The organism is Parafrankia sp. Ea1.12 (assembly GCF_900465275.1).
Lineage (GTDB): Bacteria > Actinomycetota > Actinomycetes > Frankiales > Frankiaceae > Parafrankia > Parafrankia soli.
In genome coordinates this window covers 1-49012 of record NZ_UBIZ01000267.1, presented here as the reverse complement: position 1 = coordinate 49012, position 49012 = coordinate 1, and the positions used below count along the sequence as shown (strand labels likewise).

Annotated in this window: 37 protein-coding genes; 20 read left to right on the top strand and 17 right to left on the bottom strand. The window is 74.0% G+C overall.

The window, feature by feature from the left end; translation table 11 throughout:
• From FMEAI12_RS12470 to FMEAI12_RS12440, 7 genes are all read right to left on the bottom strand, one after another.
• A partial coding sequence (locus tag FMEAI12_RS12470; protein WP_368672068.1) for an FAD-dependent oxidoreductase occupies nucleotides 1–869 on the bottom strand: 869 nt, incomplete at its 3' end.
• A gap of 38 nt (nucleotides 870–907) precedes the next feature.
• Complete coding sequence (locus FMEAI12_RS12465) at nucleotides 908–1837, bottom strand: acyl-ACP desaturase (protein WP_112106150.1); 930 nt, start codon at nucleotides 1835–1837, stop codon at nucleotides 908–910.
• A 20-nt stretch (nucleotides 1838–1857) separates the two neighbouring features.
• On the bottom strand, nucleotides 1858–2754 hold the full coding sequence (locus FMEAI12_RS12460; protein ID WP_112106149.1) for a cyclopropane-fatty-acyl-phospholipid synthase family protein: 897 nt from the start codon (nucleotides 2752–2754) through the stop codon (nucleotides 1858–1860).
• Nucleotides 2751–3014, bottom strand: coding sequence for an acyl carrier protein (locus tag FMEAI12_RS12455; RefSeq protein ID WP_020461493.1), 264 nt, complete (start codon nucleotides 3012–3014; stop codon nucleotides 2751–2753). The genes FMEAI12_RS12460 and FMEAI12_RS12455 overlap by 4 nt, the downstream gene beginning before the upstream one ends.
• Nucleotides 3014–3694 carry a PaaI family thioesterase gene (locus FMEAI12_RS12450; protein WP_112106148.1) on the bottom strand — a complete coding sequence of 227 codons (681 nt, stop codon included), beginning with the start codon at nucleotides 3692–3694 and terminating at the stop codon, nucleotides 3014–3016. The genes FMEAI12_RS12455 and FMEAI12_RS12450 overlap by 1 nt, the downstream gene beginning before the upstream one ends.
• On the bottom strand, nucleotides 3691–4479 hold the full coding sequence (locus FMEAI12_RS12445; protein WP_020461491.1) for a ferritin-like domain-containing protein: 789 nt from the start codon (nucleotides 4477–4479) through the stop codon (nucleotides 3691–3693). Before FMEAI12_RS12445 ends, FMEAI12_RS12450 begins: the two co-directional genes overlap by 4 nt.
• A gap of 34 nt (nucleotides 4480–4513) precedes the next feature.
• Nucleotides 4514–6394 carry an AMP-binding protein gene (locus tag FMEAI12_RS12440; RefSeq protein WP_112106147.1) on the bottom strand — a complete coding sequence of 627 codons (1881 nt, stop codon included), beginning with the start codon at nucleotides 6392–6394 and terminating at the stop codon, nucleotides 4514–4516.
• 286 nt (nucleotides 6395–6680) lie between these two features.
• Here FMEAI12_RS12440 and FMEAI12_RS12435 point away from each other — a divergent pair, with 286 nt between their 5' ends.
• The 16 genes from FMEAI12_RS12435 (at nucleotide 6681) to FMEAI12_RS12360 (ending at nucleotide 32482) form a co-directional block, all read left to right on the top strand.
• Nucleotides 6681–7952 carry a cytochrome P450 gene (locus FMEAI12_RS12435; RefSeq protein WP_071063201.1) on the top strand — a complete coding sequence of 424 codons (1272 nt, stop codon included), beginning with the start codon at nucleotides 6681–6683 and terminating at the stop codon, nucleotides 7950–7952.
• A gap of 129 nt (nucleotides 7953–8081) precedes the next feature.
• The gene (locus tag FMEAI12_RS12430) at nucleotides 8082–9047 is read left to right on the top strand and encodes a LysR family transcriptional regulator (RefSeq protein WP_112106152.1); all 966 of its coding nucleotides are present in this window, start codon (nucleotides 8082–8084) and stop codon (nucleotides 9045–9047) included.
• A 288-nt stretch (nucleotides 9048–9335) separates the two neighbouring features.
• The gene (locus FMEAI12_RS12425; protein ID WP_071063206.1) at nucleotides 9336–10181 is read left to right on the top strand and encodes an MBL fold metallo-hydrolase; all 846 of its coding nucleotides are present in this window, start codon (nucleotides 9336–9338) and stop codon (nucleotides 10179–10181) included.
• 55 nt (nucleotides 10182–10236) lie between these two features.
• The gene (locus FMEAI12_RS12420) at nucleotides 10237–10887 is read left to right on the top strand and encodes an HAD family hydrolase (RefSeq protein ID WP_071063295.1); all 651 of its coding nucleotides are present in this window, start codon (nucleotides 10237–10239) and stop codon (nucleotides 10885–10887) included.
• Between the two features lie 204 nt (nucleotides 10888–11091).
• The gene (locus FMEAI12_RS12415) at nucleotides 11092–12987 is read left to right on the top strand and encodes a long-chain fatty acid--CoA ligase (protein ID WP_165938859.1); all 1896 of its coding nucleotides are present in this window, start codon (nucleotides 11092–11094) and stop codon (nucleotides 12985–12987) included.
• 98 nt (nucleotides 12988–13085) lie between these two features.
• Nucleotides 13086–14321 carry an NAD(P)/FAD-dependent oxidoreductase gene (locus tag FMEAI12_RS12410; RefSeq protein ID WP_112106144.1) on the top strand — a complete coding sequence of 412 codons (1236 nt, stop codon included), beginning with the start codon at nucleotides 13086–13088 and terminating at the stop codon, nucleotides 14319–14321.
• 24 nt (nucleotides 14322–14345) lie between these two features.
• Nucleotides 14346–15635, top strand: coding sequence for an acyl-CoA dehydrogenase family protein (locus FMEAI12_RS12405; protein WP_112106143.1), 1290 nt, complete (start codon nucleotides 14346–14348; stop codon nucleotides 15633–15635).
• On the top strand, nucleotides 15632–16222 hold the full coding sequence (locus FMEAI12_RS12400) for a DUF4442 domain-containing protein (protein WP_071063212.1): 591 nt from the start codon (nucleotides 15632–15634) through the stop codon (nucleotides 16220–16222). The genes FMEAI12_RS12405 and FMEAI12_RS12400 overlap by 4 nt, the downstream gene beginning before the upstream one ends.
• 2 nt (nucleotides 16223–16224) lie before the next feature.
• Nucleotides 16225–17223 (top strand): alpha/beta fold hydrolase, encoded by a 999-nt coding sequence (locus FMEAI12_RS12395; protein WP_112106142.1) that lies wholly within the window; start codon nucleotides 16225–16227, stop codon nucleotides 17221–17223.
• Nucleotides 17220–17876 (top strand): SGNH/GDSL hydrolase family protein, encoded by a 657-nt coding sequence (locus FMEAI12_RS12390; RefSeq protein WP_071063216.1) that lies wholly within the window; start codon nucleotides 17220–17222, stop codon nucleotides 17874–17876. Before FMEAI12_RS12395 ends, FMEAI12_RS12390 begins: the two co-directional genes overlap by 4 nt.
• Before the next feature lie 190 nt (nucleotides 17877–18066).
• On the top strand, nucleotides 18067–24777 hold the full coding sequence (locus FMEAI12_RS12385) for a type I polyketide synthase (RefSeq protein WP_112106141.1): 6711 nt from the start codon (nucleotides 18067–18069) through the stop codon (nucleotides 24775–24777).
• On the top strand, nucleotides 24774–27050 hold the full coding sequence (locus FMEAI12_RS12380) for a beta-ketoacyl synthase (RefSeq protein WP_112106140.1): 2277 nt from the start codon (nucleotides 24774–24776) through the stop codon (nucleotides 27048–27050). Before FMEAI12_RS12385 ends, FMEAI12_RS12380 begins: the two co-directional genes overlap by 4 nt.
• Nucleotides 27044–28696 (top strand): PfaD family polyunsaturated fatty acid/polyketide biosynthesis protein, encoded by a 1653-nt coding sequence (locus tag FMEAI12_RS12375; RefSeq protein WP_112106139.1) that lies wholly within the window; start codon nucleotides 27044–27046, stop codon nucleotides 28694–28696. The genes FMEAI12_RS12380 and FMEAI12_RS12375 overlap by 7 nt, the downstream gene beginning before the upstream one ends.
• Nucleotides 28693–30519, top strand: coding sequence for an acetyl-CoA carboxylase, carboxyltransferase subunit beta (gene accD, locus FMEAI12_RS12370; RefSeq protein WP_112106138.1), 1827 nt, complete (start codon nucleotides 28693–28695; stop codon nucleotides 30517–30519). The genes FMEAI12_RS12375 and accD overlap by 4 nt, the downstream gene beginning before the upstream one ends.
• Nucleotides 30516–31139 carry a biotin/lipoyl-containing protein gene (locus tag FMEAI12_RS12365; protein ID WP_112106137.1) on the top strand — a complete coding sequence of 208 codons (624 nt, stop codon included), beginning with the start codon at nucleotides 30516–30518 and terminating at the stop codon, nucleotides 31137–31139. Before accD ends, FMEAI12_RS12365 begins: the two co-directional genes overlap by 4 nt.
• A complete protein-coding gene (locus FMEAI12_RS12360; RefSeq protein ID WP_112106136.1) occupies nucleotides 31136–32482 on the top strand; it encodes an acetyl/propionyl/methylcrotonyl-CoA carboxylase subunit alpha in 1347 nt (448 codons plus the stop codon). Before FMEAI12_RS12365 ends, FMEAI12_RS12360 begins: the two co-directional genes overlap by 4 nt.
• Nucleotides 32483–32759: 277 nt before the next feature.
• On the opposite strand, the gene FMEAI12_RS12355 is transcribed toward FMEAI12_RS12360, so the two are convergent.
• The 9 genes from FMEAI12_RS12355 to FMEAI12_RS12315 form a co-directional block, all read right to left on the bottom strand.
• A complete protein-coding gene (locus FMEAI12_RS12355) occupies nucleotides 32760–33716 on the bottom strand; it encodes a TIGR03564 family F420-dependent LLM class oxidoreductase (protein ID WP_112106135.1) in 957 nt (318 codons plus the stop codon).
• Between the two features lie 107 nt (nucleotides 33717–33823).
• Entirely contained in the window at nucleotides 33824–34717 is an 894-nt protein-coding gene (locus tag FMEAI12_RS12350; RefSeq protein WP_200835266.1) for a carbohydrate ABC transporter permease, read from the bottom strand.
• Nucleotides 34718–34786: 69 nt separating this feature from the next.
• Nucleotides 34787–35746 (bottom strand): carbohydrate ABC transporter permease, encoded by a 960-nt coding sequence (locus FMEAI12_RS12345; RefSeq protein WP_112106134.1) that lies wholly within the window; start codon nucleotides 35744–35746, stop codon nucleotides 34787–34789.
• Nucleotides 35747–35881: 135 nt separating this feature from the next.
• Nucleotides 35882–37276 (bottom strand): ABC transporter substrate-binding protein, encoded by a 1395-nt coding sequence (locus tag FMEAI12_RS12340; protein WP_071063232.1) that lies wholly within the window; start codon nucleotides 37274–37276, stop codon nucleotides 35882–35884.
• Nucleotides 37273–38454: an ABC transporter ATP-binding protein gene (locus FMEAI12_RS12335; RefSeq protein WP_112106133.1), complete on the bottom strand. Its 1182-nt coding sequence runs from the start codon at nucleotides 38452–38454 to the stop codon at nucleotides 37273–37275. Before FMEAI12_RS12335 ends, FMEAI12_RS12340 begins: the two co-directional genes overlap by 4 nt.
• A gap of 246 nt (nucleotides 38455–38700) precedes the next feature.
• Nucleotides 38701–39696, bottom strand: a complete 996-nt coding sequence (locus tag FMEAI12_RS12330; protein ID WP_112106132.1) for a PDR/VanB family oxidoreductase — start codon at nucleotides 39694–39696, stop codon at nucleotides 38701–38703.
• A gap of 38 nt (nucleotides 39697–39734) precedes the next feature.
• Nucleotides 39735–40865, bottom strand: coding sequence for a LysR family transcriptional regulator (locus FMEAI12_RS12325; protein ID WP_235013932.1), 1131 nt, complete (start codon nucleotides 40863–40865; stop codon nucleotides 39735–39737).
• Between the two features lie 110 nt (nucleotides 40866–40975).
• On the bottom strand, nucleotides 40976–42280 hold the full coding sequence (locus FMEAI12_RS12320) for a cytochrome P450 (protein ID WP_112106131.1): 1305 nt from the start codon (nucleotides 42278–42280) through the stop codon (nucleotides 40976–40978).
• Nucleotides 42277–42816: a PaaI family thioesterase gene (locus FMEAI12_RS12315; protein ID WP_071063239.1), complete on the bottom strand. Its 540-nt coding sequence runs from the start codon at nucleotides 42814–42816 to the stop codon at nucleotides 42277–42279. Before FMEAI12_RS12315 ends, FMEAI12_RS12320 begins: the two co-directional genes overlap by 4 nt.
• 314 nt (nucleotides 42817–43130) lie before the next feature.
• Between FMEAI12_RS12315 and FMEAI12_RS12310 the strand changes: the two genes are divergently transcribed.
• The 3 genes from FMEAI12_RS12310 to FMEAI12_RS12300 all read left to right on the top strand — a co-directional run bounded on the left by FMEAI12_RS12310 (nucleotide 43131) and on the right by FMEAI12_RS12300 (nucleotide 46027).
• Nucleotides 43131–44384, top strand: a complete 1254-nt coding sequence (locus FMEAI12_RS12310; RefSeq protein ID WP_112106130.1) for a cytochrome P450 — start codon at nucleotides 43131–43133, stop codon at nucleotides 44382–44384.
• Between the two features lie 168 nt (nucleotides 44385–44552).
• A complete protein-coding gene (locus tag FMEAI12_RS12305) occupies nucleotides 44553–45839 on the top strand; it encodes a cytochrome P450 (RefSeq protein WP_112106129.1) in 1287 nt (428 codons plus the stop codon).
• The gene (locus FMEAI12_RS12300) at nucleotides 45839–46027 is read left to right on the top strand and encodes a ferredoxin (RefSeq protein WP_020461461.1); all 189 of its coding nucleotides are present in this window, start codon (nucleotides 45839–45841) and stop codon (nucleotides 46025–46027) included. Before FMEAI12_RS12305 ends, FMEAI12_RS12300 begins: the two co-directional genes overlap by 1 nt.
• A 67-nt stretch (nucleotides 46028–46094) precedes the next feature.
• Here the strand turns inward: FMEAI12_RS12300 and FMEAI12_RS12295 are convergent, their stop codons facing one another.
• On the bottom strand, nucleotides 46095–46736 hold the full coding sequence (locus FMEAI12_RS12295; RefSeq protein WP_112106128.1) for a TetR/AcrR family transcriptional regulator: 642 nt from the start codon (nucleotides 46734–46736) through the stop codon (nucleotides 46095–46097).
• Between the two features lie 807 nt (nucleotides 46737–47543).
• On the opposite strand from FMEAI12_RS12295, the gene FMEAI12_RS12285 reads away from it, so the two are divergent.
• Nucleotides 47544–49012: polyketide synthase (locus FMEAI12_RS12285; RefSeq protein WP_146776688.1), on the top strand; the 1469-nt coding region annotated here is incomplete at its 3' end.

Below are 49012 nucleotides of genomic sequence, written 5' to 3'. Positions count from 1 at the left end.
ACATCCACCGCCTCATCCAGGACGCCGAGCATGCCGGCGAGGGTCACGATCCAGCGGTCGCCCTCCTGGGCGACAGCGCCGCCGCCGCGCCGGCCCGGCAGCGTCGAGATGATGACGCCGAGGTCGCCGCCGAGGTCCGTGGGCCACCGGCGGTAGGTCCGGGAGGCGTAGGCGAGGTCGACGCCGACGGTCTCCTCCCGTGGGATGTCGAAGCCCAGGTCGGCGAGCCACTCCGAGGCGCGGGACCCGCGGCCGGTGGCGTCGACGACGAGGTCGGCCTCGACGGTGCGGGCCGGGGCGTCACCGGCGGGCGGCTCGACGCGCACCCCGACGACCCCGGCGGCTCGGGTGGAGCCCGATCCGCGGACGAGGCCGACCGCGCGGAGCCCGGGAAGCAGCCGGATCCGGTCGTGGCCGAGTGTCGCGGCCCGCAGAGCGGCCTCCAGCGCCGGCCGGCTGGCGAGCACCGAGGTGAGACCGGTCGGCACCGGGGTGACCCGGGCGCCGTCGAAGTACCAGCGGGTGCCGACGAGGGTCTCCGCCGTCGGCACCCCGTCTGCGGCGATCTTGGCGGTGAAGTCCGGGTACAGCTCGTCGAGGATCTGGCGGCCCCGTTCCATCAGGGCATGCAGGTGACGGCCCTGCGCCGCCCCGCCGCGGTGGCCGGCGGCAGCGGTGGGCGTGACGTCGTCGCGGTCGATGACCGTCACCTGGCCGACGTGCTCGGCCAGCACCCGGGCCGCCAACAGGCCCGCGACGCTGGCGCCGAGCACGACGGCGTGCCCTCGCCGGCCCGCTCCCCCGCCGACCGTGGCGCTCCCGGCCCGGGGCACGTTCCCGGCCTCGGGCACGTTCCCGCCGCCGGGCACGCTCGCCCTTCGGGGCGCTCCCCCGCCGCTGGGCGCGGTCACGCCGAGGCCGCGGCCGGCGGCACCGCCGCGGGGGTGGTGAGCGGGAGTGGGGCGGCCGTGCGGCAGGCCGCCACGAAGCGGGTCAGCTCGTCGACCCGGTCGGAGGGGGCGTCGACGGCGCGGTTCACGATCCGGATCAGGTGCTCGTAGGCGTCGGTGTGGTCGTAGCGGGCCGCGTCCGCGATCCGCAGCGCCCAGCGCCAGTAGCCGCGCATCGTGTCCGCGAGCGGCATCCGGAAGTGGGCGATCACGTCCCGGATCGGCTCGACGACCGCGTCGCCGTACACCCGCAGGTACCGCTCCAGGATGTCGGCCATGAACGCGAAGTGGCGGGCCTCGTCCCGGCTGAGCCGGTTGAGCAGCTCGGCGAGCACCGGGTCGCCGACGACGGAACGCAGCTGCTGGTAGTAGATCTGGGTGGCCTTCTCCTGGACGAGCGCGTAGGCGAACAGCGCCACCGACTCGTCGTGCGGGAGCTCGAAGGGCTTGCGGCCCTCGGCGGCGAGCTCGCGGCGCAGGTCGTCGGGACGGGCGATACCCGAGTCGGTCTGGTAGCGGAACAGGGCGCGGGCATGACTGTCCTCCTCGACCGCCCAGCGGACGGTGAAGTGGTACAGCTCGCGGTGATGGGCGAAGTCCTGCTCGCTCACCTCGTCGGTCAGCGGGAACCGCCGGGTGTAGACGGCGAAGTAGCCCGGCAGGTGATCCTCGATCAGGGTGATGAAGCGGACGGCGGACCGCTGGCCGTCGGTGAGCCGGTTGGCGTCGGCCGCGGTCCAGTCGACGGCGGTCTCGACGTCCCAGCGGCGCTCGGCGGCGCCGGCGCGGTGGAAGTCGGTGACGGCTTCGGCCATGTCGCCGGGGGCCAGGAAGGGCCCGTCGACCGGGCCGCGCAGCACGGGGGCCCGGGTCGTCGTGGTGGTCATCGGTTCGTCTCCCGGGCTCGTCAGCGCGACTTCTGGCAGACCAGCGCGTAGTGCTTCGTGGTGAAGCCCCAGCCGGCGTTGGCGACCTGGAGGTAGCGGGTGAGGGTCGCCGCCAGGCCGGGGCTGATCGCGTCGAGCCGGTCGGCCCGGTCGGCGACGTTGACCAGCCAGTCCTCGATGGTGCGGCGGTAGTCCTCGGTGAGGTCGTCGACGGAGATCACCGAGAATCCGGCGTCCTCGGCGGCGCGGACCAGCTCGGACAGCGGGCGCATGTCCCCCCAGCCGAAGATCGAGTCGCGGACGAACTCGGTGCCGCCGCGACGGTCGAACTCCTCGTGCGCGGCCGCGTTGCGGAAACAGGACTCGGAGACGTACAGCCGTCCGTTGCGGCGCAGCACCGCCCGCGCCCGGCGGAACACCAGGTCGAGGTCGGGCATGTGGACGATGGACCCGAGCAGCGACACCGCGTCGAACGACGCCGGCTCGACGTCGAGGGTCTCGAAGTGGCCCTGGCGGGTCTCGACCAGGTCGGCGACGCCCAGCTCGGCGGCGCGGGCGGCGATGTAGGCGTGCTGGCGCCCGGCCGGGCTCACCCCGACGGCGCGGCAGCCGAGCTCGGCGGCCATGTGCAGCACGACCGAGCCCCAGCCGCAGCCCACGTCGAGGATCCGCTCGCCGCCGCGCAGCCCGAGCCGGTCGGCGACGAAGCGCAGCTTGGCGAGCTGGGCGGAGTCCAGCGTCAGGCCCTCCGAGCGGTAGAGACCGCTGGAGTACTTGCGGCGGGAGTCCAGGAACAGGCCGAAGATCTCCGGGTCGAGGTCGTAGTGCTGGTTCGTGTCCGCGACCCCGGCCGGGGCGGCGGACGCCGTCCCGGCCGGGGGCGCTGTACCGGCCGGGGGCGCGGCGGCGACGGTCATGCCGCCGCGCCCGCGGCCAGCGCCCGCTCGACGACGTCGGTCACCTCACGGACGGTGGTCACCGTGAAGACGTCCTCGTCGTCGAGCTCGATGTCGTAGGCGCGCTCGATGCGCGCGATCATGCGCAGCACCTTCACCGAGTCGGCGCCGGCGACGGTGCGCAGGTCGAGATCGGGGTCGATGGCGTCCGCGGTGGTCGCCAGCTCGGTGGCGACGATCTGGGTGACGGTGACGAGCACCGGCTCGGCGGTCGTGGACATCAGGACTCCTCGGATGTGGTCGCGGGAGCGGAAACAGGCACGGGCACAGACACAGACGCAGGGACTGGATCTGGGGCGGGCACCGAAGCGGGGCCGGGTGCGCCGGCGGCGGCGGCGGTCGCCGAGGCGAGCGCGGGGGCCGACGCGGTCAGGACGTCCGCCAGGCGGCCGGCGTCGCCGTCGCTGAGCGTGATGCGGTCGCGGGCCGCCTCGAGGGCGACCGGGCGGTACGTGGCGCGGGCGGTGGCGACGACCCCGCCGGTCGCGTCGAGGATGTCGGCCTCGGCGTTGATCAGGCCGGTGTCCCCGGTGTTGACGATCCGCGCCCGGCACTCGTGCGGGGCGCCGACCGGGATCGGCGCCAGGTAGCGCAGCCGCATCGCGGTGGTGAACGCCGGCTTCCCGGTGCGCAGCACGATGAGGTTGCCCATCGTCTCGTCGCAGATCACCCCGGCCAGGCCGCCGTGCACGACGCCCGGGTAGGACTCGTGCGCGGAGCCGAGCTGGAAGACGGTGGCGAGCCCGTCCGGGAGGGCCTTGAACCGCAGCTGCAGGCCCTTGGCGTTGTGCGGGGAGCAACCGAAGCACTGGTAGTCGTCCAGGACGGCCCAGGGGGTCGCGACGAGCTCCTGCGCGTCGGCGAGCGTCCCGGACGGGTCGTCCTTTGCCGGGGCGGTCATCCGAGCGCCTCGGCGAGGTTGCGGCGGACCCGGGCGTTGGTGGTCAGGTCCAGGCCGGTCAGCGAGCCGAAGGCCCGCCGGATCTTGTCCTGCAGGTGGGCCAGCTCGCCCTCGGTCGCCACCTGGGTGAGGAAGTAGGTGAACCCCGTGTCGATGGTGTCGTGGTCGCGCAGGGCCTCCAGCTCGCCCTTGAAGACACCCACCGGGTGCTTGATGCGCTGCTCGGCGGTGTAGACGAACAGGGTCTCCAGCACGGACGCCAGCTCGTCCGGGTGCTCGGCGAGCCGGCACCGGGTGTAGTGGATGAACTCGCGGGCATGCGCGGCCTCGTCCAGGCTCGCCTTCGTCATGATGGCGGCCAGCACCGGCTCCTCCACCCAGGCGGCGACCGCGCGGTAGACGTGGTTGACCGTCAGTTCGGAGATGACGTTGGTCGCCAGGGTCGCCGCCGGGGTGGTACCCGGCGCGTAGGGCTCCCGCATCGCCGCGACCGCGCCCGGCTCCACCTGGGCGTCGATCTGGTCCAGCCAGGCCCGGAACGCGAAGTGGTGCTGAAGCTCCTGCCCGCCCCACAGCGCGATGAACGCGGAGAAGTCGTAGTCGTCGACGAACTCGTCGAAGAAGCCGTGCTGGGCGGCGATCGAGTTCGCCTCGCCCATCACCGCGCCGCGCGCGATCCGGACGTACTCGGGGCGAACGAGCTCCGGCCGCACCTCGTCGAAGGGGATGTCGGCGAGCCGCCACACGTGGCGCTCGTATCGGCGGAAGACGTCGTAGCTGTGCATGGGCCTCCACCTGCCTGGGAAACGGGCCTGGAACTCATGTCGGTACGCATGCCTCGCGCGCGGCGAGGCGCTGGAACTTCCCGCTGGACGTCCGCGGCAGGGCGTCGGGCCCGACGAGGGCGACGGCGATCTCGGCCAGCCCCAGCGCGGCGGTCACCGCCACCCGGATCGCGGCGGCCAACGCCGCGCGCTCGGTGTCGTCGACCAGCCGGGTCTCGGCGAGGATTGCCATCGTCTCGGCGCCCTCGGGTGAACGGTCCGCGTAGGCGACGCAGCGGCGGCGGTGGACGCCGGGGACGTCCCGGGCGGCCTCCTCGGCGTCGTGGGGGTAGTAGTTCACCCCGCGGACGATCACCATCTCCTTGTCCCGGCCGGTGACGAAGAGCTCGCCGTCGCGCAGCAGGCCGAGGTCGCCGGTGCGCAGCCAGCCGTCCGCGGTGAACGCGCCGGCCGACTGCGCGCCGGTGTCGGTCAGGTAGCCGCCCGTCACCGCGTCGCCGCTGATCTGGATCTCGCCGACCTGGTCGTCACCGAGCACGCCGGTGCCGTCGCGGCCGCCGATCCGCACCCGCATGGCGCGCACCGGTCGGCCCACCCCGGCCAGCCCGCGGGCGGACGGCGAGCCGGCGGGCACGTCACGCGCGACGCCGTCGCGGGCGAGCAGGTCGCGGTCGACCCAGCGGTGCACGGGGGCGCGGCCCGGCGGCGGGAAGGTCACCGCCAGCGTGGCCTCGGCCATCCCGTAGACGGGCATCATCGCCGCCGGCGCGAAGCCGGCCGGGGTGAAGGTGGTGAGGAAGCGCTCGACCGAGGCGGGCTCGACCGGCTCGGCGCCGTTGAAGGCGACCCGCCAGCCGCTCAGGTCCAGGCCGGCCTCCCGCGGCGCGGGGACGGCCTCCGCCAGGTGGTCGTAGGCGAAGTTCGGCATGGGGGCGATGCTGCCGCCGCGGCCGAGGAAGTCGGTCAGCCAGCCGGCCGGGTCCTTCACGAAGGCGGCCGGTGACCAGACGGTCATCGGCATGCCGGTGAAGATGCCGGCGAGCGTGCCGAACAGCCCCATGTCGTGGAAGAGCGGCAGCCAGATGCCGCCGTGGTCGGCCTCGGTCAGCGCGACGCCGTCGATGATCGCGGTCAGCCCGGCCAGGATGTTGCGGTGCGTCAGCACGACGCCCTTCGGGGCGGCGGTGCTACCGGAGGTGAACTGGACCAGGGCGGCCTCGTCGGGTGACACCTCCACCGCCGGGCCGGCCGGGGCCGCACCGCCAGCGGCGGCTGGCGCGGTGCCGGTGGCCGGGACAGTGCCGGCGGCGGCCGGTGTGGTGAGGTCGGCGACCCGGACGAGGCGGACGCCGTCGAAGGCCCCGGCGAAGCGGTCGGCCATCCGGGCCGTCCGGCCGCCGACCAGCACGAGCCGGATGCCGGCGACCGCGACCGCGCGCGCCAGCCGCGCGGCGTAGCCGGGCAGGTCACGGGTGGAGGCGGGCAGCGGCAGGGGGCACGCGGCGGCTCCCGCCCGGCTCACTCCGGCCAGGGCCACCAGAAAGTCGGGCGCGTTGTCGCTGAGCACTCCGACCCGGTCACGGGCGACGACCCCGGCCCCAGCGGCGCCGCCGGTGCCGGCACCGGTCAGGGCTGCCGCCAGGACGTCCGCGCGGGCGACGAGCTCGCCCAGTGTCAGCGACGCTCCGGCGGAGGGGAAGTCGAGGGGCAACCCCGGATGGCGGGCCGCCACCGTGGCCAGGCCGGCGTGCAGGGTGCCCGCCGCGAGCGCGGCGGCGGCCGTCGAGCCGGCGGCCACGGAATCGGCAGGTACGGAATCGGCAGGTACGAGATTGACGGGTGAGGAAACAGCAGGTGAGGAAACGGGGACGGCGCGGGGCGCCGGGATCGCCACCTCGGCCGGAGCGTCGTGCATCGTGGGCCCTCCATCTGCATCCGGCCGCTTTCCGGCTCGTGCCGGCGCGCGGCCCGCGCGCCGCAACCGGTCTCGCCCGACGCGTTCGCGCCACCGTTCACCGGCGGCGGTTCGTCCACGCATTTCCGCGAGAATGCTTGCGCCGTCGCCCGGTGCCGTCAAACACGGATACCGGTCCGCTATGGATCCATCGGCGGCGTTAATCGTCTCGCCGGGAAACAGAAGGAAAGCGGACGATACATCGAGGCGCTATCGCGGTAACAACCGTGCGGCAATTGGAGATGCGATGACCACGTCCACCGTCGTCCCGGCGGCCGGCACCGGATCATCCGGGCCGGCCGGCGAGGAGTCGACCGCGCTGCTGGCCGAGCTGTTCGACCCGGCGACGAGACCCGACCCCTACCCCGTCTACAGCCGGCTGCGCGAGGCGGGTGCGCTGCACGCGACGCCGTTCGGGCTGCCCGTCGCGACCCGGCACGCCGACTGCGTGGCCGTCCTGGCGAACCAGGACTGGGGGCACGACCTGGAAGCCCACCAGATGCACCCGACGCTGCCGGCGGAGTCGTTCCCCACCACGTTCCTGTGGATGGAGCCGCCGGACCACACCCGGCTGCGCGGCCTGGTCAGCAAGGGCTTCACCCCGCGCAGCGTGCAGATGCTGCGGCCGCGGATCACCGCGCTGGTCGACGAGCTCCTCGACAACGCGCTCGCCGCCGGCGAGTTCGACCTCGTCGAGACGATCGCCTACCCACTGCCGCTGACCGTCATCTGCGAGATCCTCGGCGTCCCCGCCGCCGACCACCCGGCCGTCCAGGTCTGGTCGCAGGCGCTGGCCCGGGCGTTCGACCCCGACGCGCTCATGTCGCCCGAGGCACTCGCGGAGCGCAACCGGGCCATCCCCGAGTTCCTGGAGTACTTCGGCGCGCTGGTCGAGCGGCACCGGCGCGAGCCCGGCGACAACCTGATCTCCGCCCTCGCCCAGGTCGAGGAGGCCGGTGACCGGCTCACCGCCGACGAGCTGCTCGGCACCTGCGTCACGCTGATCATCGCCGGCCACGAGACGACGGTGAACCTGGTCGGCAACGGGATGCTCGCGCTGCTGCGCAACCCCGACCAGCTCGCCCTGCTGCGCGCCGAGCCCGAGCTGATCGGACCCGCCGTCGAGGAGCTGCTGCGCTACGACTCGCCGATCCACCTCAACACCCGCGCGGCGAAGCGGGAGCTCGAGGTGGCCGGCCGGGTGTTCGCGCCCGGCGAGGGCGTCGTCGCCCTGATCGCCTGCGCGAACCGGGACCCGCGGGCCTACCCCGACCCGGACCGTCTCGACGTGCGGCGGTTCACCTCCTCGGCCGGCGGCCCCCCGGCCCGGCACCTGTCGTTCAGCCTCGGCCACCACTACTGCCTCGGCGCGCCGCTGGCGCTGCTCGAGATGGAGCTGCTGCTCGCCGGGTTCATCCGTCGGGTCAGCGAGGCCGAGATCACCGACAACAACCCGCCCTACAAGCCGAACCTGCTGATCAGGGGCCTGGCCGAGCTGCCCGTGCGGTTCCGCGGCTGACCGTCCCGCCGCACGACCCGGCATGATGCACGACGACATGCCACGTTCCCGTTCCGCCGTCCACACGTGCGCGTTACCGGCGGTTAGCGCCCACCGGTAACGTGAGCGGCGCCCAGCGGGAGGATGGCGATGGAACTGAGATATCTCGCGTCGTTCCTCGCCATCGCCGAGGAGCTTCACTTCGGCCGCGCGGCGGCCCGCCTGCACCTGGCCCAGCCCTCACTCAGCCAGCAGCTCCAGCGGCTGGAACGCGACATCGGCGTCGAGCTGGTCTCACGCAGCTCGCACGAGGTCAAGCTGACCGCCGCCGGCCGCGCCTTCGAGACGGAGGCCCGCCGGCTGCTCGACGCCACCCGGCGGGCCGTCACCGTCGCCCGCGAGGCCGCCTCGGGGCGGACGGGGATGATCAGCATCGGCTTCAACTACCCGGCCGGCCAGCGGGTGCTCCAGCCGACGCTGCTGCGCCTGGCGGCCGAGTACCCGGGTGTGTCGACGACGCTGTGGGAGGCCCGCAGCGGGCCGCAGCTGTCCGCGCTGGCCGAGGGCCGGCTCGACGTCGCGCTGGTCTTCGCCGGGCCGCCCTCGGCCCAGCTGCGCTCCCAGCGGGTGCTCACCGTGCCGCTGGTCGCGGTGGTCAGCCGGCGCCATCCCTGGGCAGCCCGGTCCGAGGTTCCCTTCCGGGAGCTGGCCGACCAGCCGTGTGTCCTGTTCCGGCGGGAGCAGAGCCCGGCGATGCACGACGCGATCCTCGCCGCCGCCGACCGCTGCGGCATCGCGCTGACCGTCTCCGACGAGGTGGACGACTCCGGCGCGACCGGGATCGTGGTCACCACCAAACCGGTGGTCGGGTTCGCCTCGGCGGCGCGCGGCGCGCATCCGCCCGGTCACGGGCTCGCCGCGGTGCGCCTGGTCGACCCGACCCCGACGGTCGGGATGTACGCCGTGTGGCGCCCGGACCCACAGCCCGTGGTCGGTGCCTTCCTGGACTGCCTCGAGGCCGCCGGCCCGTTCACCGAGCCCGGCCCGTCCGCGGCTCCGGGTGCGGGTGCGGCTCCGGCCCCCGTTCCGGGGCCGGGGCCAGCCAAGGAGAGCTGACCCCGGATCCCCCGGCCCCGCCGGGCGGTGCGGTGGCGATAGGCATCCCGAATGGTTCGTTCGTCATTCATGCGTTGCCGAGAACCGGCCTGGCGCGCAACATCGCTCGAGCGGTCAGATTCACCTGGTCGCCCCGCCGATCCGCCGCGCCGTACGAGGAGGTCATGGGGCCGTCCGGTGGCCGTGCCGGCAGTGGCACGCGCCCATCCGGCGGCGGAGCGTGACCCGGCGGCGGCACACCGACGGTGCCGGCCGCGCGGCCGGTCCGAACAGAATGGACGTGACCCCATGGAGTTGACTGTCCTCGGGTGCCGGTCGGGGATGCCCGCCTCCGGCCAGTGCAGCTCCAGCTACCTGGTGGAGACCGAGGCGGCCCGCCTGCTGCTGGACTGCGGCCCCGGCGCCGCGACCGCGCTCAGCGCGATCATGCATCCGCGCGGGCTGGACGCCGTGGTCATCAGCCACCTGCACCTGGACCACTGCTACGACCTGCTGCCCGTCGGTAAGACGCTGCTGGCCGGGCACGGCCGGTTCGCCGAGCTGTTCCCCACGCTGCCCGAACTGGCCAGCCAGGTACAGCGGCCCCCGGTGCCGCTGTACGTGCCGCGGGGCGGCCGGGAGCGGCTGCGCGCGCTCGCCGCGCTGTTCCCCGTCACCACCATCCCGCTGCTCGACCGTGCCTTCGAGGTGGCCTTCGACGTCCGCGAGTACGAGCCGGGCGACACCTTCGTCGTCGGCGACGCGACGGTCGGGGTACACGAGCTGCGCCACGCCGTGCCCAACTGCGGCACGCGGGTGGACTCCGCGTCCGGCAGCATCGCCTACACCGGCGACACCGGGGTGACCGAGGATCTCGTGCCGTTCGCCCGGGACGTCGACCTGCTGCTCGCCGAGGCGACGCTGGAGCTGACCGACACGACCGACCACGGCCATCTCAGCGCCACCGACGCGGCGCGGACCGCCACCGAGGCCGACGCGCGCCAGCTCGTCCTGACACATTTCGTGACCGCCGAGCCGACCTGGCTGCGGGCGCGCCAGGAGGACGCCGAGCGGGTCTTCGACGGCCCGGTGCACATCGCCACACCCGCGAGCCGCTTCACCGCCCGGGTCACCGAGGCGGCCCCGCATGCCTGACGGACCGTCCGGTCCGTCAGGCACCGTGGATCCGGCAGGGGCGGTGGAGGAGCCGGTGCGGGCTGTCTGGTGCGACTACGGCGGCGTGCTCAGCTCCTCCATCGCCGGCTCACTCGCCCAGGTGGCGGCCGCGGCGGGAGTCCCGACGTCCGAGCTCATGGCCGCGATCCGGCGGGTCGCGGCGTCCTTCGGGGCGACGATGATCGAACCGCTGGAACTCGGGGTGCTCTCCCAGCACGAGTGGGGCCTGCGGGTCACCGCGGAGCTGGCGCCGGCCTGGACGCCGCGGATCGACCTGACCCGCTTCGGCGACCACTGGTACGCGGGCCGGACGGTCAACACGGCCCTGTTCGAGCTGCTCGACCGGGTGCGGGCGAGCGGCGTGCGGGTCGGCATGCTCACCAACAGTGTGCGGGAGTGGGAACCGCACCGGCGAGCGCTGGCGCCGGACGTCGACCCGTTCGAGGTCACCGTCAACTCCTTCGAGGTGGGCCTGCGCAAGCCGGATCCGGCGATCTTCGAGCTCGCCGAGTCGCGGTTCGGGACGCCGCCGCGGGCCTGCCTGCTCATCGACGACCTGGCGGTCAACTGCGCCGCGGCCCGGGCCCGGGGCTGGCGGGCGATCGAGCACGCCGAGCTCGAGGACACTCTGGCACAGCTGCGCGCCGCCATTCCCACCGTGGCCGCGGACGCGGTGACGGACTAACGCTCACACGCGTTTTACCGTTACCCCGCACCAACGATAAATAATTGCGATCGATCGATCCTTCCCGCCCATAGCCCGGCGATAGGAGACGTTTACGGATCGTTAGCGAGAAGCACATTGCCAGCCAACCGACGATGCATCGAGACTGGGCTCGGTAAATCCACCGAGAAATATCCGAACCCTCGTCACGAGTAGGTGGTCGGTGTGCAGCAGTACACCCTGGGAGCGGGCCGGGTCCTTCCTGACGACCGCGGTCTTTATTCCCTCGTCGACGACCGCGTCCGTACCGATCCGGACCGGGTGATCCTCAGCCGGCCCACCGGGACGGACTGGCATGACATCACCTTCCGCGCGCTCGACGCCCACGTGCGCCGGGTCGCCGCGGTGCTCCTCGGCCACGGGGTGGGCGTGGGCGACCGCGTCGGCATCGTCGGCCGCACCAGCTACGAGTGGGTGGTCGCCGACCTCGCGGTCCTCGCCCTCGGCGCGATCACCGTGCCGATCTTCCCGACCGCCTCGCCGGCGCAGATCACCCACATCGTGACCGACTCCGGCATGGCGTGGTGCTTCGTCGAGACCCCGGAGCACCACAGCGCGGTCGCCACGGCCGGTGCCGGGACGCTGCGCGCGCTGCCCTGGCCGCTGGCCGACCTGAACGGCTGGCAGGCCCCCGCCGACGACGCGGGCCACGCGGCCGGCGGCGGTGACCTGGCCGCGGCGGACGAGTTCGCCGGGCGCCGGGACGCCGTCCGGGCGGACTCGCTCGCGACGATCGTCTACACCAGCGGGACGACCGGCATGCCCAAGGGCTGCATTCTCACCCACGGCAACCTGTTCGCCTCCAGCGCCAACACCGTCGAGCACACCGGCGAGCTGTTCCGGGTGTGGCGGCCCGCCGCGGGCACCGGAGCGGCGCAGGGGCCGGAGGGATCAGAGGCGGCGGTCGAGCAGGCGTCGACCCTGCTCTGCCTGCCGCTGGCGCACGTCTTCGGCCGGACGATCCTCGTCGCCTGCCTCTACGCCGGCACGCGGACCGGCCTGCTGGCGGCGGTCCCGGACATCCTGCCCGCGATGGCGACCTTCCGGCCGACCGTGCTGGCGCTCGTCCCCTACGCGCTGGAGAAGATCCGCAAGGGGCTGCGCGGCGTCGTCGACACCGACACCGAGCTCGCGGCGGTGGCCGCCGGCCTGGCCGGCGACCCGGCCAGCAGCCCAGCGGACGGCCCGGCCGCCGAGCGGCAGCCCGCCCCGGCGGCGCTGGCCCGGATCAACGGCGTGTTCGGCGGCCGGCTGACCCACGTGATCAGCGGCGGGGCGTCGCTGGACGCCACCACGGCGGCCTTCTACCGCGGCGTCGGCGTGCGGATCCTGAACTGCTACGGCCTCACCGAGGCCGCGACGGCGGTGACCGTCAACCAACCCGGTACCAACCGCATCGGCACGGTCGGCCAGCCGATCCCCGGCACCACCGTGGCGATCTCCCCGGACGGCGAGGTGCTGGTCGCCGGCCCCAACGTCTCCCCCGGCTACTGGCGGGCCGGCCAGGACCCGTGGATCGAGCCCGCCGGCACCCAGGCCGAGCCCGGCGCCGGCCCGTCCCGCTGGCTGCACACCGGCGACCTGGGCCACCTCGACGCCGACGGCTTCCTCCTCATCACCGGCCGCCGCAAGGAGATCCTGGTCACCAGCGGTGGCAAGAACGTCACGCCGACCCTGCTCGAGGACCGGATGCGGCTGCACCCGCTGGTCGCCGACAGCATGGTCGTCGGTGAGGCCCGCCCGTACGTCGCCGCCCTGGTGACGACCGACCAGGGTGCGCTCAGCGCCCTGGCCGCGGCGCACGGCATCGACCTCGCCGCCCCCGGCTGGTGGGAGCACCCCGCCCTGCTCGACCGGGTACAGGAGGCGGTCGACGACGCCAACAGCCTGGTCTCCCGGGCCGAGTCCATCCGCCGGTTCCGAATCCTCCCCGCCCAGCTCACCATCGACGCCGGTCACCTGACGCCCTCGATGAAGCTGCGCCGCGCACCGATCGAGGCGGCCTTCGCCACCGAGATCGAGCAGCTCTACTCCCCGGCCGCCGCCCCGGCCCCGGCCTGAGCCGGCGCCGGCGCCGGCTCAGGCCTGGAGACGCCGCCGCTCGCAGACACTTCCGCCCGCTGACATCTCCGCCGCATGACCGACGGGAGCACTCAAGGATGTACGACGTCATCGTGGTCGGCGCCCGCTGCGCCGGCTCACCGCTGGCCATGCTGCTCGCCCGCCAGGGCCACCGGGTCCTGGTCGTGGACAGGTCGACCTTCCCCAGCGACACCGTCTCCACCCACTACATGCACCAGACCGGCCTGGCCCGGCTGCGGGACTGGGGCCTGCTGGACCGCCTGGCCGCCACCGGCGTCCCGCCGATGCGCCACCTCACCTTCTCCTACACCGGCCTGCACCTCGAGGGCTTCGCCGACCCGATCGACGGGATCACGGAGGTCTACTCGCCGCGGCGGACCATCCTCGACAAGCTGCTGGTCGACGCCGCCCGCGAGGCCGGCGCCGAGGTCATCGAGGGCTTCACGGTCAGCGACCTGCTCTTCGACGACGGCCGGGTCACCGGCATCCGCGGCCGGGCCGGCGAGGGCCCCGAGCAGGAGTTCCGCGCCGCGTTCGTGGTCGGGGCGGACGGGCGGACGTCCACCGTGGCCGACAAGGTCGGCGCGGACTTCTACCGGGTCGTGCCGGCGGCCGGCTTCATCTACTACTCCTACTACGAGGGCCTGGACTGGACGTTCCAGCACCGGACCGGGTTCGGGGAGCAGCAGTTCGGCGCCTGGCCCACCCACGACGGCCGGCACCTGCTGTCGATCATCCGGCCCCGCGCGGCGTTCAGTGAGTTCCGCGCCGACGTCGAGGGCAGCTTCCACGCCATCTTCGACGCGGTCGTCCCCGAGCTCGGTGAGGACCTGCGGGCCCGCGGCCGGCGCGTCGAGGAGTTCCGTCCGATGCGCTACCCGGACAACTACTACCGGCGCTCGCACGGGCCCGGCTGGGCGCTGGTCGGCGACGCCGGCTACCACAAGGACCCGTTCACCGGCTGGGGTATCACCGACGCGTTCCTCCAGGCGCAGACGCTGGCCGACCGGCTGCACTCCGGCCTCGCCGGCGAGCGGACGCTGGACGACGCCGCCGCCGAGTACGTCAAGCTCCGCGACGAGGAGAGCCACGGCACGTTCGAGCTGACCTGCACGCTCTCCCACCTCGTGCTGCCGCCGTTCCTGCACTCGGCCTTCGCCGCGACGGCGCAGAGCCCCCGCTACACGAAGAAGTTCTTCGGGATGATCGCCGGTGGCGTTCCCGGCCACGACTTCTTCCACCCCGACAACCTCGCGGAGCTCTACGAGGAGGTCGGCATGCCCGCCGAGAAGCGCCTGCTGTCGGCCGGCTGATCCAGGATCGGGAGGCATCGGCTGATGAGCACCGCTCCGGTGGCCGCGCCCCACGCGGGCAACGGCACGACACCTGACGGCACGACGGCCGGCATCGCGGCCGGCACGGCGGCGGGCGCCGCCGCGGGGGCCGCCGACGTCGGCGAGCTCGCGCGGCGCACGCTCGCGTTCGTGCGCGACGAGGTGCTGCCGGTCGAGCGCGAGCTGATCGTCGCGGGCCGGCACATGGACGACGACGTCCGTGTCGGCCTGCAGCGGGCGGCCCGCGCGGCGGGCGTCTTCGGGCCGCTGACGCCGGTCGCGCTCGGCGGGCTCGGCCTGGACAACGCCGGTCTCGCGGAGGTACTCGAGGCCGCCGGGACGAGCCTCATCGGCCCGATCGCCGTGAACTGCGCGGCGCCCGACGACGGGAACATGCACCTGCTCGCCGACGTCGCGACGCCGAGCCAGGCCGAGCGCTACCTGCACCCGCTGCTGCGGGGCGAGACACGCTCGGCGATCGCGCTCACCGAGCCGGCGCCGGGCGCGGGCTCGGACCCGTCGATGGTCCGCACGACGGCGGCCCAGGTCGACGGCGGCTGGGTCATCGACGGCGCGAAGCACTTCATCACCGGCGCCGAGGGCGCCGCGTTCACGATCTGCATCGCCCGCACCGAGGGCGGCACCACCATGTTCCTGGTCGACCAGGACAACCCCGGCCTGACGGTCGGACGGCGGATGCCCACCCTGGACCACAGCGCCCCGGGCGGGCACTGCGAGGTGACGTTCGCCGACTGTTTCGTCCCCGACGAGGCGGTACTCGGCGACGTCGGCGCCGGGCTGCGCTACGCCCAGGTGCGGCTGGCCCCGGCCCGGCTCGCGTTCTGCATGAGCTGGCTGGGGATCGCCGTCCGGGCGCACGGCATGGCGGCCGCGTGGATCCAGCGCCGGAGCTCGTTCGGCCGGCCGATCTCCGAGCACGGCATGGCCCAGGCGCACGTCGCCGACAACGAGATCGACATCGCCGCCGCCAGCGCCCTGGTCCGCTCGGTGGCCCGGGTGCTCGACGAGCAGGGTGTGGCCAGCTCCGCCGCGCGGCACGGCGCCGCGATCGCCAAGACGTTCGTCGCCGAGGCGGTGTGGCGGGTCCTGGACCGGGTCGTGCAGCTCTACGGCGGCCTCGGGATCTGCGAGGACCACCTGGTGGCGCGCTTCCTCGTCGAGGCCCGCGGGTTCCGCATCTACGAGGGCTCGTCCGAGGTCCTGCGCACCTCCATCGCCAAGCGGGTGCTGCGGGCCCACCAGCCGGCCACCATCGGAGAGGAGACACGGTGACACCGACGTCCGCACCGACCACGGCGACCAGTCCCGGCCAGTCCAGTCCCGGCCAGCCCGGCGCGGCGGCGGGTGGGGAGAGCCGGCCCGGTCCGTTCGCCATCTTCGGCCCGGCCACCGCCGACCCGGGCGCGCCCGACCTCGAGCGCATCCGGGAGATCGCGAACGCGATCGTGCCGTTCCGGCGGTTCGTCGGCATCGACATCACCGAGATCGACACGGAGCGCTCGGTGGTGGAGATCCCCGACCGGCCCGACCTCACCAACCAGCTCGGCACCGTGCACGCCGGCGCACTGTTCCTGGCCGCCGACCTCGCCGGCGCCGCGGCGGTGGCCGGGGCGCTCGCGCCGCGGCTGAGCCGGTTCGAGTACCTCGTCGTCCGCGACGCCCGCTCGACGTTCCGCAAGCCGGCCAACGGGCGGGTGCGCGCGATCGGCCTGGTCGACGAGCGGGAGGCGCGCCGCGTCCTGGCCGGCACCGGGCCGGAGCGGTTCGACCTCGACGTCAGGGCGCTGCTCTACGACGACGCCGACGTGCTCGTCGCCCGGTTCCACTTCGACTACGCCTGCGCGATCGCCGGAGACTGACGATGCCGACCACCGAGTCGACGACCCCCGCCGACCCCACCGGAGCCGCACCGCCCACCGCTCCCAGCGGCGGCACCGATGCCGGTGCCGGTGCCGCCCGTCCGAGCGCGGCCGCCGGCCCGGAGAAGGTGCCGGTGCCGGTCTCCAGCGGGATCACACTCATGGTCCGGGCGATGGCGCAGCCCGACCCGATGGCGCCCGTCGTGCTGCTGCTGCCGGCGATGGCCCTCAAGGCGAAGTTCTACCTGCCGATGGCCAGGGCGCTGTTCGCGGCGGGCCTGTCGGTGGCCACCCTCGACCAGCGCGGGTACGGCGAGAGCACGCCCGGCCTGCGCGAGCAGCCGAACTTCGGCTACCGCGAGCTGATCGAGGTCGACATGCCCGCGGCCGTCGGTGCCGTCCGGGCCCGCTTCCCCGGGGCCCCGCTGTACCTGTTCGGCCACAGCCTCGGCGGTCAGCTCGCCCTCTTCCACACGGCGGCCGCGCCGGGCGAGATCGCCGGCGTCGTGACGATCGGCACCGGCACCCCGTACTGGAAGGCGTTCGGACGTCGCAACTGGTTCGAGGCGTTCTGGAAGATCCAGACCATCGGCCTGGTCGCCCGGGTGCGCGGGTACTGGCCCGGCGGAATGCTCATCGGCGGCGCGATGGCCAGCCAGGTGATGGTCGACTGGGCGCGCCAGTCCCGGACGAGCAGGTGCCGTCCCAGGGGCTCGACGCGGCGCCACGACGACGCGCTGCGCGCGCTGGACCGGCGGGTGCTGGCGATCTCGCTGGACGACGACCGGCTCGGTCCCAGCTCGAACGTGGACTTCCTCTGCTCGCGGATGCCCGCGGCGCGGCTGACCCGGTGGCACGTCGTGGAGTCCTCCGGGGTCGCCCACCGCGACCACTTCGCCTGGATCAAGGACAGCGCGGTCATCGGCCGGGCCGCGGCGAGCTGGATCACCAGCGGGCGACTGCCCGCCGAGCAGGCCGGCGGAGAGGGGAACGGGCGATGAGCAGGACACGGCTGACGGTCCTGGGTGACAGCTTCGCGGAGGGCCGCGGCGACCCGCGGCCCGGCGGCGGCTACGCCGGCTGGGTGCCCCGGTTCGCCGAGCTGTTCGGGATCCCGCACGGCGGCTACCGCAACCTCGGCACCCACCAGGCCACCACGCGGCACATCCTGGAGCACCAGGTGCCGGCCGCCCTGGTCACCAAGGCCACCGTGATCGGCGTCATCGGCGGGGTCAACGACCTGGTCAGCGACTACGAGCCGGCCCGGTTCCGGCGCAACCTCGCCGCGGTCCTCGGCCGGCTCGCCGGCCCGGACACCGTGCTGTTCACCGCCACCTATCCCGACATCCCCGGGAACCTGGCCGTCCCGGCGTCCTTCCGGGCGCTGCTGCGCGACCGGTTCGCGCAGGCCAACGCCTACCTGCAGGAGGCGGCGGCCGCCACCGGCGCCGTGTGCCTGGACATCGCCGCGGCCACCGAGTGGCGCGGCCGGGCGCTGTGGGATCCGGACGGGCTGCACCCGAACCCGGCCGGGCACCGCCACTTCGCCGAGACCATGGCCGACCATCTCGGCCGCCACACCGGCATGGCGCCGGTCGGCCGCGAGCCGGCGGGTGTCGGAGCCGGTGCGGGCGGCGGGCTGCTGTCCTACTGATCCACCGACCTGCCCCACCAACGCCACCACCCCCTCGGGCCCGCCCCGCGCACCCAGCTCAGCACAGCACGCCCAGCGAGCACAGCACGTCCAGCGAGCACAGCGCGTCCAGCCAGCCCGGCCCGTGCGGCCGGTCCGGCTGGTCCGGCGCGCCCGAAACCAGCCGAACTTACGTTCCGAAAGGGTCATCGTGAGCGAGAGCGGACCGCCTCGGCGACTGGCCGACACTCCCATCGCCATAGTCGGAATGGCGGGCCTCTTCCCGCACGCCCACGACTTCCGGGAGTTCTGGCAGAACATCGTCGACGCCCGGGACTGCATCGAGGACATCCCGGCCAGTCGCTGGAACATCGACGACTACTACGACGCCGACCCGACCGTGCCGGACCGCACGTACTCCCGGCGCGGCGGGTTCGTGCCCGACGTCGCCTTCGACCCGCTGGAGTTCGGGCTGCCCCCGAACCAGCTCGAGGTCACCAGCACCCTGCAGACGCTGAGCCTCGTCGTCGCGCGCGACCTGCTGCGCGACGCCGGCGCCCGCTCGGCACACTCCGCTGACGGGGCGGACTGGTACGACGCCGACTCGACCGGCGTCGTGCTCGGTGTGACCGGGCCCGTCCCGCTGATGCACCCGCTCGCCGCCCGGCTGACGACGCCGGTGCTGCGCGAGGTCGTGCGGGCCTGTGGGCTGACCGAGGACGACGCGCAGGCCATCGCCACCCGCTACGCCGAGGCGTTCGCGCCCTGGGAGGAGAACTCCTTCCCCGGTCTGCTGGCGAACGTCACCGCCGGGCGGATCGCGAACCGGCTCGGCCTCGGCGGGATGAACTCCACCGTCGACGCCGCCTGCGCGGCCTCGCTCTCCGCGGTGCGGATGGCGATCGCCGAGCTGGTCGACGGCCGCGCCGACATGATGATCGCCGGTGGAGCCGACACCGAGAACTCGATCTTCGGGTACATGTGCTTCAGCAAGACCCAGGCGCTGTCGAAGTCCGACCGGATCCGCCCGTTCGACGAGGGCGCCGACGGCACGCTCATCGGCGAGGGCATCGGCATGCTCGCCCTGCGCCGCCTCGCCGACGCCGAACGCGACGGCAACCGGATCTACGCGGTCATCCGCGGCATCGGCTCGGCCAGCGACGGCCGCTCGAAGAGCATCTACGCGCCGCGGGCCGAGGGCCAGGAACGCGCACTGCGCCGCGCCTACGCCGACGCCGACTGCTCGCCCGCCTCGGTGGAGCTGTTCGAGGCGCACGCGACCGGCACCGCGGTCGGTGACCGCACCGAGCTGACCGCGCTGGACGCCATCCTGCGCGAGGCCGCCGGGGACGAGGCCCGCTTCGCCGCGATCGGCAGTGTCAAGTCGCAGATCGGGCACACCAAGGGCGCGGCCGGCACCGCCAGCCTGATGAAGCTGGCGCTCAGCCTCTACCAGAAGACGCTGCCGCCGACGATCAACGTCGAACGGCCCAGCGGCCCGCTCGCCGACGACAACACCCCGCTGTACGTCAACACCCACACCCGGCCGTGGGTCCGCGACCCGCGGCGCCCGGTGCGGCGCGCGGCGGCGTCCGCGATGGGCTTCGGCGGGACGAACTTCCATGTCGTGCTGGAGGAGCACCGGGCTGAGCGGCCCGCGACCGGCCTGCTGCACCGCACCGCCCGCGCCTGGCTGTGGCACGCGCCCGACCCGGCGGCGCTGCGCGCGGCCCTCGCCGCCGGCGAGCCGCCCGCCGACGGACTGATCTCCACCGACGGACTGATCCCCGCTGACCATGCCAGGGTCGGGTTCGTCACCCCGGCCGCCAACCCCGACGGCGGGGCCGCCGACGGCGCGGACCTGCGCCGCATCGCGCTCGAGCAGCTGGCCGCGGCGCCCGATGCCGAGCAGTGGACGCACCCGGCCGGCGTGTACTACCGCCGCCGGGCGCTGCCCGACCCGCGGGTGGGCGCGCTGTTCGCCGGGCAGGGCAGCCAGTACCTGGAGATGGGCCTGGACGCCGCCCTCGGCGTCCCGACCGTCGCGCAGGCGCTCGACGACGCGAACGCCGTGTTCGCCGACGACGACGCGCGGCTGGCCGCCGTGATGTACCCGCCGCCCGTCCTGGACCCGCAGGTTCGCCAGGAGCAGGAGTCACGGCTGCGGGCCACCCGGTACGCGCAGCCGGCGATCGGCGCGCTGTCCGCCGGGCAGTTCCGCTACCTGCGGGAGCTCGGCCTGGACTGCGCCGGCTACCTCGGCCACAGCTTCGGCGAGCTGACCGCCCTGTGGGCGGCCGGCGCCCTCGACGACACCGAGTTCTTCCGGCTGGCCCGGGCCCGCGGCGCCGCGATGGCGCCCCCGGACCCGGCCACCGGCGGGAACGCCGGCGACGGGAACGCCGCCGGCGGCGACCCGGGCACGATGGCCGCCGTCCAGGCGAGCCGGGAGCAGATCACCGAGATCCTCACCGACTTCCCCGACGTCGTCGTGTGCAACAACAACGCCCCCGACCAGGTGGTCGTCGGCGGGGGGACACAGGCCGTGGAGGCGGTGGTCGAGGAGCTGGCCCGGCGCGGGATGACCGGCCGGCTGCTGCCCGTCTCGGCCGCGTTCCACACCCGCTACGTCGCCCACGCGGTCGAGCGGTTCGCCCAGGACCTGGCGCAGGCCCGCATCGGCGCCCCGGCCGCTCCGGTGTACGCGAACACGGCGGGCGCCGCCTACGGCCCCGACGCCGACTCGAACCGGGTCGTGCTCGCCGGCCAGCTGCTCGCCCCGGTCGACTTCGTCGCCGGGGTCACGGCGATGCGCGCCGCCGGGTGCAACATCTTCGTCGAGTTCGGCCCCAAGCAGGTGCTGGCCCAGCTCACCCGGCGCATCCTCGACGACGCGCCGGTCACGGTCGTCTCCACCGACGGCGGCCCGCTGCGTGACGGCGACGTCGTGCTCAAGCAGGCCGCGGTGCAGCTCGCCGTGCTGGGCCTGCCGCTGGCGGACATCAACCGCCACGACGCGACGGCCGGCGCCGAGGGCGACACCGAGCAGCCGCGGCGCGCGGCGATGACGGTCACACTCACCGGCGCCGAGTACGTGCCGCAGTCCCGCCGGGCCCTTTACCAGGCGGGTCTGACCGACGGCTTCCAGGTCTCCGCGGTCGCGGCGGCCATGAACGGCGGGCCGGCGGCCGTGGCCACGCCGCCCGCCGCCCCGGCCGAGCCGGTTCCGGCCCCGCAGCCCGCGCTCACCTCGGCCCCGCAGCCCGCGCTCCCCGCGGCCGCGCCGGCGGCGGCCGAGCTGCCCGCGGTTCCCGCGGTGGCCGGGTCACCCGCGGCCGCCGGCCGGCCCGCAGGCTCCGCGCCGGTTCCGGCGGCCGCGGCGCTCGGCGCGGGTCCGGCCGGCGCCGAGGTCAGTGAGGCCGTCGCCCTGCACCTCGACCTGCACGGGCGCTACCTGGACGGCCAGCTCCGGGTCACCGAGGAGCTGGTGGGCCTGCTGCGCGACGGCGCCCAGAACGGTGACCAGGCCGGCTGGGTGCCCGCCGCGGTCGAGCAGGTCCGGGACCAGAGCCTCGCGGCGGGTCGGGCACACGTCCACGCCAACGAGGTCCTCGCCGCGCTGGCCGGCCTCGAGCTCGCGGCAGGCGGGCATGCCCCGGCAGCGCCGGCAGCAGGTGCGCCTGCCCGGGTGGGGCTCGCCCCCCGTTCCACCAGCGCCGCCGGGCCGGCCGCCCTCGCACCGCCGCCCGCCGCGCCCGCTGTGCCCGCCCCGGTGATCGCCGACGCACCCGCGACGGTGCCCGCCGACTCCGCCGGCCCTGTCGCGGTACCCGCTCAACCGACGGGCAACGGCCACCATCCCCACCAGCCCGGCACCCTGATACCGGCCGCTGCCCCACTCCCCGCCGATGTGTGGCGGGTGAGTGAGTCCATGGACTCACTCACCCGCCACACATCCTCAGAGGGGGCTGAGGCTCGGCCGGCGGCTGGGCCGGATGAGGCCGGGGTGCGTACCGCGCTGCTCGGGGTGGTGGCCGACCGCACCGGCTACCCCGCCGAAATGATCGACACCGGCATGGACCTCGAAGCCGACCTCGGCGTCGACTCCATCAAACGAGTCCAAATCCTCGGCGCCCTCCAGGAGCACTTCCCCACCCTCCCCAGCGCCGGCCCCGAAACCCTCGCCGAAATGCGCACCCTCAACCACATCACCGACTACGTCCTCACCTCCCTGGGTCCGGTGAACCCGGCCCCGGACGGCGCCCCGAACGGCACCTCCCCAAAAGGAGATCAGCCGAAAGGAGGTGAGCCGACCGGAACGGCCGGCCTGAACGGTCATCACGCCGCCGGCCACGGCGATGACGCCGTACTGCCCCACCGGCCGGTCGAGCTGGTGCCGGCGGCGCCGGTCGACATCCTGGACGCCACCCCGTTCGGCGCCGACCCGGTCGCCGTGCTCATCGACGCGACCGGCCACGACGCGCCGGCGCCTGAGCTGACGGCACTCGCCGACGGGCTGACCGCCCGCGGGTTCGCCGTCCGCACCGTGCGGCTGCCCGGCCACGGCGGGACGGCCGGCGACGGCGCCGACCAGGCCGACCCGCTCGACGGGTGGGACGCGGCCGAGGTCGAGCAGGCCCTGGCCGGCGCGCTCGGTGGCGACGGTGCCGTCGACCTGTGCGCCCTGCTGATCGCCGCGGACGGCGGCGACGGCGCCTGGGCGGCGGGGATCCGGCGGCTCGCCGACACCGTCCTGGTCGCCAAGCACGCCGCCGGGCCGCTGTCGCGAGCCGCGGCGCGCGGCGGGCGGGCGGCGTTCTGCGCCGTCACCCGGCTGGACGGCGGCCTGGGACTGCGCGGCGACGTGCCGGCGGTGGAGCGCCTCGTCGGCGGTGCGGCAGGGGTGGTCAAGACGCTGCTGCGCGAGGAGCCGGCGCTGTTCTGCCGCGCGTTGGACCTCCACCCCGCCCACGTCCCGGCCGCGGTCGCGGAGCTGGTTCTCACCGAGCTGTGGGACGCGGCGACCGACCTGGCCGAGGTAGGCCTGGACGCGACGGGAGCGCGCTGGACCGTCCGGCCCGGGCCCTTCGGCGACCGGGCCGCACAGGCCGAGGACCGGGAGGCCGGCACCGGCGCCGCCCTCCCGGTCCTCGGCCCCGACGACATCATCGTCGTGACCGGCGGGGCACGCGGGGTCACCGCGGACTGCGTGCGTGCCCTCGCGGCGCGGACCCGGCCCCGGTTCGTCCTGCTCGGCCGCACGGCGGCCGACAGCGACCCCGAGTGGGCGACCGGCGTCGCCGACGGCGGCCTGCTCGCCGCCGCCGCGGCGGCCCTGGCCGCGCAGGCCGGTCCTGGCGGGCCGCGCCCGACGCCCCGCCAGGCCGAGGCGGCCCGCCGCGACGTCCTGGCCCGCAGGGAGATCCGGGACACCCTGGCCGCGCTCACCGCGGCCGGCTCCGACGGCGAGTACCTGGCCGTGGACATCGCCGACCGGGACGCGGTGCGCGCCGCGCTGGAGCCCTACCGGGGCCGCGCCGCCGCCCTGGTGCACGGCGCGGGCGCGCTGGCCGACAGCGCGCTGACCGCCAAGACGCCCGACGCGGTCCGCCGCGTGCTCACGCCCAAGCTGACCGGGCTGCGCAACGTCCTCGACGCGCTCGGCGACGGGCCGGGCTCGCCCCTGCGCCACCTGGTGCTGTTCGCCTCGGTGGCCGGGCTGATGGGCAACCCCGGCCAGGCCGACTACGCCGCGGCGAACGAGGCGCTGGGCCGCCTCGCCGCGGGTTGGAAGCACGCCGACCGCGGCCGGCACGTCACCGCGATCGACTGGGGCGCCTGGGACGGCGGCATGGTCGACGCCGACCTGCGGGAGCTCTTCCGCTCCCGCGGCGTCGCCCTGATCGACCGGACGGCGGGCGCCGAGGCGTTCGCCGAGCAGTTCGAGCCGGCCCGGGTGGACGACGTGTGCGTCCTGGTCGGCTCCGCCGAGGCGCTGACCGGCGGGTCCGACGTCCGCCCCGCCCCGGCGCTGGTCGCCCGCCGCGAGCTGCGCGAGATCGCCGAGCACCCGGTCATCCGGGACCACCAGGTAGGCGGCTTCCCCGTCCTGCCGGCGACGTTCGGGCTCGGCTGGCTGGTCAACGTGGTCGAGCGGGCCCACCCGGGGCTGACGGTGGTCGAGGTCCGCGGATTCGACGTCCACAAGGGAGTCGTGTTCGACGGGACGGGCGAGCTGGCGTTCCAGGCGCACACCGCGGCGGCCGAGCGCGAGGGCGCCGGCACGGGCGGACGGGTCGTCGTGAAGGCGAGCGTGCGCAGCCCCGGCGCGTTGCCGGCCGGGCTGTCGCGCTACGCCGCCACGCTGGTGCTCGCCGCCGCCCCGCCGGCTCCCGCCGAGGTCGAGGACTGGCCCCGACTCGAAGCCGAGTGGACGGCGCCCGGCCCCGAGGACGGCCTGGAGATCTACACCGGCGCGACGCTGTTCCACGGCCCACTGCTGCAGGGCATCCGACGGATCGTGGCGCGCGGCGACGACCGGCTGGTCGTCGAATGCCGCCTGGACGGCGCGGAGGTGGGCCGGGGCGCGTTCGCCGGCGCCCTGCACGACCCGGTGCTGGCCGACCTGCTGCTGCACGGCCCGTCCGTGCTCGGCCGGTGGCTGACCGGCCAGGCATGCCTGCCGCTGGCCGTCGGCCGGATCGACTACCGCGCGCCGCTGCCCGCCGGCGAGCCGTTCGCCGTGGTGATCGACGGCGCGGCGGTGCGTGACACCGGGGTCACCAGCCGGGTGACCGCGGTTGGGCGCGACGGGCGGATCCTCGTCCGCCTGCACGACGTGGCGATGGTCGGGACGCCCGACATGGCCGCGAAGTTCGCCGAGGGCACCGCGAGCTGGCACAAGAAGGAGGTGTCCGCATGACAGTCGAGATGACCGGACCGGCACTCGCGACACCGTTCGTCGCGGAGGACGACGAGCTGTCGTTCGACGGGGAGCCCTTCGACAGCCTGCGACTGACCGCCACGGGACCGACAGCCGCGGCGCCGCCCACGCCAGCACCACCCACGCCAGCACCACCCACGGCTCCGCAACCCGCCGCGGCGGCGGCCGGCCCCGCACCGCGGATCGCGGATGTCGTCCGCGAGGTGCGCGCGGTCGTGGTGGCCGCCCACGAGTCGGCACTGAACGCGCAGCTCGCGCTCACCCGGCTCACTCTCGCGGGTCCCGGCCGGCCGTTGGCAGCCGGCTCGCAGGCGCTCGTCCTTCCGCCGGCCGCCGCGGCCGCGGGCGTTCCCGCTGTGGCGGCCGGGCCGGTTGCTCCGGACGTCGCGCCGACGGATCCGGTCGCGACGGAGGCGGCGTTCAAGCCGCTCGCCCGCTCCGGGCGCCGGGAGCTCACCGACGCCGACCTGGCCGCGCTGAGCCGCGGCGAGGTGGCCGGCGTCTTCGGCCCGGCCTACGACCAGGAGGGCGTCAACCCGGACGTTCGGCTCACCGACCCCGGCGAGGCGGCCCTGCTCACCTGGGTGGCGGACCTGCGGCTGCGCGGCGGGAGCCGCACCGCGGGCTCGCTGCACGCCGGGCTGCGTGCGCTGCCCGGCACGGCCGCGCCCGGCTCGTTCGCCGGAGCGGCCGGGTCCGGTTCGCTGGCCGACGCGCTCCAGGCGGCGGCCGCGCAGGCCGCCAAGGTGTTCGCCCTCTACGCCGGCCTGCACCTGTGCCTGGCGGACGCCCGGTTCGTCGCCGGCCCGCCGGCCGAGGACGCCGACGGCGGCCCGCGCACCGGCGCGCGGCCGCCCGCCCCGACGGTGGCCCTCACCGCCGACGGCGGGGGCTGGGACGGCACCGGCGGCGAGCTCGTCCTCGACGTCACCGCCATCGACCTGATCCCGCGGCCCTGGCTCGCCGTGCGCGCGCTGGTCCACGCGGGCGGCCGGCTGGTCGCCGAGGTCCGCGACGTCGCGGTCACCGTGCGGGAGCGGCCGGGCGCGCCGGTCGGCGCCGACCACGGCGGGGCCGTCACCGCGTTCCTGGGCCGGCGCACCGCGGCCGGCGAGCGGGCGCTGCTCAGCGAGTTCCACATGGCCCACTGCGCACGCGGCGACCAGGGCGTCGGCCTCGGGCCCGAGTTCGCCGCCTACCGGGGGCGACGTGCGACCCGGCTGCCCGGCGGCGGCCTGCGCCTCGTCGACCGGGTGATGGCGATGGACTCGCGGCGCGGTGACCTGCGCGGCGGGGCGACGCACGTCACCGAGTACGACGCGGCGGCCGACTGCTGGTACTTCACCGAGACGGCGAACGCGTCCATGCCGAACTGCGTCTACATGGAGACCAGCCTGCAGGCCGCGCTGATGCTGGGCTACTACCTCGGCGCCACGCTGGCCGAGCCGGCGGAGGACTACAGCCTGCGCAACCTCGGCGGCAGCGCGACCGTGCTGCGGGAGGTCGACCTGCGCGACGCCACGATCCGCCAGCACTCGACGCTGCTGTCGACCAACCCGATGCCCGGCACGGCCCTGCAGGACTTCTCCTACTCCCTCGCCGTCGACGGCGAGCCGTTCTACACCGGCGAGTCGATGTTCGGCTACTTCAACGCCCCGGCGCTGGCCCGCCAGACCGGCCTGGACGGCGGCCGCCTCGAGCCGACCTGGCTGGACGCGCTCGACGAACGGGAGCGCCCACCGATCCGGATGATCGACGTGGCCGCCCGCCGCGCCGACCCGGCCGCGCCGCTGTGCGCCCGCGGCCACCTGGCGCTGCTCGACGACGTCGAGGTGGTGGACGGCGGCGGCCGGTTCGGGCAGGGCTACCTGCGCGCCGTGCGGCCGATCGACCCGGCGGACTGGTTCTTCGCCCGGCACTTCTACCTCGACCCGGTCATCCCCGGCTCGCTCGGGGTGGAGGCGGTCATCCAGGCCATGCAGGAGTGGGTCATCGACGCCGGGCACCTCGCCGGCCTCACCCGGCCCGGGTTCGTGCTGCCCGTGGGCGTGCCCCTGCAGTGGAAGTACCGCGGCCAGCTCCTGCCCACCGACGGGACGTTCACCCTGGAGGTGCACATCAAGGACGTCAGCCACCGGCCCGGACGGGTCCGCGTCACCGCCGACGCGAGTCTGTGGAAGCCGACGATGCGCATCTACGAGCTGATCGACGTGGCCGTGGAGCTGCGTGACGAGGGCGCGCCGTCATGGTGACCCCGGTCGCGCCCGCCCCCCGCCCCGCGGCGGCCCGGCCGGCCACGGCCCACCCCGGCGCGGCCGGGGCACTCGCCCGGCGGCCGGCCGACATCCACCGGGTGCTCGCCGATCTGGAGCGGCCCTGCTACGTCGTGCAGGACGCGGCTGGGCTCGGCGTCACCGGCGACGAGCGGGTCGCCGCGGCGGCCGGGCGGGTCCTGGCCGCGGTCGGCCCGCTGCCGCCGGAGCGCCTCGGCGCCCCGGCGTTCCGCCGCGACCACCAGGTCGCCCAGGCGTACATGGCCGGGTCGATGGCTAACGGCATCGCGTCGGCCGACCTGGTCGTCGCGCTGGCCCGGGCGGGCTTCCTGGCCTCGTTCGGCGCGGCCGGCGTCGTCGCCGCCCGGGTCGACGACGCGCTGGCCGACATCCGCCGGCGGGCACCGGGCCTGGCGTTCGGCTGCAACCTGATCCACAGCCCGACCGAGGCGGCGATGGAGCGCGACGTCGTCGACGCCTGCCTGCGCCACCAGGTGCGCTGCGTCGAGGCGTCGGCGTTCCTGGACCTCACCCCGCAGGTGGTGCGCTACCGGGTCGCCGGGCTGCGCCGCGGCCCCGACGGCCGGGTCGTCGCCGACAACCGGGTCGTCGCCAAGGTGTCGCGCACCGAGGTCGCCGAGTTGTTCCTGCGGCCCGCGCCGGCCGCGCTGGTCCGTCCGCTGGTGGAGCAGGGGCTGGTCAGCGCCGAGCAGGCGGAGCTGGCGGCGACGGTGGCGATGGCCGACGACATCACCGGCGAGGCCGACTCCGGCGGGCACACCGACCGCCGGCCGCTGCCCGTCCTGCTGCCCGAGCTGCTCGCGCTGCGCGACAGCCTGCGCCGCGACTCCGGGGCGCGCACGGTGCGGATCGGGGCGGCCGGCGGGCTCGGCACCCCGCGCGCCGTCGCCGCCGCGTTCACGCTCGGCGCCGACTACGTGGTCACCGGCTCGGTGAACCAGGCCTCCGTCGAGGCGGCGCAGTCGCCGGCCACCAAGACGCTGCTGGCGCAGGCCGGGGTCACCGACTGCGTCCAGGCGCCGTCGGCGGACATGTTCGAGATCGGCGCGGACGTCCAGGTGCTCGGCCGGGGCACCATGTTCGCGTCGAAGGCCCGCCGGCTCTACGACCTGTACCGCCGTTTCGACGGGCTCGACGAGATCCCCGCCGACGAGCGCGCCGGCCTGGAACAGCGGATCTTCCGCCGGTCCCTCGACGAGGTCTGGGCGGACACCGTCACCTTCTTCAGCACCCGCGACCCCGAGCAGATCGAACGCGCCCGAGAGAGCCCGAAGCGGCGGATGGCGCTGGTCTTCCGCTGGTATCTCGGCCTGTCGTCGGGCTGGAGCATCACCGGCGTCCCGGACCGGGTCGCCGACTACCAGATCTGGTGCGGCCCGGCGATGGGCGCCTTCAACACCTGGGTGCGCGCCAGCGCGCTCGAGCCGCTGGCGAACCGGCACGCCGCCGTGATCGCCGCCGAGCTGATGCGCGGCGCCGCGTTCACCAGCCGGGCCGCCGCGCTGGCCCAGGCCGGCGTCCGGCTGCCGGCGCTCGCCACGACCTACGTGCCGCGGCCGCACCTGCCGCGACCAGATTCCGATCCGGGAGAGCAGGCACCATGACAGCATCGGCAACCCGGCAACGGCCCGAGGCGGATCTCGGGACGGCGGAATGGCTCGTCTGTGACGGCTGCCGCCGGATGATCTACGGCCGGCGGTTCGCCCGCGGCGGGCACGTCTGCCCCGAATGCGGCTGGCACGCCCGGCTGACCGCGACGCAGCGGATCGCACTGCTGCTCGACGAGGACTCCGTCGAGGTGGTCGACACCCCGGTCACCGCGGCCGACCCGCTGCAGTTCGTCGACACCCGCCCGTACGCCGACCGGCTGCGCTCGGCGCGGGCGTCCACCGGGCTGCCCGAGGGGGTCGTGGTGGCCCGTGGACGGATCGAGGGTGCCCCGGTCGTCACCGCGGTGATGGACTTCCGCTTCCTCGGTGGCAGCCTCGGCGCCGCCGTCGGCGAGGCGATCACCGGCGCCTGTGAGATCGCGCTGCGCGAGCGCACCCCGCTGCTGCTGGTGACCGCCTCCGGCGGCGCGCGGATGCAGGAGGGCGCGCTGTCGCTGATGCAGATGGCGAAGACGGCCCAGGCGATCGGCCAACTCGACGAGGCCGGCATCCTCACCGTCTCCCTCATCACCGACCCGACGTTCGGCGGGGTCGCGGCCTCGTTCGCGACGCTGACCGACGTCATCGTCGCCGAGCCCGGGGCACGGCTCGGTTTCGCCGGGGCGCGGGTGATCGAGCAGACCATCCGGCAGACGCTGCCACCCGGCTTCCAGACCGCGGAGTTCCTGCTGGCGCACGGCGTCGTCGACCTGATCAGCCCGCGGGCGCAGCTGCGCCCGACGCTGGCCCGTCTGTTCGGCGTCGCCACCCGCCGCCCCGGCACCGCGCCGGTCACGCCCGGCGACGGGCACAGCGCTGGCGACGGGCGCGGTGCCGGCGACAGCCGCGGCGCAAGCCACGGCGGTGACGGTGTGGTGCGGGATCCGGCGCGGCTGGCGGACCGCCATCCGTGGGAGGCCGTGCGGCTCGCCCGCAGGCTGGGCCGGCCCAGCACGCTGGACTACATCGGCGCGCTGGTCGAGGACTGGACCGAGCTGCACGGCGACCGGGCCGCCACCGACTGCCCGGCGATGGTCGCCGGGCTCGGCCGCCTCGACGGGACGCCCGTCGTCGTCATCGGCACGCAGAAGGGCCACACCGCCACCGAGCTCGCCGCCCGCTCCTACGGCATGCCCTCGCCCGGCGGCTACCGCAAGGCCGCGCGGGTGATGCGGCTGGCCGCCAAGCTGGGCCTGCCGGTGATCACCCTCATCGACACCGCCGGCGCGCACCCCGGCATCGAGGCAGAGCAGAACGGGCAGGCCGTCGCCATCGCCGAGAACCTGCGGGTGATGGCCGGGCTGCCCGTGCCCGTCGTCGCCGTCGTGACCGGCGAGGGCGGCAGCGGCGGGGCGCTGGCCCTGGCCGTCGCCAACCGGGTGCTGATGTGCGCGAACGCGATCTACTCGGTGATCAGCCCCGAGGGCTGCGCCGCCATCCTGTGGAAGGACCCGGCGGCCGGGCCGGACGCGGCCGCGGCGCTGCGGGTCGACGCCCGCGCGCTGCTGGCCGCCGGGATCGTCGACGGGGTCGTCCCCGAGCCCGACGGCGGCGCGGACGTCGACCCTCTGGCCGCCGCCGACGCGCTGCGGGCCGCTCTCACCGGCGCGCTCGCCGAGCTGACGCCGCTGGACCCGCCGACGCTGGTGACGGCCCGACGGGCCCGGTTCCGCCGTTTCGGTACCCCGGCCCCGGCTCCCGTCGTCCCGGCGGCACGTCCACCACTCGGCGCGGGACGGACCCATGCCGATCTCGACGATGCGAGGCGCGCGTCATGACCACGTCCACGGCCAACGGCCGGTCCACGACGACGGCGAACGGGCACGGTGACATCGGCACGGTGCTGGCGGTGCTGCGCCAGGAGGCGCTGGAGGTCGGCGCGCGCGGCGCGCGGCCGGTCAGCCGGGTGCGGGTGACCGTCGGCGACGTCTCCCTGGAGGTCGACTGGGCCGGGCCGGGCGGGGCCACCGGCTCCGACGGTCCCGGTCAACACAGCACGCCCTCGCAGGCCAACGGCTCCGGCGGTCTCGGCTCAGTCAGCGCCGCGCCCAGCGACACCAACGGTTCCGCCGCGTCGGGCGCTGACGCCGGTGTTGGTGCCGCGGCACCGGCCGGTCCGGCGGACGACGACGCACTCGCGTTCGTCATCCCGGCACACACCGTCGGCGTCTTTTACCACGCGCCCGAGCCGGGCGCGGACCCGTTCGTCCGCCCCGGGGACACCGTCGTCGCCGGCCAGCAGGTCGGGATCATCGAGGCGATGAAGCTGATGATCCCGGTCGAGGCGGAGCGCGGTGGGCGGGTCCGGGAGATCCTGGTCGCCGACACCACCCCGGTGGAGTACGGCGAACCGCTGCTCACCCTCGACGTCGCCACGTCCACCGGCGGGACCTCGTGATCAAGAAGGTCCTGATCGCGAACCGCGGGGAGATCGCGCTGCGGGTCGCGCGCACCTGCCGCGAGCTGGGCATCGCCACCGTGGCCGCCCACTCGTCGGCGGACCGGGACTCCGCCGTCGTCTCCTTCGCCGACGAGTCCGTCCAGATCGGCCCGGGGCCGTCCCGGGACAGCTACCTCAACATCCCGGCGGTCGTCGAGGCCGCCCGTATCCGCGGCGCCGACGCCGTCCACCCCGGGTACGGGTTCCTCTCCGAGAATCCCGACTTCGCCGAGATCTGCGCGGCCGAGGGCCTGACGTTCATCGGCCCGCCGGCCGAGGTGATGGCCCGCCTCGGTGACAAGGCCGTCGCCCGTCGGATCATGTCCGAGGCCGGGCTGCCCCTGCTGCCCGGCAGCCGGGACACCCCCGACCACCCCGAACAGGCCGCGCAGGTGGCGGCCGAGATCGGCTACCCGGTCATCATCAAGGCGGCGGCCGGCGGCGGCGGGCGCGGGATGAGCGTCGTGCACGATCCGGACGGCTTCGAGCGCGCCTACCGGCACACCCGCTCCACCGCCCAGGCGGTGTTCGGGGACGGCCGCCTGTACGTCGAGCGTTACCTGGCCTCGGCGCGGCACGTCGAGGTCCAGGTGCTCGCCGATGCGCACGACGCGGCCGTCCACCTGGGCGCCCGGGACTGCTCGCTGCAGCGCCGGCACCAGAAGCTGGTCGAGGAGACTCCGGCGCCGGCCCTGCCGGCCGAGATCGTCGAGCCGCTGTGTGCGGCCGCCGTCCGCGGCACCCTGGCCAGCGGGTATGTCGGCGCGGGCACCTTCGAGTTCCTCGTGGACGGCGCGGGCCGGTTCTACTTCATGGAGGTCAACTGCCGGCTGCAGGTGGAGCACCCGGTCACCGAGATGGTCACCGGGCTCGACCTGGTCGCCGAGCAGATCCGGATCGCCGCGGGCGAGCCGCTGGGCTACGGCCAGGACGACGTCGACCCGCGCGGGGTGTCGATCGAGTGCCGGATCAACGCCGAGGACCCGCGTCGCGACTTCGCCCCCGCGCCGGGTTCGCTCACCGAGTTCACCGTCCCGGCCGGCCCGTTCGTCCGCGTCGACACGCACGCCGCCCCCGGGTACCGCATCCCGGCCTACTACGACTCGTTGGTGGCGAAGGTGGTCGTCTGGGCCCCTGACCGCCCGCGGGCCCTGGCCCGGATGCGCCGTGCGCTCGACGAGCTGCACGCTGACGGTCCCGGTGTCGTCACCACCACGGGCTTCCTGCGCGAGCTGCTCGACCACCCCCGCTTCGTCGCCGCCGAACACGACACCGTCCTGATCGAGTCCCTGACCCGCTGACCAGAGAACCGACACCGGCGCAGGGGCCCTCACCCTTCTCGCCGTTTGATGTCGCGCTCGCTGTTTCGGGAGTTGCGACCCGGTGCTTCGCCCCTGAAACGGCGAGCACGACGCAAAAGTGCGAGGAGGCACGGCCACAGACAACGGTCCGTCGGCCCGGTGTGGTGCGGGAGCCGCGAGCGGGAGGTCGGACAGGGTCCCCCCCCCCGTCGCCGTCCAGCCGGTCGCGCACCCGTGATCCCGAACGCGAGGCCGGACCGGGGCTCTGGAGCTGGGTTCAGAGCTCCGGGGTGAGGGTGGCCAGGAACTCCGTCGTCCGGCGCCGGGAGGCAGCGCGGGCGGCGGGGTCGGTGCCGAGCGGGATGGGCCGGGCCACGAAGTCGGTGACGCCCGCGTCCCGGTAGGCGCGCAGCCGGTCGAGGATGGCGGCCTCGTCCCCGGCGGCCATCACGTCGCCCACGCCGCGGGCGTCGCCGCGCTCGAGCAGCCGCAGGTAGTTCGGTGAGGTCTCGGCGTGACCGAGGGTCTGCTCGGCCAGCTCGCGCGCGGCGTCGACCTCGCTGTTCGGGCACAGTGCCACGGGAACACCGGCGACGACCCGGGGAGCCGGGCGGCCGGCGTCGACCGCGGCCTTCGTGATCCGCGGGACCACGTGGTCACCGACCGCGCGCTCGTCCGCCATCCACAGGATCGTTCCGGTGGCGTTCGCGCCGGCGATGCCCAGCATCACCGGCCCGAGCGCGGCCAACAGGATCGCGGGCGGGGCGCCGTCGGTGACGTCGAGCGGGCTGTGGACCCGGTAGGTGTCGTTCTCGACGTCGATCCGATTCTGGCCGGCGAACGCCGCGTTCAGCACCTCGAGGTAGTCCCGCGTGAGGTGCGCCGGGCGCTCGTAGCGCAGGCCGAACTGCTCCTCGACGATCCAGTGGTGCGACGGCCCGACCCCCAGCGCGAGGCGCCCGCCGCAGATCGCCTGCGTGGACAGCGCCTGCTGCGCCGTCGCCACCGGGTGCCGTGTCTGGAGCGGGACGACCGCCGTGCCCAGCTCGATCCGCTCGGTCGCCTGCCCCATCAGAGCGACGACGGTGAGCGCGTCGAAGGCGCCGGGCACCTGCGGAATCCACATTGAGGTGAAGCCCAGGCTCTCGGCCGCCCTCGCGTCCGCGACGAAGCCAGCCACCCGCTCCCGGGCCGCCCGGTCCCTGTCCGAGCCGATCATCAGACCGATGCGCATGCGTGAGATCCCCTGTGCCGTCGTACCTGCGGTGAGCGGGTTCCGTGCCGGACCTCACCCGCGGAACAGCATCGAACGATACCCAGCCGGATCGGTGTCAGCGGGCCTTACTTGAGGCCGGAACGGACGAAGGCACCGACGACGTGCCGCTGCAGGAGCAGGTAGATCCCGAAGATGGGCAGGCAGGCGAGGCCGGAGCCCGCCATCAATCCACCCCAGTCAGGGCCTTCCACGCCGACGAACAGGCCGCGCAGGCCGAGCTGGACGACCGAGTCGGCGCGCTGGAGCACCAGCGCCGGCCAGAAGTAGTCGTTCCAGGCGTTGATGAACAGCACGATGCTGAGCGCGGCCAGCGGGGCGCGCAGGTTGGGCACGACGACCGTCCACAGGATCGACCAGGACGACCGCCCGTCCATGCGGGCGGCGTCGAGCAGGTCGCGGGGGAAGCTGGCCATGTGCTGGCGCAGCAGGAGCACGCCGAGCGCGGAGGCGAGGTTCGGGACGATCACGCCGGCGAGCGTGTTCAGCAGGCCCAGGCGGTACAGCAGGGTGTAGTTCGGCAGCATCGTCACCTGGAACGGCACCAGCCACGTCCCGACGAACGCCAGGTAGAGCACGGTCTGGCCGCGGAAGCGCCAGGCGGTGAACGCGTAGGCCGCCAGCAGGCCGACGAGGAGCTGGCCGACGGAGATCAGCGCGGCCACGGCGAACGTGTTGAGGATCAGCCGGCCGATCGGGATGACGTCCCAGACGTGTGTGTAGTTGCCGACGGAGAGCGGCCACGGGAACAGGGAGACGTTGTAGACCTCCTCCGGCCGGCGCAGCGAGGTGGCGTACATCCAGTAGATCGGGAAGATACAGGCGAGGCTCAGCGCGGCGAGGACACCGTGGCCGACGGCGGTGCGCAGCCACACCCGCGCGCCGGTCTCGCCGGCGAGGTCCGCGACGGCGGACGGTTCCCCGCGCGCCGGTGCCGGCGCGGTCGTTTCGGCCACCGCCATGGCGAGCCCCCTTCAGTGATCGTGCCGGCCGTCAGCCGCCTGTCGCGCCTCGCCGACGGCCGGCGGGCGTCAGTTGTCGTGGAAGGTCAGTCGGTCGGAGAGGCGGACGAGCCCGATGGCGACCACCCCGAACGCGACGAAGAACAGCAGTCCGGCGCTGGCCGCGAAGCCGGCGTCGAAGTTCTGGAAGCCCCACTCCCAGAGCAGGTAGTAGACGTTCGTCGTGGCGGAGTCCGGGCCGCCCTGGGTGAGGGTGTCGATCAGCGGGAACGTGAGCTGGCCGGACATCAGCACGGTCATCAGCGCGAGGAACACCAGCGTCGGGGAGAGCAGCGGCAGGGTGATCCACCGGGTGGTCTGCCAGCGCGAGGCCCGGTCGAGCATCGCCGCCGCCGTGTACTCGTCGTCGATGCCCGCCAGGCCGGCGCTGACGACGAGGACGGCGAAGCCGAGCAGGTGCCACCCGGTGATCACGACGATGGCGATCTGCGCCGGCCCCGGCTCGTGGATCCAGTTGATCGGATGTCCGATCAGCCGGTCCACCGCGCCGCTGGTCGGGTCGAGCATCCACTGCCACACCGCGGCGCCCGCCACCGGCGGGACCAGGACCGGCGCGAAGATCATGGCCCGGTAGACGGCGCGGCCGCGGCCGCGGATGGCGGACGTCCACAGGGCGACGACGGTCGGCAGCGCGACGGTGAACAGCAGCAGCGCCAGCGTCATCGCCGCGGTGAGCCACAGGGCGTGCCACAGGTCGGGCAGCTCGAGCAGCCGGCGGTAGTTGTCCAGCCCGACGGGTTCCTTCGGCGTGGTCGGCAGGAGGTTCCAGGAGAAGAACGACAGGTTGACCGCGGCGGCGAGCGGCCGGTACGTCCACACCGCCAGGCAGCCGATCGCGGGCAGCAGGAACAGGTACGGCGGCAGCGCCCGCAGCAGCCGCCGGGCCGGCGACGGCCGCGCCGCCGCGACCGGTACGGCCGTCGCCGACGGCCGGGGCAGCGCGTCGATCTCGACGAAGGCTCCGGTCATCACCCTTCCTCCAGCTCGCTACGGCAGTTCAGTTCGATACGGCAGGTCGGTGCGGACGGCGTCCCGCCCGCCGCGCGGGACCGGCACGGCGGGCGGGACGGGCACACAGGTGGAACAGGCGGAACAGGCGGACGGTCAGGACCGGGGCAGCAGCTTCGCGGCCTGGTTCTGGGCGTCGGTGAGCGTCTTCTGCGGGTCGGCGCCGCTGTAGACGACGCTCTCGACCGCCTCGAGCATCCCGGTGCGGATCTGGACGTAGTTGTTGCCCGGGAAGGACACCCACGGCTTCAGCTTCGCGAGCTGGTCGACGTTCGGCTGGACCAGCGGGTTCTCCGCGGCCCAGGTCTTCAGCCCGTTCGGGTCGTCGAGCAGCCCGGTGCGCAGCGGCAGGTAGCCGATCTTGCTGGTGATCTGCGTGTAGGCCGCGTCGCTGGTCAGGTAGGTGATCAGCTCCCAGGCGGCCCGCTGCTTCGCGGCGTCCTTGGCGAACATGAACAGCGCCGCCCCGGAGTTCGTCGGCACGACCGGCTTGCCGGTGAAGCTCGGCATGACGGTGGCGCGCAGCGTCCACGGCGGCTTGGCGCCGCCGGCGCCCTTGATGAAGGTGCCCTGCGCCGCGCTGGTCTCGACGATCATGCCGATCTCACCGCGGGCGAACGCCGGATAGGCCTGGTCCTGCGACAGCTTCGGGCTGGCGCCGGAGTTGACCAGGTCCTGCGCCATCTCGACCGCCTGCACCGCGGGCGCCTCGGCGAAGGTGAGCTTGGTGCGGTCCTCGGAGATCACCGAGCCGCCGTTGGAGGCCACCACCGCCTGGTAGCACCAGTCACCGGAGACCTTGGTGAAGCAGTCGATGTAACCGCCGTTCTTGCCGGTCTTCGCCTTGATGGCCAGCGCGGCGGTCTTGAACTCGTCCCAGGTCGTCGGCGGCTTCTCCGGGTCGAGGCCGGCCTGGGTGAACAGGTCGGCGTTGTAGTAGAGCACCGGGGTGGAGAAGACGAACGGCACGCCGTAGGTCTTGCCGTCGACGTCGCCGAGGGTGCGCGCCGTCGGCGCGAACGGGTGGGTGCCGGCGAAGTTCTCCTGGACGGCGTCGCGCCCGACGATGTCGTCGAGCGGCTTCGCGCCGAGCGCGGTCGCGGTGTAGCCGAGGTCGCCGAAGGTGAGCTGGGCGACGTCGGGGGCGTTGCCGGTGGCGATCTGGGCCTGGATGCTGGCGGTCGACGCCGAGCCGTAGCCCTTCAGGGTGGAGGTCTGCGGCTTCTGCGCGGTGACCGAGATGTTCGGGTGGGCCTTCTCGAAGTCGGCGATCAGGCCGTTGAAGGTGTCCGTCCACGGGCCGGGCTGGGCGAGGTTGTAGCTCTCGAAGACGATCGAGACCTTCTGATCCGGCCCGAGCTCGGGCACGACCCCGGCGGTGGACGTTCCGCCCGCGTCGGCGTCGTCGTCGGATCCGCAGGCGGCGAGGGTGAGGGCGAGCGCGGCAGCGCAGGCGGCCGCCACGCCCCGGGCAAAGCGCCGTCGTTTCACGTCGAGCTCCTTTGATGAGTGGTCACGCCGTCGTGGAGTGCCGCGGCCGGCTCGTGGTCGGCCGACTGGCGGTCGGCCAGCGGGCGCCAGGCGAGCCGCCGGCCACTGTGCCGGTCGAACAGGTGGATGTGGTCGCGCGCCGTGGTGAGCGCGACGGGCTGGCCGGCGGCCAGCCCGAGGGGGCGGGCGCCCCGGAAGTGCACGAGGGCGCCGCCGACCGCGCACTGCGCGGACTCCTCGGCGCCGAGGTTCTCCACCGCCCGCACGACACCGCGCAGCCGCGGCATCCCGCCCGGGCCCGCCGGGCCCTCGGCGGCCATCAGGTGGAGGTGTTCGGGCCGGATCCCGAGGATCACGTCGCGGGTCTCGACGTCCTCGCCGGGCCACAGGTCGACCTCGACGTCGTCGGCGAGCACCCGCACCCGGCCGTCGTGGCACTCCACCCGGGCGGGCAGCAGGTTCATCGGCGGGGAGCCGAGGAAGCCGGCGACGAACACCGAGGCCGGGGTGTCGTAGACCTCGGCCGGCGTGCCGAGCTGCTCGAGGCGCCCGTCGTCGAGCATCGCGATCCGGGTCGCGAGGCTGAGCGCCTCGACCTGGTCGTGGGTGACGTAGAGGACGGTGCTGCCGAGGGTCTCGTGCAGCATCCGGAACTGGGCCCGGGTCGCCTGGCGCAGCTTGGCGTCCAGGTTCGACAGCGGCTCGTCCATCAGGAACGCCCGCGGGTCGCGGATGATCGCCCGGCCGACGGCGACCCGCTGGCGCTGGCCGCCGGAGAGCTCCCGCGGCCGGCGGTCGAGCAGCGGGCCGAGCTCGAGCAGCGCGGCGACCTCCTCGACCCGGCGGCGGACCTCGGCGCGGGGCGTGCGGGCCGCGCGCAGCGGGAAGCCGATGTTGCGGGCCACGGTCAGGTGCGGGTACAGGGCGTAGCTCTGGAAGACCATCGCCAGGTCGCGCCGGGCGGGCGGGGCGTGGGTGATGTCCCGGCCGTCGAGCAGCACCCGGCCGCCGGACGGCGTGATCAGGCCGGCGACGAGCCGCAGCAGGGTGGACTTCCCGCAGCCGCTCGGGCCGAGCAGCACCAGGAACTCGCCGTCGGCGATGTCGAGGCTGACGCCGTCCACGGCGACGACGTCGCCGTATCTCTTCGTCAGCCCGTCGAGCTCGATCCTGCCCACGGTGGTGACTCCTCCCCGACACAGCACTGACGTTCCGCCGTCCACACGCCTGGGACGGGCCGTCCCGGCAGCGTTTGTGCCGGCCGTCCTCCCTGGTCAGACCCCTTGTCCGGCGGCTGAAGAATATGAGCGGAACGAGTTTTCAGGGAAGGCCCATTGCACATTCGGATGAACCGATTGGCGACATGGATTACCAGCCACACAAAACGACCGCTGGAATAGCGGTGGAAATCCTCGGGGTGTATTTCAGATGTCCAGGACGAGACGTCCGCCCAGGCCGCGCGAGACGCAGACCATCATCGTCCGGCCGCCGTCGCGCTCGGCCGGGGTCAGGACGGTGTCACGGTGGTCGACACCGCCCTCGACCACCGGCGTCTCACAGGTGCCGCATGTACCGTCCCGGCAGGAGGAGGTGACGGCGGCCCCGGCCGCCTCCAGCACCTCCAGGACCGACTGCCCGGGCCCGACCCGCAGCACCCGCCCGCTACGGGCCAGGCGCAGCTCGAAGGCGCCGTCGGTGTCGCGGTGGGCGGGCTCGGCGGGGTGGAACCGCTCGACGTGCAGGGCGCCGGCGGGCCACTGCGCGCAGTGCCCCTCGATGGCCCCGAGCAGACCCTCGGGCCCGCAGCAGTAGACCGCCGTCTCCTCGTGCTCGCCGGAGGCACGCAGGCCATCCAGGACGGGGCCGAGGGGAAGCAGCCCGTGGGTGTCCTGCGGGTGCAGGACGACCCGGTCGCCGTGGCGGGCGAGGTCGTCGGCGAAGGCCATCGCCGCGCGGTGGCGCCCGCCGTAGAGCAGCCGCCACTCGGCGCCGCGCGCGGCGAGCTCGTCGATCATCGGCAGCAGCGGGGTGACGCCGATCCCGCCGGCGACCAGCAGGTAGCGCGGCGCGGCGACCAGGGGGAACGCGTTGCGCGGCTGCCCGACCGGCAGCAGCGCGCCGACACCGACCCGGTCGTGCAGGTGCACCGAACCGCCGCGGCCGGCGGCCTCCCGCAGCACCGCGATCCGCCAGTGGTGGCGATCCGCTGGATCACCGCACAGCGAGTACTGCCGCACCGTCCCCGGCCGCACCGTGACGTCGACATGCGCGCCGGGTGTCCAGGGCGGCAATGCCGCGCCGGTCGGATCGGCCAGATCGAAACAGACGACATCCTCGGCGACGTGGCGGCGGGCGCGGACCGTCAGCGTCAGCGTCTGCCGCTGTTCGGCTCGATCCACGGTGGACGGGGGCGAGGACACAGGCGACCTCCGACGGAAATCCCACTTCGGACCGGGGCCTAGTTCAGGCGATTTCCTGCGACGGTAACGGCGTTTACTGCCGGGCGGACCGGCGCGGGCGCGACCATCGGGATATTCGATCGCCCCCGCTCCCGCACCCAATCGACCTTCTCCTCAGGCGTCTCGGCGGATTCCCAGTCGCCGGCCGCGCTTTCCAGGCTCTCGAGCAGCGTTTCGACCAGCCGGGTGCGCGGCGGACGCCACACGACATGGACGGGCAGGGTCGGAACGGGGTCGACCAGTGGAACCGCCCGCGATCCGGCGATTCCCAGCGCGCGTTCCCGGGACGCGAAGCCGACCACCGGGCGGGTGGTCACCAGCAGCGCGCTCGCCCCCGGGTCGTCGACCTCGGCGACGACCCGCAGCTTGATCCGGGCCCGGTCGGCCGACCGGGAGATCGTGTCGTACAGCGCGGGGCACTGCGCCCGGTGGAACAGCAGGCAGCCCTGCCGTTCCAGCTCGCAGAACGGCACCTGGTCGCGCTCGGCCCACTCGTGGTGCTCGCCGACGACGGCCAGGATGCGGACCCGCAGCACCTCCATCGAGTGCAGGCTCGAGGTCGGCGGCAGGCCGAAGATGAAGCCGACGTCGAGCTCCCCGCTGAGCAGGCTCTTGATCTGCGGCCCGGTCCGCCGCTCCCACAGTCGGGGCTGCAGGCCCGGGTGGGAGTTGTGCAGGCGGGCCAGCGTGGGCGGGAGAATCCGGTGCCCGGCCGGCAGGTTGAACCCGATGTTGATTTTCCCGGCGCGGCCGGCGGCGGTGTCGCGGGTGATTTCGAGGGTGCGGCGCTTCAGCTCGAGGATTCTCTTGGCCTCACCCCGGAAGGCCTGGCCCGCGGGGGTGAGACGGACCTCACGCGAGGTGCGGGCGACCAGTTGCACGCCGACCTCGCGCTCGAGACGGGCGAGATGCTGGCTCAGTGAGGGCTGTGTCAGGTTCAGTCGCCGGGCGGCCCGGCCAAAATGGACTTCTTCGGCAATGGCGAGGAAAGAAACCAGATGTCGAAACTCCACGAACTTCCTCCCTAATCCCCCAATCGGCAAGTATAGCCAGCAGGGGTAACAGGCGATGAAGTCGGAGTAAGGCGCGAGTAATTGTTCGGAATACATGGCGCTGCGGGCGGCCACCACCGAGACGGCACAGAACCTTTCACATTGTAACAATCCGGACCTGAAATGTGTTCTGCACCTCAATTCATGGAATTGCCGTATCGCCGGGACCGAAGTGCGGATCAGCCAGATCAGCCGGGTCGGCCGGTGACCCGCACAGGCAGCGACGACATCCCACGGACGACGATGTTCGGCCGGTACGGCGGCGGATCGGCCAGCAGGGTCATCCCGGTCAGGCGGGTGGCGATGCCCCGCAGCGCCTCACCGACCTCGAGCCGGACCAACGGGGCGCCCAGGCAGTAGTGCAGGCCCATCCCGAGGGCGAGATGGCGGCTCACCCGCGCGCCGCCCGCGTAGCGGTCGACGAGGAACTCGTCAGGCCGGTCGAAGGCGCGGGGGTCACGGTTGGCCGAGCCGAGCATGCAGATGACGGCCTCGCCGGGGGTGAACGTCCGGCCCGCCACGGTCACCTCCGCCCGGGCGGTGCGCGTGGTCACCTGCGCCGGCGCGTCGAACCGCAGGATCTCCTCCACCGCGGGCAGCGCGAGCCCGGGATCGCGCCGCAGCGCGTCGAGCTGCGCGGGGTCGCGCAGCAGCGCGAGCACCCCGTTGCCGATCAGGTTGACGGTGGTCTCGTGCCCGGCGACCACGAGGATCAGCAGGGTGCCGAGCAGCTCGGTCGTGGTGAGCCGGTCACCCTCGGCGTGCACCTGGGCGAGCGCGCTGATCAGATCGTCGCGGGGGTCGGCCCGGCGGGCGGTGACGAGCGCGCCGAAGAACTCGCGGAACTCCTCCACGGCGGCGGTCCGCGCGGCGAGCTCGGCCGGTGAGAGCAGGACGTCGGGGTCGAGCCCGCGCGCGATCCCGGCCGACATCCGGCGCACCGCGGGGTGCTCGGAGACGGGCACCCCGAGCAGCTCGCAGATCATGGTCAGCGGCAGCGGGTAGGCGAGCCCCTCGATCAGGTCCAGCTCCCCCGCCGCCAGGGCGTCGTCGATCAGCCCGTCCACGACCTGGCGGGCCAGCGGGCGGGTCGCCTCGATGGTCCGCGGGGTGAACGCCCGGCTCACCAGGCCGCGCAGCCGGGTGTGGTCCGGCGGCTCCATCCACAGGAACGAGCCGGGCAGCTCGACGTCACTGTCCGGGTGGAGCAGCTCCGACTCCTCGGCGTGGCTCCACACCGGGTCGGCGAGGATGGCGGCGCACTCGGCATGGCCGGGGACGAGCATGGTGCCGGCCAGCGGGCCCGGTAGGAAGGTGCCGGCCCGGCGCAGCGTGCCGTACGCGGGATAGGGGTCATGCCGCCACGCCGGATCGAAGGACTCGATCACGGCCTGCGCGAGCGCAGCCTCCGCGTCGGGCGCGCCGGGCGCGCCCGCGACAGCGTGCGGCGCACTCGTGGCAGCGTGCGGTGTGCTCGTGGCGGGGCCCGTCACGCCGGCCCCGCGGCCGGCTCCGTGCTCGGCCCCGCGGCGGGGCCGGCGACCTCGAACAGCAGGCAGGTGGACGAGCCGTGCGCGACCAGGGCACCGGCCGGGTTGGTGACGCGGGCCTCGACCGTCGCCGTGCGGCGCCCGACGTGGACGGCCGTCGCGACGCAGGTGAGCATGCCGCCGTCCAGCGCGACCGGCCGGATGAAGTTCACCTTCAGCTCCAGCGTCGTGTAAAGCACTCCGGCGGGCAGGCGAGTGTAGACCGCGCTGCCCATCGCGGTGTCCATCAGGGTGCTGATAACCCCGCCGTGCACGGTCATCATCGCGTTCGCCGCGGCCGGCGACGGGGTGAGCGTCCAGGTGGACGAGCCGTCGCCCAGCTCGGCGAGCGTGACGCCGAGGGAGTGGCCGACGCCGATGCCGGCCCGCAGCCCGTGCTCGACGAGATCGGCGAGATCACGCAGGCGCCGGGCCTGATCAGGCGGGTCGGCCGCGACGACGGTGTCGGTGGTGCGGTCCCGGTCCAAGGTTCGGTCCATGGTCGGCGGTCTCCCGGTGCGTCGGTGTCGACCAACGAGTCGTCGCGCTGCATCGTGACCCCGGCCGAGCGCGGATGGCGAGCCCCATTGGCATCTCGTATCGATCCATCAGCGACGCCCGGCAGCCGGCGACCGACGGTCCGCGGCCGGCGGTGGACGGTCAGCTGTCGACGGGGCGCAATCGTCCGATTGGACTCGGCACTGGGCGCTGTCTCCCGGCGCCGCCGTCCTGCATCGTGCGTGCCGCGGAGTGAGTGCACCCGTGCGCGCGGGCGCGGCCGCACGCACCGCGCCGACGTAGGAGTGGGAGAGCCATGGTCGCCGCCGAGGTCACCGCAGGGGTCGCCGCCGAGTCCGCCCCGGTGGAGTTCACCGCGTTCCATCCGACCCACAAGGCCGATCCGTACGCCGTCTACCAGCGGGTGCGGGAGGCCCGGCCGCTGTGCCCGTTCATGCTCGGCGACATCCCGGTGACGGTGCTCACCCGGTACGCCGACTGCGAGGCGGTGCTACAGAGCGACGACTGGGTGCACGGCTACGACGCCGGCATCAGCCCGTTCCGGGACGGCGCGGCGAGCGCCCCGCGGTCGTTCCTGCGGATGGACCCGCCGGACCACACCCGGCTGCGCGGGCTGGTCAACAAGGCGTTCACGCCGCGGATCGTCAACCAGATGGCACCGGGCATCCAGGCCCTCGCCGACCGGCTGGTGGACGGCGCGCTGGCCACCGGGAGCCTCGACGTCATCAGCGGGTACGCGGCCCTGATCGCGAGCGCGACCCTCGGTCACCTGCTGGGCGTCCCGGACGACGTCGGCGCGTCGCTGCGCGGCTGGGCGCTGGCCATCGCCCGCGGCACCGACCCCGACAACCTGCTCACCGAGGCCGAGCTCGTCGCACGCCGGCAGGCCACCCAGGATTTCCAGGCCTACTTCGAGGAGCTGATCGCGCAGCGCCGGGCGAACCCCACCGACGACCTGATCAGCCGGATGGCCGCGGCCCGCGACCGCGACGACGCGCTCAGCGAGCTCGAGCTGCTCGGCGTCTCGTCGCTGCTCGTCGTGGCAGGGATGGAGACGTCCATCAACTACGTCGGGTCGGCGGTGCTCTCGCTGCTGCGCCACCCCGACCAGCTGGCGCTCCTGCGCGCGCGGCCGGAACTGCTCCCCTCCGCCGTCGAGGAGGTGCTGCGCTACGACCCGCCGACGCAGTTCACCATGCGCACCGCGTGCCGGGAGACCGAGCTCGCCGGGCACACGTTCGACCGCGGCGACGGCGTCCTGCTGGTCAGCGCCGCCGCCGGCCGCGACCCGGCGGCGTTCACCGACCCCGACCGGTTCGACATCACCCGCTACCACGGGCCGCGCCCGGCCCGCCGGCACCTGGGCTTCAGCGTCGGCATCCACTTCTGCCTGGGCGCCCCGCTCGCCCGGATCGAGGCGGCGGCGGCCATCGGGGCGCTCGTCCACCGGACGACCGCGCTGGAGCTGGCCGTCGACGAGTCGGAGCTGGTCTACCTGCCCAGCCTCATCCACCGCGCGCTGGCCACACTCCCGGTGCGGGTGCGCTGAGGCGACGGGCGTCCGCCGCACCGTCCCGTCGGGCCTACTACGATCCGTGGCATACCCACCCCAATGGGCCCACCCCAATGGCCGGTACCTAGCCGGACGGGTCGTTTGTCTTGCCCTCACGCCGGTGTAAGACTGGCGCGGAGGACGTCGAAGGGAGCGGCACAGACCGTGAGTGACCTCGAGGCCAAGGACTTCTTCCGTGACGACGAGCTCGTCGCGGATCCGTACCCGTACCTCGACGCGCTGCGGGGCAAGTGCCCCGTGCAGCGAGAGAATCATCACGGTGTGGTGATGGTGACAGGGTACGAGGAAGCAGTGGAGGTTTTCCACGATTCCGCGACTTTCTCCTCGTGCGTCTCGGTGACGGGGCCGTTCCCCGGCTTCCCCGTCCCGCTCGAGGGTGACGACGTCACCGAGCTGATCGAGCGGCACCGCGGTGAGCTGCCGATGAGCGACCAGCTCCCCACGCTCGACCCGCCGACCCACACCGCCCACCGCGCGCTGCTGATGCGGCTGATCACCCCGAAGCGCCTCAAGGAGAACGAGGCGCACATGTGGCGGCTCGTCGACCGGATGATCGAGCCGTACCTGGCCGGCGGCGAGGGCGAGTTCATCACCGGCTTCGCCGGGCCGTTCACCCTGCTGGTGATCGCCGACCTGCTGGGCGTGCCCGAGGAGGACCAGGAGGAGTTCCTCGACCGCCTCCAGCGCCAGCCGCAGGAGAGCGGCATCGGCAGCACCGGCGACGACCACATGGCGCACAACCCGCTGGAGTTCCTCTACAGCAAGTTCACCGAGTACATCGAGGACCGCCGGCGCGAGCCGCGCGAGGACGTCCTCACCGGCCTGGCGCAGGCGACGTTCCCCGACGGGTCGACCCCGGAGGTCATCGACGCGGTCCGGGTGGCGGCGAACCTGTTCTCGGCCGGGCAGGAGACCACCGTCCGCCTGCTCTCCTCGGCGCTGAAGATCCTCGCCGAGGACCGCGAGCTCCAGCAGCTGCTGCGGGCCGAGCCGGAGCGCGTCGGGAACTTCATCGAGGAGACGCTGCGGCTGGAGAGCCCGGTCAAGGGCGACTTCCGCCTCTCCCGGGTGCCGACCACCGTCGGCGGCGTCGACCTGCCCGCCGGCACCACCGTCATGGTCGTCAACGGTGCCGCGAACCGCGACCCGCGCCGCTTCGAGAACCCGAGCGTGTTCGACGTCGCCCGCCCGAACGCCCGCCACCACGTGGCGTTCGGCCGCGGTATCCACACCTGCCCCGGAGCCCCGCTCGCCCGCGCCGAGGCCCGCGCGAGCATCGAGCGGCTGCTCGAGCGCACCACGGACATCCGCATCGCCGAGAGCGTGCACGGCCCCGCGGACGACCGCCGGTACAGCTACCTGCCCACCTTCATCCTGCGTGGGCTGACGCACCTCAACCTTGAGTTCACCCTCGCAGAGAGCAAAATCTGATGAAGGTCACCGTTGACGCCGACGGCTGCTGCGGACACTCCACCTGCTGCACGCTGTGCCCCGAAGTCTTCACCCTCAGCGACGACGGCTACGCGGTGGTCGAGGTCGACGAGGTCCCCGCGGAGTTCGAGAAGGCCGTGCGGGAGGCCGTCGCGAACTGCCCCGAACGGGCCATCACGGCGAGTTGACGTCACCGGCCGGCGACCGCGCCCCGCGGCCGCCGGCCGGGCATCGGCAGGCCCGGTGTCCCCGGCTTCACTCGGCGTCGAGCTCGGAGACGCTCAGGGCCCGGCCGGTCAGTGAGATGCCCGGCCGGGCGCGAAGACCGTCGAGGATGACGCCCTGGGCACGCTCGTAGGCGGCCTCGGCCACCTCGCCAGGCATCTTGTGCGGCCCGCGCAGCAGCAGCGAGAACAGGTGGATGACGTCGCCCGTCCCGACGTCCGGGCGCAGTGAGCCCTCCTCCTGCGCCGCGCGCACGAGGCTGTCGATCAGCGAGGTGAGCTCGTCCCGGATCCGGCGGATCGTCGGGTCCGCCCGGACTGCCGCACCGGTCGCGGACAGGAAGAGGTCCGGCAGGCGCCACGTGAGGCGGAGCTCGCGGGAACCACTCAGACTGCGTACCAGGGCGTCCCAGGCGTGTGTCTCCTCGGCCTCGGCGGCGCGGGCCCTGGCGAGCATCGTCGCCAGGCTGTCCTGGACCACTGCCACGATCAGTGCCCCGCGGTCGGGGAAGTGCCGGTACAGCGTGCCCACGCCGACCCCGGCGAGCCGGGCGATCTCCTCCATGGGGAGATAGGGGCCCTCGTCCACGAAAGCCCCCACCGCCACACAGATGATCTTGTCACGATTGCGGCGCGCGTCGGCCCTGAGTCGGGTCGGGGGTACCGCCGTCATCGCTCGCGGCTCCTCTTCTGGACCGTCCTCGACCAACTCTCTCCAGAAATCGGAAGACTACTCTCCGCTCTATTCAGACGTGCGCGGAGATGAGACGCCCCCGCCCCGTCGGATGCCTCGGGCGCACGGTGGCACCCGAAGGCACGGGGTGACAGCCGGGGTCAGGCCGACGCCCGGGTGGCGGTAGGGCCGTCGTCCCACAAGCCCGTCGGAGCCGAGCCGGTACCGGGCGCCGGGCGCCGGGCGGACGGGCGGACGGGCGGACGGGCCACCACCGCCGGTCGAGTGAAACGAAATGCCGTCACGAACAGTGTCCCTCCAGCGCCGGGCGGGGGCGTGAACGCGAACCGCACGGCCGGCGTAAACACGCCCGTCACACCCGTGACATAAAAAGGCGGGACGAACTCCGGCGGCGCCGGGCGAGAGCTAACCAGACGGCGTTCTCCCGGCCGGGCACACCACTTCATCTTTGTTTCCGCCGGGGGGCGGCATAGGGATGGGTAGGGGGCGGGCTAGGGGTTCTCCGGGCGACTGCGCTGAACAATCGTCGGTGAAGCGCCATGCGACGCCAACAGCAGTCTGGAGCGGGTGGGCGCCGGGACCGATGTCCCGCCCGTGTCTCGCCCCCGCCTCCGGCCGGTCACTCCAGTGTCAGCGGGCGAGCGGGCGCATCCGGCAACGATGCCGGCGATCGGCACGCCTCGGGCCGACCACCCCCGCGCACCACCTCGGAACCGCCGTTCTACCGCCACGTGCCTATCGGGCGTCGGTGACAGGTACATATGGGAAGAGCTGGAGTTCGCGACGATGAGTTCGGACGGAAACGGCGCGCTCGAATCAGAGACCTCGGCGGTGGCCGTCATCGGCCTTGCCTGCCGGCTACCCAAGGCCGAGAATCCGGGCGCATTCTGGCGCCTTCTGGAGAACGGCGAGAGCGCCATCACTCCGATTCCCGGGACCCGCGCCTCGATCCTGTCCACCGAAGCGCGCCACGATGCCGCCGCGCGCCCGGCGGGATATCTCGACGCGGTGGACACCTTCGATCCGGAGTTCTTCGGTATCTCCCCCCGCGAGGCCGCCGCGATGGACCCGCAGCAACGCCTCGTCCTCGAACTGAGCTGGGAGGCCCTGGAGGATGCCGGAATCGTCCCGGGGACGCTCGCCGGTACCCGGACCGGGGTGTTCCTCGGCACGATCGCCCACGACTACGCGACGCTCACCCACCGGCGCGGCCCGGACGCGATCACCCGGCACACGCTGACCGGGCTGAACCACGGGATCCTCGCGAACCGCGTCTCCTACACGCTCGGCCTGCGCGGCCCGAGCCTCACCGTGGACGCGGCCCAGGCGTCCGCACTGGTCGCCGTGCACCTGGCGCTGACGAGCATCCGGCGCGGGGAGACCGACCTGGCGCTGGTGGGCGGAGTCAACCTCAACCTCACGCCGGAGAGCACGCTCACCGTGGAGCGGTTCGGCGCGCTCTCCCCGGACGGGCGCTGCTTCACCTTCGACGCGCGCGCGAACGGGTACGTGCGTGGCGAGGGCGGCGGAATCGTCGTGCTCAAGCCGCTCGCCGACGCCCTGGCCGACGGCGACCCCGTCACGTGCGTGCTGCGCGGCAGCGCCGTGACAAACGACGGCGCGACGGACGCGCTCACCGTGCCCAGCTCCGACGCGCAGCGAGACGCCGTCCGCCGCGCGTTCGCCGATGCCGGCATCGACCCGGCCGCCGCGCAGTACGTGGAGCTGCACGGCACCGGCACGCCGGTCGGCGATCCGCTCGAGGCCGCGGCGCTCGGCGCGGTGCTCGGCGCGGGACGGCCATCCGAGCAGGCGCTCCTGGTCGGCTCGGCCAAGACGAACGTGGGCCATCTCGAGGGGGCGGCCGGCATCGTCGGACTGCTCAAGACCGCCCTGGCGATCCGCCATCGCCGCATCCCGGCGAGCCTCAACTTCGAGCACCCGAACCCTGACATCCCGCTGGCGGAGCTTCGACTGCGGGTGGCGAGCTCCGCCGGCGCGTGGCCACGGCCCGCCGAGGCCCTGGTCGCCGGAGTCAGCTCGTTCGGCGTCGGGGGGACGAACTGCCACGTGGTGCTGACCGAGGCCCCGCCCGGCGCCGAGCCGCCCGCGCCGGGCGCCGGCGTACCGGACGGGCAGGACACGGGCGCCGTGGACGCTCCGGTGCTGGCCTGGGTGTTGTCCGCGCGCACCCCCCAGGCCCTACGCGACCAGGCCCACCAACTCACCACCCACCTCGACCACCACCCCCACAC

Excerpts from the sequence above, each read along its gene's own strand:
- FMEAI12_RS12465 (WP_112106150.1), bottom strand. The coding sequence starts at position 1,837 with ATGACCACCACGACGACCCGGGCCCCCGTGCTGCGCGGCCCGGTCGAC.
- FMEAI12_RS12460 (WP_112106149.1), bottom strand. The coding sequence starts at position 2,754 with ATGACCGTCGCCGCCGCGCCCCCGGCCGGTACAGCGCCCCCGGCCGGG.
- FMEAI12_RS12455 (WP_020461493.1), bottom strand. The coding sequence starts at position 3,014 with ATGTCCACGACCGCCGAGCCGGTGCTCGTCACCGTCACCCAGATCGTC.
- FMEAI12_RS12450 (WP_112106148.1), bottom strand. The coding sequence starts at position 3,694 with ATGACCGCCCCGGCAAAGGACGACCCGTCCGGGACGCTCGCCGACGCG.
- FMEAI12_RS12445 (WP_020461491.1), bottom strand. The coding sequence starts at position 4,479 with ATGCACAGCTACGACGTCTTCCGCCGATACGAGCGCCACGTGTGGCGG.
- FMEAI12_RS12440 (WP_112106147.1), bottom strand. The coding sequence starts at position 6,394 with ATGCACGACGCTCCGGCCGAGGTGGCGATCCCGGCGCCCCGCGCCGTC.
- FMEAI12_RS12435 (WP_071063201.1), top strand. The coding sequence starts at position 6,681 with ATGACCACGTCCACCGTCGTCCCGGCGGCCGGCACCGGATCATCCGGG.
- FMEAI12_RS12430 (WP_112106152.1), top strand. The coding sequence starts at position 8,082 with ATGGAACTGAGATATCTCGCGTCGTTCCTCGCCATCGCCGAGGAGCTT.
- FMEAI12_RS12425 (WP_071063206.1), top strand. The coding sequence starts at position 9,336 with ATGGAGTTGACTGTCCTCGGGTGCCGGTCGGGGATGCCCGCCTCCGGC.
- FMEAI12_RS12410 (WP_112106144.1), top strand. The coding sequence starts at position 13,086 with ATGTACGACGTCATCGTGGTCGGCGCCCGCTGCGCCGGCTCACCGCTG.
- FMEAI12_RS12405 (WP_112106143.1), top strand. The coding sequence starts at position 14,346 with ATGAGCACCGCTCCGGTGGCCGCGCCCCACGCGGGCAACGGCACGACA.
- FMEAI12_RS12395 (WP_112106142.1), top strand. The coding sequence starts at position 16,225 with ATGCCGACCACCGAGTCGACGACCCCCGCCGACCCCACCGGAGCCGCA.
- FMEAI12_RS12390 (WP_071063216.1), top strand. The coding sequence starts at position 17,220 with ATGAGCAGGACACGGCTGACGGTCCTGGGTGACAGCTTCGCGGAGGGC.
- FMEAI12_RS12380 (WP_112106140.1), top strand. The coding sequence starts at position 24,774 with ATGACAGTCGAGATGACCGGACCGGCACTCGCGACACCGTTCGTCGCG.
- FMEAI12_RS12375 (WP_112106139.1), top strand. The coding sequence starts at position 27,044 with ATGGTGACCCCGGTCGCGCCCGCCCCCCGCCCCGCGGCGGCCCGGCCG.
- accD (WP_112106138.1), top strand. The coding sequence starts at position 28,693 with ATGACAGCATCGGCAACCCGGCAACGGCCCGAGGCGGATCTCGGGACG.
- FMEAI12_RS12365 (WP_112106137.1), top strand. The coding sequence starts at position 30,516 with ATGACCACGTCCACGGCCAACGGCCGGTCCACGACGACGGCGAACGGG.
- FMEAI12_RS12355 (WP_112106135.1), bottom strand. The coding sequence starts at position 33,716 with ATGCGCATCGGTCTGATGATCGGCTCGGACAGGGACCGGGCGGCCCGG.
- FMEAI12_RS12350 (WP_200835266.1), bottom strand. The coding sequence starts at position 34,717 with ATGGCGGTGGCCGAAACGACCGCGCCGGCACCGGCGCGCGGGGAACCG.
- FMEAI12_RS12345 (WP_112106134.1), bottom strand. The coding sequence starts at position 35,746 with ATGACCGGAGCCTTCGTCGAGATCGACGCGCTGCCCCGGCCGTCGGCG.
- FMEAI12_RS12315 (WP_071063239.1), bottom strand. The coding sequence starts at position 42,816 with ATGGACCGAACCTTGGACCGGGACCGCACCACCGACACCGTCGTCGCG.
- FMEAI12_RS12310 (WP_112106130.1), top strand. The coding sequence starts at position 43,131 with ATGGTCGCCGCCGAGGTCACCGCAGGGGTCGCCGCCGAGTCCGCCCCG.
- FMEAI12_RS12300 (WP_020461461.1), top strand. The coding sequence starts at position 45,839 with ATGAAGGTCACCGTTGACGCCGACGGCTGCTGCGGACACTCCACCTGC.
- FMEAI12_RS12295 (WP_112106128.1), bottom strand. The coding sequence starts at position 46,736 with ATGACGGCGGTACCCCCGACCCGACTCAGGGCCGACGCGCGCCGCAAT.